This window comes from Pseudomonas sp. HB05 (assembly GCF_016756915.1).
GTDB classification, from domain to species: Bacteria; Pseudomonadota; Gammaproteobacteria; order Pseudomonadales; family Pseudomonadaceae; genus Aquipseudomonas; species Aquipseudomonas alvandae.
On the sequence record NZ_JAESPG010000031.1, the window covers coordinates 1 to 44799 of the forward strand.

Below are 44799 nucleotides of genomic sequence, written 5' to 3' on the forward strand. Positions count from 1 at the left end.
GCGGGGTGGCTGCGTCTGGGCCACAACAATTAAATTCGTTGGCGCCCCCCCCCCCCCCCCCCGCCCCCCCCCCCGCTCCCACAAAAGGAGCCGTGTTCCCCACTACTACAGGTCAACCCCATGTCCCTCCCCTCCTTTGTACGCCTGATCGAAGTCGGCCCGCGCGATGGCCTGCAGAATGAATCGCACCCCATCAGCGTCGCCGACAAGGTACGCCTGGTAGATGCACTGAGCGCTGCCGGCCTCGGTTACATCGAAGTCGGCAGCTTTGTCTCGCCTAAATGGGTGCCGCAGATGGCCGGCTCGGCCGAAGTCTTCGCGCAAATCCAGCGCAAGCCCGGCGTGACGTATGGCGCCTTGGCGCCGAACCTGAGGGGTTTTGAAGACGCGCTGGCAGCAGGCGTGAAAGAGGTCGCGGTGTTCGCCGCCGCGTCCGAAGCGTTTTCCCAGCGCAACATCAATTGCACCATCAAGGAAAGCCTGGAGCGCTTCGCCCCGATCATGGAGGCGGCGACGCGCAATGGTGTCAGCGTGCGTGGCTACGTATCGTGCGTGCTGGGTTGCCCTTACGAAGGCGACGTCAAGCCTGAGCAAGTGGCCTGGGTCGCCCGGGAGCTGTACGCAATGGGCTGCTATGAAGTGTCCCTGGGCGACACCATCGGCACCGGTACCGCCGGCGCGACGCGCAGGATGTTCGAGGTGGTGAGCGCCGACGTCCCTCGGGACAAACTTGCGGGACATTTCCACGACACCTACGGCCAGGCCCTGGCCAACGTCTACGCCAGCCTTCTGGAGGGCATCGCCGTGTTCGACAGTTCCATCGCAGGCCTGGGTGGCTGTCCTTATGCCAAGGGTGCCAGCGGTAACGTCGCGACTGAAGACGTGCTGTACCTGCTCAATGGCCTCGGCATCGAGACCGGCATCGACCTGGACGCGCTCATCGCCGCGGGCCGGCAGATTTGTGACGTGCTCGGCCGTCCGACCGGTTCGCGCGTTGCGAAGGCGCGGCTGGCGCAGTGAGGTGTTACCGCCCCCGTTTGTAACGGGGGTGAAACGAGTAACACGGAAACAATTTGTCAGGGTTTCGCGGGATGGATTTTCCGACAAAAAACTCAACCGATTGATTTATATGGATTTTTTAAAGTTGGCACGGCACCTGCTATATCTCTTGCACAACAAAAATAAAAAAAAGCGACAAACCCAATAAAAACAAGACGAAACGACTCTGACATAACAAAAACAACACGGCAGAGACGCAGCTAACAGATTTTTTTGGAGAAGATGTGCTTTTCAGGGTGCTTCCAGGAGCAACCCGCAACCGGGCAGAGAACAATAAAACTACCTTCAGGTAGCTCCCGAATCGGTTGGATCGCCAGGCGAAAAAGCAGATCAGCGCTCAAAAAAATACGTTTGCTCTTGATCCCGGATGGGGATCGCCAAAAACAGCGGTAAAGGGCCACGGCTGCCAAAAACAACAACAGGCCGCCCCTCAATAATAAAAAAAGAGCACGCGACGACAAAATTAAAGGGGAGCTTCGGCTCCCCTTTGTGCTTTCCAGGATTTGGTTTTTGTGGGAGCGGGCTTGCTCCGGGCGGCGATCCGACGAAGACGGCGTCACCGTCGACATCTATCTCGCCTGGAACACCGCTTTCGTCGGATCGCCGCCCGGAGCAGGCTCGCTCCCACGGGGGATCTTGCTCAGCCTTCGTTACCGCGCAGTTCTTCCATGCTGATTTCACGCATGCGAAATTTCTGGATCTTGCCGGTGACCGTCATCGGAAAATCTTCGACGAACTTGAAATGACGCGGCGTCTTGAAGTGGGCGATGCGCTCCTTGCACCAGGCCTGCAGTTCCTGCTCGGTGGCGCTGTGGCCGGGATGGAATTTGACCCAGGCGACGATCTCCTCGCCATAACGCGAGCACGGAATACCGATCACTTGCACATCGGCCACCGCGGGGTGGGTGAAGAAGAACTCTTCCAGCTCCCGGGGATAAACATTCTCTCCGCCGCGGATGATCATGTCCTTGTTACGTCCGACGATGCGCACGTAGCCCTGCTCGTCCATGGTCGCGAGGTCGCCGGTGTGCATCCAGCCTTGCGGATCGATGGCATCGGCGGTGCCCTTGGGGTTGTTCCAATAGCCGAGCATCACGCTATAGCCGCGCGTGCACAGTTCGCCGATGGTCCCGCGCGGGACGATATCGCCCGCCACGTCGATGATCTTGCTTTCGAGCTGCGGCTGGGTCCGCCCGACGGTGGTCACGCGCAATTCCAGCTCATCCGTGGGACCGGTCTGCAACGACACCGGGCTGGTTTCCGTCATGCCGTAGGCAATCTGCACCTCAGCCATGTGCATCTCGCTGATGACCCGCCGCATCACCTCGATGGGGCAAGTGGCCCCCGCCATGATTCCGGTGCGCAGGCTGGACAGGTCGAAATCCCCTCGCTGTGGCTGGTCGAGCATGGCGATGAACATGGTGGGGACGCCGTACAACGCCGTGGCTTTTTCCTCGGCCACGGTGCGCAGGGTCAGCAAGGGATCGAAGGCATCGTTGGGGTAGATCATGGTGCTGGCGTGCGTCACGCACCCCAGGTTGCCCATGACCATGCCGAAGCAGTGATACAACGGCACCGGGATCACCAGCCGATCGTCAACGCTCAGGCCCAGGCTTTCGCCGACCATGTAGCCGTTGTTGAGGATGTTGTAATGGCTGAGGGTCGCACCCTTGGGAAATCCGGTGGTGCCTGAGGTGTACTGGATATTTACCGGCTGATCGAAATGCAGGCTCCCCTGGCGTTCAGTCAGTTGCCCTAGCGACACCGCTGCACCGAGGGCAGCCATCTGCGACCAAGGTAAAAATCCCGAAGGCGGCTGCGAATCGAGGCTGATCACCCCGCGCAGGTCCGGCAGGCGCTCGCTTCGCAATTGTCCGATCGATTGCTCTGCCAGCTCTGGTACCAAGGCTTGCAACATGGCGTGGTAATCCGAGGTCTTGAACGACCCGGCGCACACCAGCCACTGGCAACCGGATTGCTTGAGCACGTACTCCAATTCGGAGGCGCGATACGCCGGATTGATATTGACCAGGATCACGCCGATCTTCGCACTGGCAAACTGACTGATGCACCATTGCGCGCAATTCGGCGCCCAGATGCCAAGGCGGTCGCCCGCCTGCAAGCCCAGCGCCAGGAAGGCCCGGGCGTGCAGATCGACCGCTTCGGCCAGTTCTCGCCAGCTGTAGCGCAGCGACTGGTGGCGAACCACCAACGCCTCGCCGTCAGGGAATTCGGCGACAGTCTGGTCAAACGCCTGGCCGATCGTCTGCGCGAGCAAGGCCTTGGCCTGGGAGCCGCAGGTGTAGCTGAGTTGCGGGTGAGAACCGGGTTGATCCATGACGCGCCCTCTTGTTTTTATTAATGGATGTATCGGTGAATCTCATGCAAGAGCGGCCTTACTCTCGCCCAAGTTGACGTTAACGTAAAGAGCGATTGACAGCCATTCGTCACAAGCTTACGTTAACGTAAAGGTGAGAGCCGCCACGCCGCTCCCCACACCCGACAAAAAATCCAAAAGGTGCCCCATGAGCTACCCATCCCTGAATTTTGCCCTCGGCGAAACCATCGACATGTTGCGCGACCAGGTGCAGTCCTTCGTCAAGGCAGAGCTGGCGCCTCGGGCCGCACAGATCGACATCGACAATCTGTTCCCCGCCGACATGTGGCGCAAGTTCGGTGACATGGGCCTGCTGGGCATCACCGTCCCCGAAGAATATGGCGGCGCCGGCCTGGGCTATCTGGCCCATGTCGTCACCATGGAAGAAATCAGCCGCGGCTCGGCCTCGGTCGCCCTCTCCTACGGCGCCCACTCCAACCTGTGCGTCAACCAGATCAACCGCAACGGCACCCATGAGCAGAAGAGCAAGTACCTGCCCAAGCTGATCAGCGGCGAGCATATCGGCGCCCTCGCCATGAGCGAACCGAACGCCGGCTCCGACGTGGTTTCGATGAAACTTCGGGCCGACAAGCGTGGCGACCACTACGTGCTCAACGGCAGCAAGACCTGGATCACCAATGGCCCCGACGCGAACACCTACGTGATCTACGCCAAGACCGACCTGGAAAAAGGCGCCCACGGCATCACTGCGTTCATCGTCGAGCGCGATTGGAAAGGTTTCAGCCGCAGCAACAAATTCGACAAGCTCGGCATGCGCGGCTCGAACACGTGCGAGTTGTTTTTCGATGACGTCGAAGTGCCTGAGGAAAATATCCTCGGCGTGCTCAACGGCGGCGTGAAAGTGTTGATGAGCGGCCTCGACTATGAGCGCGTGGTCTTGTCCGGCGGACCGACCGGCATCATGCAGGCGTGCATGGACCTGATCGTCCCGTACATCCACGACCGCAAGCAGTTCGGCCAGAGCATCGGCGAATTCCAGCTGATCCAGGGCAAAGTCGCCGACATGTACACCCAGCTCAACGCCAGTCGCGCCTATCTGTACGCAGTGGCGCAGGCGTGCGAGCGCGGCGAAACCACCCGCAAGGACGCCGCCGGGGTGATCCTCTACAGCGCCGAGCGCGCCACGCAAATGGCCCTTGATGCCATACAGATCCTGGGCGGCAACGGCTACATCAATGAATTCCCGGCTGGCCGTCTCTTGCGTGACGCCAAGCTGTACGAAATCGGCGCCGGCACCAGTGAGATCCGTCGCATGTTGATTGGCCGCGAACTGTTCAACGAAACCCGCTAACGGAGCTGACCATGGCCACGCTGCATACTCAGCTCAACGCTCGCTCACCGGAGTTCATCGCCAACCGCGATGCGATGCTCGGACAAGTCGAGGCCTTGCGCACCTTGCTCGCTCATGTCCAGCAAGGCGGCGGACCCAAGGCCCAGGAGCGGCACACATCGCGGGGCAAACTGCTGCCGCGCGAGCGCATCAATCGCTTGCTGGACCCAGGCTCGCCGTTCTTGGAAATCAGTCCGCTGGCAGCTTACGAAGTCTATGGAGAAGACGTCCCGGCAGCCGGTGTGATCGCCGGCATCGGTCGCGTGGAAGGTATCGAGTGCATGATCGTCGCCAACGACGCGACGGTCAAAGGCGGCTCGTATTATCCGCTGACCGTGAAAAAACACCTGCGCGCCCAGGCCATCGCCCAACAGAACCGCCTTCCTTGTATCTACCTGGTGGATTCCGGTGGCGCCAACCTGCCACGCCAGGACGAAGTGTTTCCCGACCGTGAGCACTTTGGCCGGATCTTTTTCAACCAGGCCAACATGAGTGCCCAGGGTATTCCGCAGATTGCCGTAGTCATGGGCTCCTGCACCGCCGGTGGCGCGTATGTGCCGGCGATGGCGGACGAGGCAATCATGGTTCGCCAGCAGGCGACGATCTTCCTCGCCGGCCCGCCGTTGGTAAAAGCCGCCACCGGCGAAGTGGTCAGCGCCGAGGACTTGGGCGGCGCCGATGTGCACTGCAAGATCTCCGGCGTGGCTGACCATTACGCCGACAGCGATGAACACGCCCTGGCATTGACCCGCCGCAGCGTCGCCAACCTCAACTGGCGCAAACTCGGCGAGCTGCAGCAGCGTGCACCCATCGCCCCGCTGTACTCGGGCGACGAACTGTACGGTGTGGTTTCGGCCGACGCCAAACAGCCGTTCGACGTGCGGGAAGTCATCGCACGCCTCGTCGACGGCTCGGTATTCGATGAATTCAAGGCGCTCTTCGGAACGACGCTGGTGTGCGGCTTCGCCCATCTGCACGGTTACCCGATCGCCATCCTCGCCAACAACGGCATCCTGTTCGCCGAGGCCGCGCAGAAAGGCGCGCACTTTATCGAACTGGCGTGCCAGCGTGGGATTCCCCTGCTGTTCCTGCAAAACATCACCGGTTTCATGGTCGGCCAGAAATACGAAGCCGGCGGCATCGCCAAGCATGGTGCGAAACTGGTCACTGCCGTGGCTTGCGCACGAGTACCGAAGTTCACCGTAATCATCGGAGGCAGTTTCGGCGCGGGCAATTACGGCATGTGCGGTCGCGCCTACGATCCACGGTTCCTGTGGATGTGGCCGAATGCCCGGATCGGCGTGATGGGCGCCGAACAAGCCGCCGGCGTGTTGGTGCAGGTCAAGCGCGAACAGGCCGAACGCGGCGGACAGCCGTTCAGCGCCAGCCAGGAAGCCGAGATCAAGCAACCGATTCTCGACCAGTACGAAGAACAGGGGCACCCCTATTATTCCAGCGCGCGGCTGTGGGACGACGGCGTCATCGACCCGGCGCAGACCCGCGACGTATTGGGCCTGGCCTTGTCCGCGTCGCTGAACGCGCCCATCGAATCGAGCCGCTTCGGCGTGTTCAGGATGTAATCGGGAAAATGCCCATGACTCAGTACAACACCCTCGAACTGCACACCGACCCACGCGGCTTTGCCACTTTGTGGCTCAGCCGCGAGTCAAAGAACAACGCGTTCAACGCCGAGATGATCCGCGAGCTGATCCTCGCCCTGGACGAGGTCGGCAGCGATCCGACCTTGCGTTTCCTGTTGCTCCGTGGCCGTGGCAAACACTTCAGCGCCGGCGCCGACCTGGCCTGGATGCAACAGTCCGCCGAGCTCGACTACCACACCAACCTCGACGACGCCCGGGAACTGGCGGAGCTGATGTACAACCTTGCCAAACTGAAGATTCCTACATTGGCTGTGGTCCAAGGTGCCGCGTTTGGCGGTGCACTGGGCCTGATCAGCGCCTGTGACATGGCCATCGGCGCCGACGAAGCGCAGTTTTGCCTGTCGGAAGTGCGGATTGGCCTGGCGCCTGCGGTGATCAGCCCGTTCGTGGTGCAGGCCATTGGCGAACGCGCGGCGCGGCGCTACGCCCTGACTGCGGAGCGTTTCAGCGGACAACGTGCGAAAGAGATTGGTTTGCTGTCGGAAAGTTACCCGGCCGAGGCGTTGGACGATCAACTCGGGCATTGGATCGACAACCTGCTGCTCAACAGTCCGGCGGCCATGCGCGCGAGCAAGGAATTGCTCCGTGAGGTCGGCAACGGTGCACTCACCCCGGCGTTGCGGCGCTACACCGAGAACGCCATCGCCCGGATACGCGTCAGCCCCGAAGGCCAGGAGGGCTTGCGGGCTTTCCTGCAAAAGCGGCCGCCGAACTGGCAAGCCGAGTCACATAACAAGGAGCCGCGTCGATGAGCGCCCCTGCCCTCACCTCTCTACTGGTGGCCAACCGCGGTGAAATCGCTTGCCGTGTCATGCGCACCGCCAAGGCCATGGGCCTGGCCACTGTCGCCGTGCACAGCGCCACGGACCGTAACGCGCGTCATTGTCGGGAAGCCGATATCTGCGTCGACCTGGGCGGCAGCAAGGCCGCCGACAGTTACCTGCAAATCGACAAATTGATCGCCGCGGCCCAGGCCAGCGGTGCCCAGGCGATTCATCCTGGCTACGGTTTCCTTTCCGAGAACGCAGGGTTCGCCAGGGCCATCGAAAAAGCCGGGCTGATCTTCCTGGGCCCTCCCGCCTCGGCCATCGACGCCATGGGCAGCAAATCCGCCGCCAAGGCCTTGATGGAAACCGCTGGCGTGCCGTTGGTGCCCGGCTACCACGGTGAAGCCCAGGACCTGGAAACCTTCCGCGCCGCCGCCGAACGCATTGGCTATCCGGTGTTGCTCAAGGCAACCGCGGGCGGCGGCGGCAAAGGCATGAAAGTCGTGGAAGACGTCAGCCAACTGGCCGAAGCCTTGGCTTCGGCGCAGCGTGAGGCGCAATCGTCGTTCGGCGATGCGCGCATGCTGGTGGAGAAATACCTGCTAAAGCCACGCCACGTGGAAATCCAGGTGTTCGCCGACCAACATGGCAACTGCCTGTACCTCAACGAGCGGGATTGCTCGATCCAGCGTCGGCACCAGAAGGTCGTCGAGGAAGCGCCTGCGCCGGGCCTCAGCCCGCAATTGCGCCAGGCGATGGGCGAAGCCGCGGTGCGTGCGGCCCAGGCGATCGGCTATGTCGGCGCGGGCACGGTAGAGTTTTTGCTGGACGCGCGGGGTGAGTTTTTCTTCATGGAGATGAACACCCGGCTGCAGGTCGAGCATCCGGTCACTGAAGCGATCACCGGACTGGACCTGGTCGCCTGGCAGATCCGCGTCGCCCTCGGCGAGCCGCTGCCCATCACGCAAGAGCAAGTACCGCTGCGGGGACATGCCATCGAAGTACGGCTCTATGCCGAAGACCCGGCCAATGATTTTCTCCCCGCCACCGGGCGCCTGGCATTGTACCGCGAATCCGCTGCAGGCGAAGGGCGGCGGGTCGACAGCGGCGTTGAAGAAGGTGACGAGATTTCGTCTTTCTACGACCCGATGCTTGGCAAGCTGATCGCCTGGGGCGAGAACCGCGAGCAGGCCCGTTTGCGCCTGTTGGCGATGCTCGACGAGTTCGCCATCGGCGGCCTGAAGACCAATATCGGATTCCTTCGGCGCATCGTCGGTCACCCGGCGTTTGCCGCTGAGGCACTGGACACTGGATTTATCCCACGTTACCAGGCGCAACTGCTGCCCGAGCCAGGCGAATTGGATGACGACTTCTGGCACGCGGCCGCCCAGGCCTTCGCCTTGAGCCTCAAGCCGCACGTCCGCGCCGATGACGCGAATTCTCCCTGGAGCAACACCGGTGGGCTGCGCCTCGGACTGCCACGGGAAATCACCCTGCATCTGAGCTGTGAAGGTCAGGACCGCGCGGTGACGTTGGACAGTGCCTCCCTTTGTGCCGAGCTCAAGGGCGAGCACCTGGTGATCGAGCGTAATGGCGTGCGTCGCGGCCACCGCGTGATTCGCCAGGGCGACAGCCTCTACCTGCAATGGCAGGGTGATCTGCATCGCGTCGAGTCATACGACCCGTTGGCCGCCGCCGACGCCAGTCACAACCCTCATGGCAGCCTGGTTGCGCCCATGAACGGCAGCATTGTTCGGGTGTTGGTAAGTGCCGGCCAGACGGTGGAAGCCGGAGCACAGCTCGTTGTGCTGGAGGCGATGAAAATGGAGCACAGCATCCGTGCGCCCAAGGCCGGCGTGGTCACGGCGCTGTATTGCCAGGAAGGTGAAATGGTCAGCGAGGGCAGCGTACTGGTGGCGCTGGAAGAATAGGCATCGGCCCGTTGTCCGGGCCGATCCGGTTCAGAACCTGATGGTTGCCTGCACGACCACGCCGATGATTCGGCATTGCTCGGTGTACAAGCTTTTCGGGTAAGTAGGATTGAGCGGAACCAGGTAAAGCTGACCGCTCTCTTCAATCAGTTTGCGAAAGGTCGCATCGCTGCTGCCAGGCAGTTGGGCGATCACCAGTTTACCGGGCACCGCCTCGATCGCCGGATCAACCAGGATCGACATGCCCTCGGGGATACTGAGCCCGCTCGGCGCGGTCATCGCATCCCCCACCACCACCAGCCAGAACGCATCTCCCTGGGCGTGGTAGTCCGTCAACTCATAGCGCGACGGTCCGTAGTCAGCGAGATCGCCTTCACGAACAGTGCCGATGTCGTGCCATTCGCTGATCGGGTAGCGGAAGTACGGGTTGTACTTCTGCGCCAGGGCCATGCCCTCGTCCGTGGAGGTATCCGGCTCGCGGATCACCATGGCCACTTCGAGAAACTCGAGCCCCAGTTCCTTCAGCACCCGGTTCATGTCTTCAAGACTGGGCTGTCTGCGCTTGGTCAGCCAATGGCCGATACCGCCCTGTGACATCCCCAAACGCTCTGCAAGCACCACTTGCGTGATGTGCAGCTCCTTCATCTTGGCCTTGACCAACTCTATCCATTTATCCATGAGCGGCACGATACGTGGATGACCACGCCCATCAAAACACAAATTGTAGTATTTAAATTGTCGTCACAATTACGCTGCGTACTAAGCTGGGAGCACAGGATTTCATCTCACACGGAGTAACTCGACACATGGACACGCCCAACAAACACGAACCCGTCACTTCCCTGGACCCGGCATTCCCATCGTTTCAGGATTGCCCGGCGGCCCAACGCGCCTTGGATTACTACTTGAAACCAGGTGTTGCAACAGCCCAGGCCGAGCAGCGCTTTTTCGACGTGAACCGTAACATCAGCGGCGAAGAAGCCTTGGTCCATGCTTGCGACCTGCTGCGCTGCGCTGCGGCCACTGCCCACGAATCTGCCAATAGACTGAACGGTTCGAACCGTGACCTGGCATTTTCTGTCGTGCACATGATTGATCTGGTCAAGGTCATGCTCGACCGATCCCTTGACGGCTACCCACTCGCTAAGCGTTGCGCGCAGAATGGAGCCACGAATGCGGGCCACGGGAAAAAATTTTCCAACCGATGCGATAAAATCATTTGACTTGCAAATGATAATGATTATTATTGCAACAACTGATCGCGAGATCGGTCGATAGGCCAGGAGACCTTAGGTCGGACTTCTGGCATATCTCCTCATCAGGCTAATCACGGTTTTTGACCCGGCTTTTTGCCGGGTCTTTTTTTTGCCGATTTTCGGCTTATGGCTTCAGGCTAATGAAGTCTTTAGGAGGGTGTTGATCTCAATGTTGGCGATGATAGCAAATGCCCATCCGCCTGCAAAAGTCCCGGCGCCATCCCGCTGACAAACCCGCGACAGGCAGCACTTGAGAATCGGCCAGCGAGACTCTACTCTGCTTCAGCGTCCAGGGAGGGCGCCCCCTTTTGTCATCGATGCAAATCGTCCCGATTTACCCCGCCTTGCGTGTAAAGTAACGGCACAAAAATCCTCTGCAGGAACCGTGACCGTGGCTAAATCCTCCTTCGATATCAGCGCCAGTTTCGACAGTGGCAACATTGAAGTCGTAGACATCAGCAACCCCTTGCAATCGCTGTTGAAGATTCGGCCTGACACCCGCAGCGCGCATTTCCAGTGGTTCCACTTCAAGGCCAGCGGCTTGCACGTCGGCCAGGAATATTCCTTTCGCCTGCTCAACGCCAGCCAGTCTTCCTATAACAAGGCCTGGACCGGCTATCAGGCAGTCGCGTCCTACGACCACGTCAACTGGTTCCGTATTCCTACGCAATTCGAAGGCGATGCCCTGCGCTTTCATCTGGAAGCCGAACAGCCTCACGCCTGGTTCGCCTATTTCGAACCCTACAGCCGGGGCCGTCATGACTGGCTGATCGAGCAAGCGCAGCACAAGGCCGGTACCGAACTGTTGGCTACCGGCAAGAGCGTCGAAGGCCGTGACATTCCATTGCTGCGCAAGGGCAGCGGTGCCGAGGGACGCCGAAAGATCTGGATCATTGCGCAGCAGCATCCCGGCGAGCACATGGCCGAATGGTTCATGGAGGGGGTCATCGAACGCCTCCAGCACCAGGACGACGCCCAACTGAACCGCTTGCTCGCCAAGGCTGATTTGTACCTGGTCCCCAACATGAATCCGGATGGCGCGTTCCACGGGCATCTGCGCACGAACGCGATGGGGCAGGACCTGAACCGGGCTTGGCAGAATGCCAACCCGGAAATCAGCCCCGAGGTATTTTTCGTACAACAGCAGATGGAAAAATATGGCGTCGACCTGTTCCTCGACATTCACGGCGATGAAGAAATCCCCCACGTCTTCACCGCCGGTTGCGAAGGCAATCCGGGATACACGCCACGGATTGCCGATCTCGAAGAGCATTTTCGCAGCCACCTCAAACACCAGACCAAGGACTTCCAGACGACCTATGGCTACACACGTGACGAACCAGGCCAGGCCAACATGACCCTCGCCTGCAACGCCGTCGGCCAGAAATACGACTGCCTGTCCCTGACCCTGGAAATGCCATTCAAGGACCACAACGACCACCCTAACCCACACACGGGCTGGTCCGGCAAACGCTCGATGCAACTGGGCAAGGATGTGTTGAGCACCATTGAGGCGATGGTCGACGAGTTGCGCTGAGGTCACTCAAACACCCGTCCCCCGTGGCGAGGGAGCTCGCTCCCTCGCCACGGGTTGCAGGTTCACAGGATCAACGCTTGCCACGCAACATACTGTCCAACACCTCATCCCGGCGCACCCACCCGTGAAACAGCGCCGCCGCCAGATGCACCAGCACGGTCAGGAACAGCAGATAGGCCAGGTAGCCATGGGCCTTGCGCAGCAGTGCAAAGGCCTGGGCATCCGCCGGCAGGATGGAAGGCAGGCGAAGCGATTCGCTGAGCATCACCGGGTCGCCCGCCGCCGAAATCATGCTCCAGCCCAACAGCGGCAAGACCAGCATCAAGGCGTACAGCAAGACGTGCGAAGCTTTGGCCGCCAATGCCTGCCAGCCCGGCAGGTCGGCCGGCAATGGCGGTGTTCGCGTGGTAAAGCGCACCACCAGCCGGACAATCACCAACAGCAGGATCGCAATGCCCAAGGGCTTGTGCAACTGGAGCAACCATTCATGGCGCTCGGACACTGAGGCGACCATGCCTGCGCCGATGAACAGCATGGCGATGACCATCAAGGCCATCAGCCAATGCAGCAGCCGAGCCAACGGTGCGAAATGTCGAGGCGCGTTCATTGGCGAGACTCCTGGGTGGCGGGCAATTGGCTGACTTCACTGCTACGCCGCAGATAAGAACTGGCATAGGCCGCCGAACGCGCGGCCAGCAGCGGGTCATCGGAGCCTTCGATACCACTGGGCAGGATCAGCGGGTCGTAGTTGATGTCACGGCATTCGCCGTTGTCCTGGGCCTGGGTGCTCTCCAATACCAAGGTACCGGCGTTGATCACCTTGCGGTCGCTGGGCCAGGCCTTGCTGGCGTCGTTGACCGGATCGCCCGGGTTGGCCAAGGTGATGTCCAGCCGCCAGCGCAAGGGACCGGCCGCCAGGCGTTTGCCCAGGTCCTGTTCAAGAAAATCGGCGCCTTGGGGTGGTGTCGCGTCCGCCGCATCCTGGCTCATCGGCACCACACCCCAGCGCACGGCCTGGCGTTGCCCGGCAGGATTGACCAGATAGAACGCATTGATCCCGTTGTAGGTTTCGGTGGCGTAGCTGGCCGATGGCTTGGCCGTCTTGATCCATTGCAGGAACGGCATCGCCTCGGGATGCGCGGCAAAAAATGCCGGCACCGCTGCAGGGTTCGGCTTGCCCGTGGTCGGATCTGGCGATTGAGCCTGTTGCAACTGATAGAACGCCTCGGGCGTCCCCACCGGAAACACTGGCATGCTGTTCATGCCAGTGCGCCATTGCTGCCCATTGGCCTGGGTGAACCGCAATGCCAGGCTTCGGATCGGCACACTGCCGTCCGGTGCGTAAGGATTGCCGCTGGGCAGCGCAAAACGCCCGACCACCGGAGTCCGCGCATCGTTGAACACCTGCGCGCTGGAATAGGCGCGCGCCTCGCCGCTGCTTTCAAAGTAACCGGCGACACAGACACCTTTGGAGTGATTGCGCCGGAAACCCGCATGAACTCCGTTGTTTGTTTCCAGGACATTGACCAACGCCTTGGGCGTCAGGCGATGCGGGTCGAGGGTGCCGTTGACGTAGGCAAATGCTCCGGCCAGCGCCGCAACGACGACGGCAATGCCCGTCAGGCGCAATGTCAGGCTGGCGGCGCTCAGCGGCGGCCGACGTTCAGGAGAAGGGTCAACCATAGGAGACTCCGAGGCACAGGGCCATTTGTGGAAAGGATCCGTCAGACGAAAGCACGATGGGTTTATTCCCTCGCGTCGTATTTATTTTTCCTACGCTGGAATAATCTCGTTCCAGGATCGTCTTTCCAGTCACAAGCAGCGACGGACCCACGAAGCCATGCCCCCATGAACGAACTCGACGACCAGTTGCGCCTGCTCATCCCGCGGCTTAGACGTTTTGCCGTGTCGCTGACGCGCAATCCCAGCAATGCCGATGACCTGGTTCAGGCCTGCCTGGAACGGGCCTTGTCGAAATGGAACGACAAACGCCCGGAAGGCGATCTGCGGGCCTGGCTGTTTTCAATCCTTTACCGGCAATTTCTCGATGCCCATCGCCGTTCCCGGCGGTACGCGCGCATGTTGGAATTCTTCACCGGACGCGACGATGCACACCCGTCCGCCGAGCGCAGCGTCATTGCCCAATCGTCCCTCCAGGCTTTCGATCAACTGCCTGCCGAACAGCGCGCGCTGCTGCTGTGGGTCTCCGTGGAAGGCCTGAGCTACCAGCAAGTCGCCGACATCCTCGACGTGCCGACCGGAACCGTGATGTCGCGCCTGTCCCGTGCGCGCCAGGCGTTGCGCCAACTCAGCGAAGGCGAAATCGCCCGCCCTGCCCTGCGGATACTCAAATGATCAGCATGCCCCCCAGTGACAACGATCTGCACGCCTACGTCGATCACCAACTGAGCGAAGCCGACCGGCGCCAGGTGGAAACCTACCTGGCCAGCCACCCCGCCGTCGCCAAGCGTGTGCGAGCTTGGCAGCAAGATGCGCAGCATTTGCGCGCAACCTTGAGCGCAACCTTGCAGCAACCGCTTAATCCGAGCCTCGACCCGACCGTCATCCGACAACGCATGAAACATCGTTCGCGTCGGCATCTCGCCAGCGCAGCGGTCTTGATGCTGGCCGTCGGTGTCGGTGGATTGGGCGGTTGGCAGGCCCGGCAAATAACCCTGCTCAGCGCTGCAGCGCCCATGGCTGATGCATTGCAGGCGTACCGGCTGATTGCCCAGCAAGGCGTGCTCCCGGCCGATTACCAGACGGGCGACGAACACAGCATGCAAGGCTGGCTCGACCGTTACTTCACCCAGGCCGACCGTTTGCCGGACCTTTCGGCGGCGGGCTTCAAGCCGGTCAGCGGACGATTGCTCAGCACTGAACAAGGCGCGGCGGCGATGGTGGTCTATCAGGATCCGAGCGGCCAGAAGATCAGCTTCTATATTCGCCCACCGGGTCCAAGGAATTTCCTGCTGCCCCGTGGCAGCCGGCGCGACGGCGAACTGCAAGCCGAGTACTGGTCTGGACCTGGGTACAACTATGCGATGGTCATCCCCAGTGATACGCCGACGGCGCAGAAGCTCAAGCAAACCCTGGATTTCTGACGCACCACCTTCCCCTGTGGGAGCGAGCTTGCTCCGGGCGGCGATCCGACGATAGCGGTGGATCAATTGGAAGTGATCTGGCTGACACACCGCTATCGCGAGCAAGCTCGCTCCCACAGAGTGACAAAAGTCCGGAAGACTTCATTTATCCCTGCCTGAACACCTGCGAAGGCCTGCGCAGCAGCGGGTCGAACGGATTGATCCGCGGTCCGATCACCGCGGCTTCGCGCTTGAGCATTTCCACCACGGTCGGCAGGCGATCCGGCCCGAGCCGGTCGCTGATCGTCGCCACGCTCAGGGCAGCCACGGCCCGTCCTTCACGATCGAGTATGGGCACCGCCACCCCGGCCATGCCCTGCAACACCCCAGTGTTGCGCCCGGCATAGCCCAGCGCGCGGACGTTCTCCACTTCCGTGCGCAGGAAGACTTCATCGTAGAGATGGAAATCCTTGAGTCGCGGCAAGTTGTATTGAATCACCGTGTCGCGCTCTTCCTCCGGCAGGAACGCGAGGATCGCCAGGCTGCCCTGCCCCACGCCCAAGGCCACTCGACCGCCGATGTCACCGGTGAAGGTGCGGATCGGAAACGGACCTTCACTGCGGTCCAGGCAGATCGCATCGAAGCCGCAACGGGCCAGCAAGAATAGCGAATCCCCCAGGGACGCCGACAACCGCAACATCGCCGGCCTGGCCAGTTCCCGCAGGTTGCCGGTGTTGCCAGCGCGAGCGGCCAGGGCGAAGAAATCCAGGCTCAGGCGATAGCGTTTGCTGCGCGCATCCTGCTCGACCATGCCTTCGTCCATCAGGTTGCGCAGCAAGCGGTGCGTGGTGGGCTGGGACAGGCCGATACGCTGGGCCAGTTGCGTGACGCGCTCGCCCCCTTCAGCGGTCTCGCCCAGGCTGCGCAGCACGGCAAACAACCGGGAGACCGAGCCAACCCCCACTTCGTTCTTTTCGATATTCCGCTCAATGGAATCAGGCATAAAATTTTTTACTCAGTTATTTATTCACCGAATGAAACTGAAAATAGTCATCGCTTCAGTGAAATAGTCCATTGAGCCCATCCTATTCTTCGTCCTACTCTGCGTCCATACAGGGGCGATTCGAACAACAGCGGCAGCCGACTTGAAGTCGAGCGCCAACGCACCCCGCGACATCTTTCGTATCTGCCCATACAAAAAAGCGCGCCTCGCGGCGACGCATAACAATCTCAGGTGGAGCGCAGTCATGGCTTTCGTGCAACTTGAAGACTTGAGCAAACGTTATGGCGACCTGGACGCCGTGGTCGCCACCAACCTCTCGGTGGAGAAAGGTGAGTTCGTCTCGCTGCTGGGGCCGTCCGGTTGCGGCAAGACCACGACGTTGCAAATGATCGCCGGCTTCGTCGAAGCCAGCAGCGGCCGCATCCTGCTGGACGGGCGCGACATCACCCACGCCAAGCCCGCCAGCCGCGGCTTGGGCGTGGTGTTCCAGAGTTACGCGCTGTTTCCCCACATGACCGTCAAGGACAACATCGCCTTCGGCTTGCGCATGCGCAAAGTGCCCAACGTCGAGCTGCAGTCCCGGGTCGACCGCGTGCTCAAGCTGGTGCGCCTGGATCGGCATGCCGAGCGTTACCCACGAGAGCTTTCAGGCGGCCAACGCCAGCGCGTCGCGTTGGCCCGGGCACTGGTAATCGAACCGCCGGTGTTGCTGCTCGACGAGCCGTTGTCCAACCTCGACGCCAACCTGCGCGAAGAAATGCAGTTCGAAATCCGTCGCATCCAGCGCGAAGTCGGCATCACCACGCTGATGGTTACCCACGACCAATCCGAGGCGCTGTCGATCAGCGATCGGGTCGTGGTCATGCAGGCCGGCCGTATCACCCAGATCGACGCGCCCTACACCCTTTACGAGCACCCGCGCACCGAGTTCATTTCCGGCTTCGTCGGCAAGGCCAACCTGCTGCCCGGTGAACGTGACAGCGCCGGAGTCGTGCAAGCCAGCAGCGCCGGTAAAGGCGAACTGACCCTGAGCCTGCGCCCGGAAAAAATCGACCTGTGCGCCCCCGGCTCGGGACGGCTGCAAGGCACCATCACCAACCGTTTCTTCCTCGGCAGCCAGTGGTTGTATGGGGTCTCCACCCACCTGGGTGAACTCAGCGTGGTACGGCGCAACGACGGTTCGGCGCCGCTGGCCGAAGGCACTGCCGTCGGCCTCGACTGGGACCCGGCGCTGCTGCGGGTGTTGAGCGTGGATGAGGTGTCGGCATGAAGCTGATCGACGCCATGAAGCGTGGCCGCCAAGGCTATTGGATGTCGGCCCCGGCCCTGGCCTTGTACCTGGGTCTGCTGGTGATTCCCCTCGGCCTGACGCTGGTGCTGTCGTTCAACGTCTTCGACTACGGCTCGGGCATCAACGGCGACGCCTACACCTTCGAGCACTACACCAGCCTGCTGGGCGATCCGTACTTCTATGAAATCTTCCTGCGCACCTTCTGGATCAGCGCCCTGACCACGCTGCTGTGCGTGGTGATCGGCGTACCCGAGGCCTACATCCTCAGCCGCATGGGCGCGCCGTGGCGTTCGATCTTCCTGATCCTGATCCTCACGCCGTTGCTGATTTCGGTGGTGGTGCGAGCGTTCGGCTGGAGCCTGCTGCTCGGCGCCGACGGCCTGGTCAACCAGACGCTGCAAGCCCTCGGCGGCTCACCGATGAAGCTGCTCTATACGCCGTTCGCGGTCGTCATCGCCCTGGTGCATGTGATGCTGCCGTTCATGATCATTCCGGTGTGGACCTCGCTGCAAAAACTCGACCCGGCCGCCGAACAGGCCGCCCTTTCCCTGGGTGCGAGCCAGATCACGGTGATCCGTAAGGTGGTGCTGCCACAGATCATGCCGGGCGTGCTGTCCGGCACGCTGATCGTGTTCGGCCTCGCCGCCAGTTCGTTCGCCATCCCCGGCCTGCTCGGCGGCCGGCGCTTGAAAATGGTCGCCACGCTGATCTACGACCAATACCTGTCGGAACTCAACTGGCCCATGGGTGCTGCCATTGCCGTCGCGCTGTTGCTGCTCAACCTGCTGATCATGCTGTCGTGGAACCGCATGATCGAAGGCCGCTACAAGAAGTCATTGGGGTAATTCTTCATGTCCAGGAACGGTCCTTTCGCCCTGTTGTTCCATGCCTTGGTAGTGGTGTTCATGCTGGCGCCGCTGGTGGTGGTCTGCCTGGTCGCCTTCACGCCGGAAAACACCTTGAGCCTGCCCACGACGGAATTCTCCCTGCGCTGGTTCCGTGCCGTGTTCGAGCGCGCGGACTTTGTCGATGCGTTCTACAACAGTCTGATCCTGGCGTTCAGCGCGGCCTCGCTGGCGACGCTGATCGCGGTGCCGGCGGCGCTGGCGATCACTCGGCTGGAGTTTCCTGGCCGGGATTTTTTCAACGGCCTGTTCCTGTCGCCGATCATCATTCCGCACCTCGTGCTGGGCGTCGCGCTGCTGCGGCTGTTCGCGCTGATGGGCGTGAACGGCAACTTCAGTTGGCTGATCTTCGCCCATGTGTTGGTGATCACGCCGTATGTGCTGCGACTGGTACTGGCCTCGGCCATCGGCCTGGACCGCAGCGCCGAGCAAGCCGCGCAATCCTTGGGAGCCGGTCGTTTCACCCTGTTCCGGCAGATCACCTTGCCGATGATTTTGCCCGGCGTGGCCGGAGGCTGGCTGCTGGCGTTCATCAACAGTTTCGATGAAGTCACGCTGTCGATTTTTGTCACCTCGCCGGCCACGCAAACCCTGCCGGTACGCATGTACGTCTACGCCACCGAATCCATCGACCCGATGATGGCGGCGGTGTCGGCGCTGGTCATTGCGCTCACCGCGCTGACCATGATTCTGCTCGACCGGGTGTATGGCCTGGATCGGGTCCTGGTAGGCAAACAATGAGGGCGCCATGGCTCTGCTGAAACGACTGGCCGAAAGCGACCGCCCGGCCCTGGACTTCCTGCTCGACGGCGAACCCGCCAGGGGATTGCTCGGCGATACCGTGCTCACCGCCGTCCTGACCTGCAGCGAACACTTGCGCGGCAGCGATTTCAGCGCCGAGCCCCGTGCCGGCTTTTGCCTGATGGGCGCGTGCCAGGATTGCTGGGTCCGCCTGGGCGACGGCCGCCGCGTGCGCGCCTGCTCGACGATGCTCGAAGCTGGCCAGCAGATCATCCGAGAACCGGGGCGGCAGGTATGAATGGCTTTGACAGGTATGGCCCCATCGCGAGCAAGCTCGCTCCCACAGGGGAACTGTGGCGCACGCGCAATCGGCATCCGCAACAGATCCCATGTGGGAGCGAGCTTGCTCGCGAAGGCGGCCTCGACAGCAGCGAAAATCCGCTGCCGGTGAGGTTGCCATGAAACCCATCGTCATCATCGGCGCCGGCCCCGCTGGTATCCGCGCTGCGCAAACCCTGGTCACCCATGGCCTCTATCCGGTCCTGCTGGACGAAGCCGCGCGCGGTGGCGGACAGATTTACCGGCGCCAGCCCGCGAACTTCACCCGGCCGGCGGACACGCTGTATGGCTTCGAAGCAGCCAAGGCCAACGCCATCCACCAGACTCTGGATGAATTGCGCAAGCAGCTCGATTACCGTCCCGACACGCTGGTCTGGAACGCCGAAGCCGGTCAGTTGGATACCTTGCATGAGGGCCGCGCCGCTCGCCTGGATTACGCCAGCGTGATCGTCGCAACAGGGGCCACCGACCGGATCCTGCCTGTTCCTGGCTGGACCTTGCCAGGCGTCTACAGCCTGGGCGCGGCGCAGATCGCCCTGAAGTTCCAAGGCTGCGCCGTAGGTGAACGTGTGGTGTTCGCAGGCAGCGGACCACTGCTTTATCTGGTCGCCTACCAATACGCCAAGGCCGGCGCCAACGTCGTCGCCGTGCTCGACAGCTCGCCGTTGAGCGCGCAGGTCCGCGCCCTGCCCGGTCTGCTCACGCAACCGGCCACGCTCGCCAAGGGGCTTTATTACCGCGCCTGGCTGACGACTCATGGAATCCCGGTGCATCAAGGTGCCAGCCTTGCGCGCATTGAGGGCGAGCGCCGGGTGCAGTCGTTGAAATGGCGCAACAAAAAAATCGAGCACACCCTCGATTGCGATGCGGTCGCCTTCGCCCATGGCTTGCGCAGCGAAACCCAACTGGCCGATCTGCTGGGCTGCGAATTTGCCTGGAGCCCGCTCAACCGCGCCTGGCTACCGCAACGCGACAGTGCCGGGCGCAGCAGTTCAGTCGGGGTCTACCTGGCCGGCGATGGCGCCGGAATCATGGGTGCCGACGCTGCCGAGATGGCGGGTGAACGAGCGGCGCTGGCGCTGCTCGAAGACCTCGGCTACCGAGTCGACCCGCAACGTTGCACCCAGCTGGAACAGTCCCTGGAACGCATCGGCCACTTCCGCCAAGGCCTGGAGCGCGCCTTTGCCTTCCCCGAGGACTGGGCCGGCGGCGCTCCCGAGGACCTGATGATTTGCCGCTGCGAAGAAGTCAGCGTCGGCGATATCCGCCAGGTCGTCCGGGAAGGTCATTGGGAAATCAACCGGGTCAAGGCCCATTGCCGGGTCGGCATGGGCCGCTGCCAAGGGCGGATGTGCGGTGCCGCGGCAGCAGAAATCATCGCCCATGAAAGTGACCGCGCCGTCGGGGAAATTGGCCGCTTGCGGGCACAGGCACCGGTCAAGCCCGTGCCGTTTGGCCTGGAGGTCGAGCCATGATCGAGGTCGATGCAGTGATCATCGGTGGCGGCATCGTCGGCGCCTCGGCGGCGTTGTTCTTGAGCAAGGCCGGGCGTCGTGTGGCGCTGCTGGAACGGGACTTCTGTGGCTCGCACTCCAGCGGCGTGAACTACGGCGGCGTGCGGCGCCAGGGCCGTCCGTTGTCGCAACTGCCGCTGTCGCAACGGGCGCATGAGATCTGGGGGCAATTGCCGCAATTGATCGGCATCGACGGCGAGTATCAGCGCAGCGGCCATCTGAAGCTGGCCCGCAGCCTCGATGACTTGCGTTCCTTGCAGGACTACGCCGCCAGCAGCCGGGGCTTTGGCCTCGATTTGCAACTGCTGGATCGCGACGAATTGCGCAGGCGATTTCCGTGGGTCGGCAGCGTCGCGGTCGGCGCCTCGCTGTGCCCGGACGACGGTCATGCCAACCCGCGCCTGGTCTCGCCGGCATTTGCCCAGGCGGCTCGCAGGCACGGCGCGCGGGTGCACGAACAGTGCCCGGTCAGCCAGGTCACGCACGACGGCCAGCGCTTTGTCGTGCGCACCGAAACCGGCCTCGAATTTCGCGCGCCGTGGCTGCTGAACTGCGCCGGCGCCTGGGCGAGCCGGTTTGCCGCGCAGTTCGGCGAAGCAGTGCCGATGCACGCCGGGCACCCGGCGATGCTGGTGACCGAGCCGCTGCCGGTGGTGATGGACGCCAGCACCGGCGTCGAGGGCGGTGGCATCTACGCGCGACAAGTCGCCCGGGGCAATTGCGTATTGGGCGGCGGCCAGGGTTTCGCGCTGGACGACGCCCGCGCCCGCCCAGGCCAGAACGCGGTCATCGAGATCCTGCGCCAGGCCGTCGAACTCTACCCGTTCCTGGAGGGCGCCCAGGCGATCCGTACCTGGAGCGGCACCGAAGGCTACCTGCCCGATCGCCAGCCGGTGATCGGCCCCAGCAGCACCCAACCCGGCCTGTTGCATGCGTTCGGCTTTGCCGGCGCGGGCTTCCAGATCGGCCCGGCGGTGGGCCAGGCGCTCACCGAGATCATCTGCAGCGGGGCTTCGTCCACGCCGCTGGATGCGTTTTCCATCACCCGGTTCCACTCCATCTCCGTTGCTTGATAGAGGAAGGTCGCGCCAATGAATAACGTCAAACGCAGTGCACTGTTTGGTTTCTGCTCGCTGGGTTCCGCTTGCCTGGGCGCCCTGCTCCCGGTCACCCAGGCGTTGGCCGAGCCGACGCTTTACCTGGGCATGAACGGCGGCACCATGGAGCGGTTGTACGCCGACAAGGTCCTACCCGCCTTCGAGAAGGCCAACAACGTCAAGGTGGTGATCGTGCCGGGCACTTCGGCCGACATCCTCGCCAAGGTCCAGGCCAGCAAGGGCAACCCGCAGATGCACGTGATGTTCCTGGACGACGGCATCATGTACCGCGCCATCGCCATGGGGCTGTGCGACAAGCTGCAAGACAGCGCGCCCCTGGCGCAGATTCCGGCCAAGGGGCGCATCAAGGACCAGGCCGTCGCCGTCAGCCTCGGCGTCACCGGGCTGGCCTACAACACGCGGCTGTTCAAGGAAAAAGGCTGGAACACGCCGACGTCGTGGATGGACCTTGCCGACCCGCGATTCAAGGACAAAGTGGTATTCCAATCCATGGCCTCGTCCACCTTCGGCCTGCACGGGTTCCTAATGTTCAACCGGATCCAGGGCGGCAGCGAAACCGATGTCGAGCCGGGCTTCAAGGCGTGGCCGAACACGGTCGGGCGTAACGTGCTGGAGTACATCCCCAGCTCGGCGAAAATCTCCGAAATGTTGCAGACGGATGAAGCGGCGCTGTTCCCGCTGACGCCGACCCAAGTCACCGCCTTGAAACTCAAGGGCATGCCGGTCGAGTACGCGCAACCGAAGGAAGGCGCGGTGGTGCTGAACGTCGCCGAATGCGCCGTCGCCCAGAACAGCGAACCCGAACTCGCACAGAAACTCGCCGCGTTCCTGCTGACCCCCGAAGCCCAGGCCATCGCCCTGGAAGAAGGCGACCAGATCCCGTCCAACCCCAACACGCCGACCACCGACAAGACTCGCGGCCAGGTGGAAGCAATGAAAAAATACCTGGAAACCGCGATTGCGGTGGATTGGGATCAGGTCAACGAACAACGTCCGGCCTGGAACGCGCGGTGGAACCGCAGCATCGAGCGCTAGGACCGCTGGCGCTGCCTTTTTTGTTTATCATGCGGGCCTGCGCTGGTTTCATTATGGCGCTCGGCCCCCTTGATGACAGCGACCTCCACCATGCACACCCTCACCCAACTCCAAACCAGCCAGCTATCGGGCATTACCCGATTGAAGCTGTCATGCGACCTGACGGTGTTCCCCCAGGAAATCTTCGAGCTGGCGGACTCGCTGGAAATCCTCGACCTGAGCGGTAACCAGCTCGACAAGTTGCCCGACGATCTGCACCGCCTGACCCACCTGAGGGTGCTGTTCTGCTCGGATAATCACTTCACCGAACTGCCCGAATGCCTGGGCCGTTGCAGCGCATTGACCATGGTCGGCTTCAAGGCCAACCAAATCGAACGCGTCACCGGTGCGGCGTTGCCGCCGCTGCTGCGCTGGCTGATCCTGACCGATAACCGCATCAGCCAACTGCCGGCGGAGCTGGGCCAACGCCCGCATCTGCAAAAACTGATGCTGGCCGGTAATCGCCTGCGCGCGTTGCCGGAGAGCCTGGCCCAGTGTCATCGCCTCGAATTGCTGCGTGTTTCCGCCAATCAGTTGGCCGAGCTGCCGTCGTGGTTGTTGGAACTGCCAAGGCTCAGTTGGCTGGCCTACGCCGGCAACCCACTGGAAGCGGAAGCCGACGCCCGGGCGCTGCATATCGCGACGCCGATCGACTGGTCGCAACTGAGCTTGCAAGCCTCATTGGGCGAAGGCGCTTCGGGCGTGATCCATCAAGCACTGTGGCAACCGCCGGGCCAGGCCGGGCGCAACGTCGCGGTCAAGCTCTACAAAGGCCAGATGACCAGCGACGGCTCGCCGTTGCATGAGATGCATGCGTGCATCACCGCCGGTAAGCATGCAAACCTGATCGAAGTGTTGGGCCAGGTTGCCGATCACCCTGAGCAACAGGCCGGACTGGTGATGGCCTTGATCGGACCCGAATACCGCAACCTGGCCGGGTTGCCGAGCCTGGAATCCTGTACGCGCGACGTGTATGCCGATGAACTGCGCCTGGGCGCCGACGTGGCCATGCGCATCGCCCGGGGCATTGCCTGTGTGGCGGGTCATCTGCATCGGCAAGGCCTTACCCATGGGGATCTGTATGGCCACAATATCCTCTGCAATGACCAAGGCGATTGCCTGCTGGGGGATTTTGGCGCGGCGTCTTTCCATGCCACGGTTGATGACAGGCAGACACGCGCGTTGCAACGCATCGAGGTGCGGGCCTTCGGGATTCTGCTGGGAGAACTGCTTGCGCGGATCGATCCGGCGCTGGGTACCGAGGACCTTGCACGACTGCAAGACCTGGAGGCGCGCTGCTGTCAGCCGGATGTGCTGGCGCGGCCCGGGTTTGACGAGATTGAAGACTTTCTGGACGACCGTGGCGAGGGAGCTTGCTCCCGCTCGGCTGCGAAGCAGCCGTAAAACCGGCGAATGCGGTGTATCTAAAGCTCCACATTCGGCAGTTTTGGGGCCGCTTCGCGACCCAGCGGGAGCAAGCTCCCTCGCCACAGGTGGTTGGACGACCTTAAGTGAACAGCGTTACGTCAGGACGAGGGTTTAACCCGCCAAGCCGACAAACATGTCCTGCACGTCGTCATGGTTGTCGAGGCCTTCGAGGAAGGCCTCGACTTCAGCCATCTGCTCATCGGTCAGGCCGCTGACCGGGTTTTTCGGCTGATAGCCCAATTTGGCGGACAACACCGTGAAGCCCTGCTCCGGCAACGCCTTTTGTACGGCGTCGAGATCGGCAGGCTCGGTGATGAACAGCGTCGCACCGTCCTCGCCCGGTTCAAAATCCTGGGCTCCGGCCTCGATGGCGGCCATTTCCGGATCCGCGTCCGGGCTGTCCGGGGCGGCCTCGATCATGCCGACGTGATTGAAATCCCAGGCCACCGAGCCCGAAGCGCCAAGTTGGCCCTTGCGGAACGCGACGCGGATCTCGGCGACGGTACGGTTGATGTTGTCGGTCACGCACTCAACGATCAGCGGCACCTGATGGGGCGCAAAACCTTCGTAGGTGACACGATGGTATTGCACGGTCTCGCCAAGCTGGCCGGAACCCTTCTTGATCGCACGTTCCAGGGTCTCGCGGGGCATCGAGGCCTTTTTCGCCTGCTCGACCACCAGCCGCAAGTGCGCGTTGGTCGCGACATCGGCGCCGTTGCGCGCGGCAATGGTGATTTCCTTCACCAGCTTGCCGAAGATCTTGCCCTTGGCGTTGGCAGCCGCTTCTTTGTGTTTAACCTTCCACTGTGCGCCCATTACTCACTCTCTTGTCTGACGCGCCGAGACATCTGCCGGCCGGCGCTGTGGCGCAAGTTTATACGCCCACAACCAGCTGATCGACCAAAAAATCGTTCCCGCTTCATCGACATTTTCACTACATGCTGTAGGGCGTTTCCGAAATAGCGATTCGGGCACGGCGTCATACGCTGGGGTTTCGTACCCTTCGCACTTCTCTCCGTGAAAATATGGGCGGCAATGCGCAACGATATGGAAAATCCCTTCAGCCTGACGATCATGCAAAGCGACATGCGCCTGCATGTCCTGGGGCTCAACGGCCGGGAAGCCCTCAATCAGCCGTACCGCTTCGACCTCGACCTGATTGGCCAGGAGCCGCCGATCAGTCCCGACGCGTTGTTGGGCCAAGCGGCCTTCCTGCGCCTGGACGGTGAGTCCGGCATACACGGGATCGTGCACAGCGTGAGCCTGAGCGCCGAGGCTGCGCACCGCGTCGGCTACCGGCTGACGCTGGTGCCGTACATCCAGCAACTGGAACAAGGACTGCGACGTCGAGTTTTTCATCGGCTCACCGTTGTGCAGATCCTGCAGCGCCTGCTGGAAGAAAACGCAATTCCCGCCCTCAGCTATCGCTTCGAACTGCCAAATGGACATTACCCGTGTCGGCCATTTTGTATCCAGTACGAGGAAAGCGACCTGACGCTGCTGCAGCGGCTATGCGAAGAAGAAGGCATTCATTACCACTTCGAACACAGCCCCCTGGGTCACGTCATGGTATTTGCCGAGGATCCGAAGAGCTTTCCCGTACAGGCGGTTGAACTCCTGATGGAGGCGGATAAAGTCGGCGCCATTACGCGGTTGTATCAACGCCACCATTCAATACCTCCAGGTCCGCCCCACGGATTTCGCGATCGTGCAGCGGCCGAAACGGCCGACACCGCGAACCCCGCATCCGAGGCGGCGCACGAAAGAAAGCGTGACGACCCGACACGGATTCACCGTTTCCAGGCAGGCCGGCGGCATCTGGAACGGTTGCGCTACCGAAAACGAGAGATCCATGGGCACACCCTCTCGCCGGCCCTGCGCAGCGGTCATATCGCGCGGATCGATGGGCACCCGGTATCGACGTTCAACGACCAATGGCTGATTACCGAGGTTCGGCATCGCGGGCGACAATTTTCGATTCTTGAAACGAACCTGCCAACCCCACCCGCGGCAAAGGACTACCGCAATCAGTTCTGCGCGATTCCTTGGTCCTCCGTGTACCGACCGCTCCTCGTGCATCCCAAGCCATGCGTACCTGGCAATCACCTCGCCTATGTACTCGGTCCGCCTGGCCAGGCCGCGACATCCGACCTACAGGGCCGGGTCATGGTCAGCCTCTGGAACCGCGACGACGAAGGCATTGCGCTGCCCGTGTCGTGCCTGACGCCCGGCGATCACCCTTCGTTGCTGGCCGGTAGCGAGGTGCTGGTGAGCTTCCTCGACGGCGATCCCGACCGACCGGTCCTTTGCGTGGGATTGCTCGAGCCTGGCCCGGGCAATGGTGGCCCCACGTCGCCCCGCCCCTTGGCGCCGAGCAACGACAATACGGGTTTATTGTTCGAGTGGCTCTTGAACCCACCAGACATCACCCCTTGAGAAAGCCCATGAGCTGGCCGGAAAAATGGGTTCCCGCCGGCTGCATGGCGAGAGCATTTTGCGAGCGGATCATAAATTCATCGACGCAACCTGATCTGGCTCATGCAAACCCAGCGAAACGGGCTTAAAGTGCAAGCACAACGCTGCTCTAGACAGCGCTTTACCCTGATGGCTGGAGATACCCGCATGCCCTGGAAAAATTCCGCAAACCGTTACAGTACTGTCACGGTCACCTTGCATTGGCTGATGCTGGTGCTGTTGGCCGTGGTTTATGCCTGCATTGAGTTCCGAGGCATTTTCCCCAAGGGCAGCGGCGGCCGAACGCTGATCAAGGAAGCGCATTTCATGCTGGGCCTGACCGTGTTCGTGTTGGTATGGCTACGCCTGTTTGCTCGCAGCATGGGCAAGGCCCCGGCGATTTTCCCGGCTTCGCCCGCATGGCAAACATTCCTGGCGCGCCTGATGCACTGGGCGTTGTACCTGTTCATGATCGCGATGCCACTGCTGGGCTGGTTGATCACCAGCGCCGAAGGACACCAAGTGATGTTCTACGGATTTGATTTGCCACTGCTTGTCGAACCGGACAAGGCGTTGGCCAAGCAAGTGGAAGGCTGGCATGTGCTCGGCGGCACCATTGGCTATTGGTTGATTGGCCTGCATGCGCTGGCGGGGCTGTATCACCACTATGTGGTGCGCGATAACACGTTGCTGCGGATGATGCCCAAGCGCGGCTGAAGACAGTCACTGGAATCCCCGGCGGCCTTGCAAGCCGCCGGTGTGGACAAAGATCAGCCGAGTGCCGGCGGCAAACTGCCCGGCCTCGACCCGAGCCTTGAGCAGCAACAGTGCCTTACCGGTATACAACGGCTCCAGCTCGATCTGCGCTGTGGTTTCGATGAAGGCTGTGAGCCCTTCGTCAACCCGGGCAAATCCGCCACGACTGCCGTCAATCAGTTCATAAAGCGGATTGCCCAACCCCGCCTCTTTCACGATGCCTTCGACTTGCTGCTTCACGCCGTGGCTTTCGGGGACCGCCAGGACGCCATGGACCGGACGCCTTCCTGCCTCCGCCAGCACCAGGCCGGCCAACGACGTTCCAGTGCCGCACGCCAGCCACCAACCGTGATAATCGCTCCACCCCAAACCCGCCAATTGATCGCGAACGCTGGTCTCCCAGATCATGCAGCCCTGCGCGCCAGGCAACCCCGAGCCGCCTTCAGGGATCGGCCACAACTGCGGATATTGCGCCTGCCAGGGCGTCCAGAAATCCGCATCATGGCGCCTTCGATACCCTTCATAACCCAACCAGTGCAGCGTCATGCCGAACGCTTTCAGGTCGAGTACCGTCGGCGTTTCCTGAGGATGGCCACGCAGCAGTCCCACCGTCGGGAAACCGAATCGTTGGCCCGCCGCCGCCAACGCGTGCAGGTGATTGGAGTAGGCGCCGCCAAGGCTGATGATCCCCTCCGCACCTGACGCATGGGCGCCACGCAGATGATGGAGCAGCTTGAACCACTTGTTGCCACTGATCAGCGAATCGGTCCGGTCCAGGCGCAACACCGCCACCTCGACGCCAGCATCGGCGAGCCAGTCCAGGTGAAGGGGTTCGAGGCGAGGCTGGGGGTGCCAGTCGAGGGCGTGAAGGAGCATGGCTGTGGGCCGGGTTGAAAACAGGCCGGCATATTAACAGCTGGTCGCGCGCACCCTGACATCGAAAAACCGTGGAGCGAGCCTGCTCGCGATAGCGGTGGGTCAGCCAACACTTCTGAAACTGACTAACCGCCATCGCGAGCAGGCTCGCACAGGTACTGATCTGATTTCTTAAGCTTCGGGCATTTTCCGGAAGCCCACCGCCAGCCGGTTCCAACCGTTGATGGCGTTGATCGCCACGGTCAGGTCGACCATTTCCTTGGGCGTGAAGTGCTCGTTCAGCAGTTCGTAGTCGGCGTCGGGCGCGTGGGTCTCGCTCAGGCGCGTCAGGGCTTCGGTCCAGGCCAGCGCGGCGCGCTCACGACCGGTGAAGAACGGCGTCTCGCGCCAGGCGGTCACGGCATATAGGCGCCGCTCGGTCTCGCCGTCCTTGCGCGCATCGGCGGTGTGCATGTCGATGCAGTACGCGCAGCCATTGATTTGCGAAGAGCGCAGCTTGACCAATTCGATCAAGGACTTTTCCAGGCCCAGTTTAGAGACCGCGTTCTCCAGGCCCAGCATGGCTTTATAGGCATCAGGGGAGGCGGCATAGAAATCGATACGCGGTTGCATGATGAACTCCTGAACAATTGGGTGTAGCGCTACGTTAGCCCTGCACTGGCGCGGGACAAATAGCCAATTGTTGGGAAGTTCGGGTGGCCAATGGAGACCGAGACGCCTATGGAAATGACGCAAGCTTCTGTGGCGAGGGAGCTTGCTCCCGCTCGGCTGCGTAGCAGTCGTAAACCGGTTGGCACGGTTTAACAGATATACCGAGGGGCCTGGTTTCAGGGCGGCTGCGCCACCCAGCGGGAGCAAGCTCCCTCGCCACAAGGGCACGGCGTGCTTTCGAAGGGTGTCACGCTCGGCTGCGCAGCCATTGCAGGAAGCGTTTCTTGGCGACCGGCTTGGGCAGTTCGCGGGTCAGGTTCTGGGCCAAGTGGATGCGCACGTCCAACAGGTTTTTCATGGCGTCGCCGATGTCGCGACGGGCCTCGAGGCAAGGTTTGAGGTAGCTGTTCTCGATGCGATAAAGCGTGCAGAAAGTCTTGGCATTGAAATTTGCCAACGCCGCTTGTTCGGCGACGATCCCGGCTTCGCCGATCACTTCGCCCGGCCCCATGCGGCCGCCCTCGAGAGGCTGGCCGTTACGTAGGAGGCTCACGCTGACGACGCCGGACTCGATGATGAACAGATGATCGCTGACCTCCCCGGCGGCCAGGATCACCTCGCCGGCGCGAAACGTCTGCAGGGTCATGTTCTGGCTGAAGGTGTCTTTTTCGTCCGGGCGCAGCGTGGAAAAAATGCTCGAGCTTTCCAGCAACGCACGGGGCCGCGACACCGCCAGGGCCGCAGTGCTTTCGCTGGTGGATAGCAGGCTCACGCCCGATGCATGCAGATGCCGAAACGCCAAGTCGAACAGTTGATTGCGCACCTCGCGTTTCTGCCCCATAGAGGCCACGAACCCGCTGATTTCATATTCCGCCCCGGCGCTGCTGGTGCCCTTGAGCGTGACGCAGGGCGCCGGGCTGGCAAGCAGTGCACGACAGCCGATCATCGCCCGTTCCAGCGCTTCGATCACCTTTTGCGGTCGCGCATGGGGGCTGACCTGAATGCTGATGGACAAACCATGCATATCGCTCGGTCGGCTGAAATTGACGATCTTGGCTTTCGCCGCCAGCGAGTTGGGGATCACCGCCATGCTGCCCTGGGAGGTCTGCAACCGCGTGGCACGCCAGTCGATGTCGGTGACCCGGCCTTCGGTGCCGTCGATGGAAATCCAGTCATCGACTTGATACGGCTTGGTGGTGTTGAGCACGATGCCGGAAAACACGTCGCTGAGGGTGCTCTGCAAGGCCAGGCCGACGATGATCGCCATCGCGCCGGAGGTTGCCAGCACGCCCTTGACCGGCAGGTCCAGCACATACGCCAAAGCCGCGATGACCGCGACCAGGAAGATCACCGCGCCGAGCAGATCCTGCAACAGCCGCCCCGTATGGCCGACCCGTTGCATCATGACCGCACCGATCATCACGGTCAGGGTCCGCGCGGCAAACAGCCACCACGCAATCTGCAGGCCGGTAGCCGCCAGGTGCCGAGGCACGTCATCGACCCACTGCGCGGTCTGCATGGGGTTGAGGCCTTCGTTGAACAGCAGCATGCTGAACAACATGAAAATCACCAGCCGCCCGCCGATCTTCCAGTACATCCGTTCGGCACTGACGAACCGCCACGCCAGCAAATCGAGCACAAGCAACGCCAAGGCACTGAGCAGCGGGTGGGCGGTGATCAGGGAGAACATCGGGGACAGCTCCAGGAGGGTCGTTGGCGTGAAGATTGGCACAGAATCAACACGCTGTAGAGATCACCACAAGACTCCTTGTGGGAGCGAGCCTGCTCGCGAATGCGGCGGGACAGTCAACTCATCAATTGAAGTGCTACTGAAATAGCGAGCACGCTCGCGCCCACCAAGGAAACGTGTTGCTGCTTAGCTAGCCTTCCATCCGCCCAAAGCGCCCGGAATGAAAATCCTCGAAGGCCTGGTGAATCTCCTGCTCGCTGTTCATCACGAACGGACCATGGCCGACAATCGGCTCGTCGATGGGCTCGCCGCTGAGCAGCAACACCACGGCGTCGTTATCGGCTTGCAGATTCACCTGGTCGCCGGCCCGATCGAACAAGGCCAGTTGCCCCGCCTCGACCCGCTCGCGGCCATTGACCTGGACCGTACCTCGCAGCACCACCAGCGCCGTGTTATGGCCCTCTTGCAAATCGAGGGTCAGGTCCTTGCCGGCATTCAAGCGAATATCCCAGACCTCGATGGGCGTGAAGGTCTTCGCCGGGCCCCGATGCCCCTCGAAACTCCCGGCGATCAGCCGCAGGCTGCCAGCGTTATCCTTCAAGGCAATGTTGGGGATGTCACTCTTGAGCAGGGTCTGGTAGCCGGCCGGGGCCATTTTGTCCTTGGCCGGCAGGTTGACCCACAACTGGACCATTTCCATGAACCCGCCTTGTCGAGCGAAGGTTTCGGAATGGAATTCCTCATGGATGATCCCGGAGGCGGCGGTCATCCATTGCACATCACCAGGGCCGATCTTGCCGCCGCTGCCGGTGGAATCACGGTGTTCAAGCTCGCCCTGATAGACGATGGTCACGGTCTCGAAACCGCGATGGGGATGCTGGCCGACGCCACGTCGCTCTGAAGTAGGGGAAAATTCGCTGGGCGCCGCGTGGTCCAGCAGCAGGAACGGACTGATGTGCTTGCCCAGGTTGTCGTAGGAAAACAACGTGCGGACCGGAAAGCCGTCGCCGACCCAGTGGGTCCGCGGGCTGGTATAGAGGCCGATGATGTTTTTCAAACTGTGTCTCCAAATCAGGTGTTGCGACTCGATGGACACAGCTTAAAACCCGTACCGTTGATGCACCAGACTGCAAAAACCGGCCATAGCGTTCTATTTACAGAACAGCCAACAAGCTCGCTTTACCTTAAAGATGATTGCGCTTCGCAAATTCCGACAGCCCCACCAGGGAAGTGAGACCGAGCTTTTCCAACAGGCGCGTCTTGTAGGTACTGACCGTTTTCGGACTGATGAACAATGCATCGGCGATGTCCTTGCCACGCATGCCCATCGACAGCATCCGCAGGATGGACAGCTCACGGGTGGAGAGGCTTTCCAGGGCCTGCTGTTCGCCACGCTGGTGAAAATCCAGCCTGACAGGCATTTGAGGGAAATAGGAATAGCCGGATTTCAACGCGTGAATCGCCTTGATCAGCTCCTTCAGGTCGCTTCTCTTGGTGACAAACCCCCTCGCCCCGGCCGCGATACAACGGTTGCAGAAATGCTGGGCATCCTGGGAAGTGAACACCAGCACCGCGCAGCCGGGAAATTCCATCAGGATCCAGACCAGCAGGTCCAGGCCATCGAAACCATTCATCACCAGGTCCAGGATCACCAGGTCGGCCCGCGCCTCCTTGATCTGCGCCTTGGCCTCAGCCACGCCGCTGACGTCACTGATATTGGTAAACCCTTCGTTCTGGCACACGAGCCGCAAAGCGCCACGTATGACAGGGTGATCATCCACGATCATTACATGCTTCAAGACAGCTCCCCGAATGAATGCAAACCACGCCGATGCTCAAACTGCAGCGGACTGTTACACAAGCGATAGGCCGCGCCACCTGTCAGACCTGACAGTGCCGACTAACGGTGCGATCAGCTTCCCTGGCCCCGCCTGCAGGCATGGGGCCAAGGCTGGGCCGACTCGCTGGCCTCGGGGTCAATGAAGGTCATCAGGCGTTCCAGCACGGCCGAATCGGGCAACGCGGCAGTGGTCACCTGCAAGGAGGGCGGATGCGCGAGGGGCACCGATTCCAGGAGCGCCTGCTGGGCGTTATAGATCATTGAATGACGAACCTGCAGGTTGCCGCGCAAGAATCCGGTCAGATCCAGTGATCCGCTTGCAAGGCCGGCATTGACCAGGACCAGGTCGAAAGGCTTGCTGCCGTATTCCACCAACGTCAGGAATTCCTCCAGGCTACCCACAGGCGCTATGCAGAAATAGCCGTGATGATTGAGCAGCCGTTCAAGCTTCATCCGATGATAATGCTCCGTGTCGGCAATCATGATTCGTAGTGCTTTGTTCGGCATGGCAGGCATTCCAATGGCAACGCGGCAGGTGTAGACCGGGTCGGAAACGTTAAGTCGCGACAGGCTAGAGGAAGGTTTTTTAGGACGCTGTAGGACAATTCCCAAATAAAGCACGGAAAAATCCGCGCCCGACTTGCGGCTCAGGGCGCCTTGGTCTGGCGGTGATCGGGCGAAGCCTGAAGAGGTTCGCCGGCAGGCCCGGAGGGGGCGGACTCTCCAGCCATATAAGAGTGCAACCGTTCCGTGAGGTGCTCCATCGCCCGGCACACCGCTTCCACCGATTCGGTGAGCGCCGCGTTGATACCCTCGCGACAAGCGCTTTCCAGCGCGTCGCATGCCACCACCAGCGGCTCTGCCTGGATAATCCGTGCGCCGCCCTTGATCCGATGCGCTAGGTCGGCCAACCCGGACACGTCATGGCGCGAAGACAAATCCAGCAATCGCGCCTTGTCCATGGCGTTGCTGGCGACCAGTTCCTTCAACAACGGGTGAATCGACAGCCTGTCGCCACCGGCCAGCTGTTCCAGGGTGGTCAAATCGAAGTCGCCCGTGGAGGCCGGCGCGTCGCGCTGGGGCGTGATCAATACCAGGCGCGCGTTCAATTGCTGCAGGCTGATGGGTTTGAACAGGCAGTCATCCATGCCTGCCTCGATGCAGCGAGCCGTTTCCTCGGGCTGGGCATTGGCCGTGAACCCCAGGATCACCGTCGGCGACAAAGCCCCGGCCCGCTCCTCTTCGCGGATGGCACGGGCCATTTCATAACCGCTCATCAACGGCATGTTGCAGTCGGTGATGAGCACGTCGAACTGCCCGTCGCGCCAGGCACGCAGCCCTTGGACGCCGTCTTCAGCCTGCTGCACCGGGTGCCCCAAGTACCTCATCTGCTGGCACAGCAGCAAACGATTGGCTGGATGATCATCAACGACCAGGATCTTCAGCACCTGGCCCAGCGGCGTCTGAACCTCGACTGCGGGCACGCGGGGCAACGCCTCCAGCAACGGCACCGCCAGCCGGATCTCGACTTGCGTGCCCTGCCCCGGCACGCTGCTCAACGCCAGGGTGCCGCCCATCATTTCACACAGGGTGCGGCTGATCACCAACCCCAGCCCGGAGCCACCGCGAGCGCCCTGGGCGTGGTCGCCGACCTGGGTGAACGGGCTGAACAGGCGTTGCTGGTCTTGCGCCGAAATGCCCGGGCCGGTGTCTTCGATCAACACGCGGATGGCCAGGCGCTTGTCCTCCCCAGCCGGCTCAGCTCCAAGGCTCAGGCGTACCTGGCCTTGTTCGGTGAACTTGATGGCGTTGCTCAGTACGTTGGAAAGGATCTGCTTGAAGCGCAGCGGGTCGATCAAGACGTCATGGTCGCTGGCTGCATCCAGGTCCAGATCCAAGGACAGCTGTTTTTCCCGGGCCAGGCCATCAAACATCCGCGCCACGGCCTCGATCAGTTCCCGCAAATTGGCCCGCGTCGGCACCAGGGACAGCTTGCCGGATTCGATGCGAGCGATGTCGAGGATGTCACCGATCAGGTCCAGCATGCCTCGGGCGGCACCTGAGGCCACTTCGATGGCCGACTTGTCCATGACGCCCTGGTCGGCTTTTTTCAGGGCCAGTTCCAGCATGCCGATCACGGCGTTCATTGGCGTACGGATTTCATGGCTCATCGTCGCCAAGAACGTGGTCTTGGCCCGGTTGGCGTCGTCGGCGCTGGCCTTGGCCACGCGCAACTGTTCCAACAGCCGTCGCAGGTAGACAACCCAGCCCAACACCAGCAGCAGGAGCAGCGCGGCGATGGCAAACCCTTGGACAATCGCAGTGCGATGGCGCAGCCAGTAGCTGTCGTTGATCACCACCTCACTGCGCCAGCGGTTGGTGAGCTCGTCCATTTCCTCTGGGGAAATGCTCAGCAGTGCCTTGTCCAGGATCGAGTAGAGCTCGGTCGCGTTGCGGCTCGTCGCCAAGGCAACGCGGATGGGCACCGTGCCCACGGTGCTGGTGACTTGCAATGTGTCGCGGTACTGGCGCGAGATCATGTAGCGGGCACTGATCAGCGAATTGATCGCACCATCCGCCCGACCTGCGGCGACCATGGCCATGGCATCGGCCATGTTTTGCGCCGGCACCCGTTGCACGCCGGGGAACTGCTCCGACAGGTACTCACGCAACACGTTGCCACGCACCAGCGCCAGCCGCTTGCCGGCCATCCGGTCCACGGTCAGGGCGTCCGAGGCTTTGGCCGGCACCACCAGCACGAAAGGGCTTGTCAGGTACGGGCGGGTGAAGCGCAGTTCATTTTCAAGCTCGGCGCTGGGGATCGCGGTAGCCAGGACATCGGCCTTGCCAGTGGCGATCCGGGCGATCAGGTCGTCCACCGAGTCGCCACGCTGGATGTCGAATTTCAGCCCGGTGCGCAAGCTGATCCTGGCCAGCACATCGGCACCGATGCCGCGCAATTGGCCTTGCTCATCGAAGAAGGTCAACGGCAGGAAATCCGCGCTGACGGCTACGTTGATACGCGGATGAGCATCGAGCCAGCGCTGTTCATTGACGCTGAAATGCAACGCTTGCCGGCCCGGCACGCTCGCCCCACCGGCGCTCCAACGCCGCAGGATGCCCATGCGTTCGCCGACGGGAATAGCCTGCAGCGCGGCATTGACGACGCGCAACAGGCGCCCGTTCTCGCGGCTGACCGCAAAGGCGAACGGCTGCACTTCCATGCGGGAGAAATCCGCCAGTTGTACGTTGTTCAGGTAGTTCTTGCTGATCAGGTAATGGGCGCTGATCGAATCCCCCAGATAAACGTCGGCCTGGCCGAACGCCACGGCGCCGATGGCGCTCAAGGTCGAGGGGAACAGCTGCAACGTGGCGTCCGGATAAAAAGCTTCGACCGTTTCCGGTGGCAAGTAGTGATAAAGCATGGCCAGCCGTTTGCCCGCCAGGTCCGCCGGCAGCTCTTCGCTGTCGTCGACACGGGTCACCAGCGTCGGCACGTCATCGGCATACGTCCGTGACATCGCCAATGCGGGGTCGCCGGCCTCGAAACCGTTGGCGGTGCCGAGCAGATCGATTTCCCCGCCATGCAGGGCCTGGAGTGATGCATCCCGCGACGCGTACCGCCGCACCTGTATGTCGATGTGCAACAGCTGACCCAGCAACTGTGCATAGTCAGCCGTCAGGCCTTCATAATCGCTGCCATTGCCGGTGATGCTGAACGGCGGGTAATCCGGTGCCGAGGCACCCAGGAGCAACGTGCCCTTGCGTCGCAGCCAGGTCCGGTCAGCCTCGTCCAGGGTCACCGAATAGTCGTTCACAGCAGAACGCCCGAGCACATGCAGCGACTCGGGTGCCGCGCCCACCTGGGGCGCCACACTTGATAGACCCAGCCATATCGCCGCCAGGCCTGTGCGCAGGAACAGCATCATTCGATCAGGTTTCGCTTGGCGAAATCGGCCCGGACGCTACATCAGCGACCGGCTGATCGGTTCAAACTGCCAATGCGAGGGAACAGTGAACCGTCCACGTACCTCCCGGAAAACCAGGAGGAGCGTGAGGTGAGTGTAGGAAGTTTCTGAGGAATTTCCTGGCGGGCTTGCGATTGTTCTGTAGGAGCTGGCGAAGCCTGCGATCTTTCTCTTGGAACTCAGGTGTCGGGAAAAGATCGCAGCCTCGCTTCGCTCGGCAGCTCACACAGCGGCCAATCGCAAATCGCGCTCCGGCCGAGCCTGCCCGCGATTGTTTCCATGCTCATAGAGCGAGCCGGCGATCTCATCGGCGCGCACCGGCAGGATCGACAGCAAGGTGTCGCTCAGCCCGTGGCTGGCCTGGCAGAAACCCTGCATGTAGATCGCCGCCTTGCAGCGCTCGTCGGTGATCAACTTGTAGTTGCGATCCACCTCGAAATCCCCGAGGTATTGCGCCAACGGTTCGAGCAAGGTGCGGTGCATCTGGCGTTCGTAGCCGGTGGCGAGCACCACCGCGTCGTATCGGCGCACCGACAACTCGCCAGTGGCGTTGTTGCGCACCGCCAGCTCCACGCCATCCTTCGTCGCCGTGGCCTTCTCCACCGTGGTCAGGGTGCGGAAGCCATGGCGGGCGATGCCCGAGACTTTCTGGCGATAGAAAATCCCGTAGATGCGCTCGATCAGGTCGATGTCCACCACCGAATAATTGGTGTTGTGGTACTCGTTGACCAGGCGCTCGCGTTCGCTGTGGGGCTGCTGGAACACCAGGTCGGTGAATTCCGGCGAGAACACTTCGTTGACGAACGGGCTGTCATCCGCCGGCTTGAGGGCCGAGCCGCGCAGGATCATGTCGACCTGCACCGACGGGAAGCTGTCGTTGAGGTCAATGAACGCTTCCGCCGCGCTCTGCCCGCCGCCGATGATCGCAACGTTCATTGGCTGGCCGCTCGTGCACGGTTGGCTTGCCATGCGCTCCAGGTACTGCGAGTGATGGAACACCCGAGCGTCATCCTTGAACGTCTTGAACGCCTCGGGAATGCGCGGCGTGCCACCGGCACTGACCACCACTGAACGGCTGATGCGCACGCACTCTTCCCCTTCGCGGGTGCGGGAAATCACCCGCAAGGCTTCGACCTGCTGGCAATGCAGCACCGGTTCGATGCGCAGCACTTCCTCGCCGTAGCGGCTCTGCCCGGCGAATTGCGCCGCCACCCAGCGCAGGTAGTCGTTGTACTCCATGCGGCACGGGTAGAACGTCCCGAGGTTGATGAAATCCACCAGGCGGCCATGGTGCTTGAGGTAATTGACGAACGAGTAAGGGCTGGTGGGGTTGCGCAGGGTCACCAGGTCCTTGAGGAAGGAAATCTGCAGCTCGCTCTGGGTCACCAGCGTGTTGCCGTGCCAGCGATAGTCAGCCTGTTTGTCGAGGAACAGCACGTCCAGTTCGCCCTGCACCGGGCCACGCTCCTGCAGCGCGATGGCCAGCGCCAGGTTCGAGGGGCCGAAGCCAATGCCGATCAAGTCGTGAACGTGGGGCGCTGCAATTGCCTGAGTCATGTCCAGTGTCCTCTGGAAAAGCCCCTCAACAGGGCACGAAAGCCGGGTGACCTGTTCGGCGCGCATCGGGCCGCCAGATCGTCTGTTGAGAGGAACGAAGAGGATGTCAGAAAATTTACCGCCGCAGGATTCACGCCGGGTGAATCAGGTCGCGTCCCACTGCCGTACGCGAACGCGGCAATGCTTCATGGCGTTGACGATGTGTTTTTCCACCAGCGCGCGGGAAATGCCCAGGCGCTCGGCAATCTGCGAATGGGACAGGCCTTCGAGCTTGCGCAGCAGGAAGCTTTCGCGGCACAGCGGTGGCAACTCGCCCAGGGCGCGTTGCAGCATGTCCAGGCGTTGGCCGTGGTCGAGGCTGGTATGGGGCGACGGGGTGAAGAAGCGTTCTTCTGTGTCGAGCACGTCGAGGGATTCGGATTGGCGCAGCGTGTTGCGCCGATGCCCATCGATCACCAGGTTCAGTGCGGTGCGATACAAGAACGCCCGCGGCTGCTCGATGGGGGTATCGCTGGCGCGCTCCAGCACCCGCACATAAGCGTCATGCACCACATCTTCGGCCGCCTGGCGGTTGCCTAGCCTGGCGTTCAGGAAACACACCAGCTCGCGATAGTAGTTTTCCAACATGACTCCCGTGCGCAGTGACTGCGACAGCTTTCCCTGGGCCCCTCGGCATGCCGGAAAACGCATGGCACGATGGTGGCAGATTCAATCGCGTAATTTATAGTAATTCTCATATAGATTTAAAGCTTTGGTTTGCATCAGGCCTCAATCGTTCAGTTGATGGGGCAGCAGAACCCGCTTTCGTGGCGAGGGAGCTTGCTCCCGCTGGCCTGCGCAGCAGGCCCAAGGCAGGCGACACATGCTCGAGATCGGGAGCCCAGGTCTTGGGGCCGCTTCGCGGCCCAGCGGGAGCAAGCTCCCTCGCCACGGGATCGGTGTCGTTTCAAGGACTGCCCAGTCTCAACTCATTAAATTCCCGCCCCGAACACTCGTCTACCAGAACAGCCTCCCGTCCCGCCCCTCCGTGCGACGGGCCCGACATCACCGGCCGGAACCCTGCATGAAACGTCCCCGCCTCACCCGCCCCGCCTGGCTCCTGACTTTTGCCCTGCTGCCGGCCGTGGCCTTCGCCGCGTGGCAGGCGGTCGGGTCGGGCCATGAGCCTGTCGCCACCGCCCCGGTCACCCGTGGCGATATCGAAAACAGCGTCACCGCCCTAGGCACCTTGCAGCCGCGGCGCTACGTCGACGTGGGCGCCCAGGCGTCCGGGCAGATCCAGAAGATTCACGTCGAGGCCGGCGACGAGGTCACGGAGGGCCAACTGCTGGTTGAAATCGACCCGTCCACACAAAAAGCCAGGCTCGACGCCGGACGGTTTTCCATCGAAAACCTCAAGGCCCAGCTTCAGGAACAGCGCGCCCAACACGACCTGGCGCAGCAGAAATTCCGTCGCCAGCAGCAACTCAAGGCCGGCGGCGCCACCCGCGAAGAAGACGTGCAGACCGCCCGGGCCGAGGTGCGCGCGACCCAGGCCCGCATCGACATGTTCCAGGCGCAGATCCGCCAGGCCCAGGCCAACCTGCGCAGCGATGAAGCCGAGCTGGGTTACACGCGCATTTATGCGCCGATGAGCGGCACCGTGGTCGCCATCGGCGCCCGGGAAGGCCAGACGCTCAACGCCCAGCAGCAGACGCCGTTGATCCTGCGCATCGCCCGGCTGTCGCCGATGACCGTCTGGGCAGAGGTTTCGGAAGCCGACATCGGCCACGTCAAGCCGGGCATGACCGCCTATTTCACCACCCTCGCCGGCGGCGGCCGGCGCTGGAGCAGCACTGTCCGGCAAATCCTGCCGGTGCCGCCGCGTCCGCTGGAAGCCAGCCAGGGCGGCAGTCCCTCCGGTGGCCGCAGCGGCAGCGAACGGGTGGTGCTCTACACGGTGTTGCTGGACGTGGACAACGCCGACCGCGCCTTGATGACCGACATGACTGCCCAGGTGTTTTTTGTCGCCGCCCAGGCCAAGGATGTGCTGACCGTGCCCATCGCCGCCGTGCAAGACGCCGATCAAGTGCGAGTGCTCGCCGACAACGGCGATGTCCAGTCACGCACCGTTCGTACCGGCGTCAGCGATCGCCTGCGCACGCAAATTGTCGACGGCCTGAGTGAAGGCGACCGCGTGCTGATTGGTCCGGCCAGCGGCAACGGAGGCTGAATGAACACGCCCCTGATCGAGCTGCGGGACATTCGCAAGGCCTACGGCGGCGGCGACAGCCCTCGGGTAGAAGTCCTGCGGGGCATCGACTTGTCCATTCACGCCGGCGAATTCCTGGCGATTGTCGGGGCGTCCGGCTCCGGCAAATCCACCTTGATGAACATCCTCGGCTGCCTCGATCGCCCTACCAGCGGCGAGTACCGCTTTGCCGGCGAAGACGTCGCCAGGTTGGGCAGCGATGAACTGGCCTGGCTGCGCCGCGAAGCGTTCGGCTTCGTGTTCCAGGGCTATCACCTGATCCCGTCCGGCACGGCCCAGGAAAACGTCGAGATGCCGGCCATCTATGCCGGCACCTCGGCCGCCGAGCGCCACGCCCGGGCCAGCGCCCTGCTCGAACGCCTCGGCCTGGCGAGCCGCACCGGCAACCGCCCCCATCAACTCTCCGGCGGGCAGCAGCAACGGGTGTCGATTGCCCGGGCCTTGATGAACGGCGGCCACATCATCCTCGCCGACGAGCCCACCGGCGCCCTCGACAGCCAGAGTGGCATCGAGGTCATGGCCTTGCTCGACGAACTGGCAAGCCAGGGCCACGTGGTGATCCTGATCACCCACGACCGCGAAGTCGCGGCCCGGGCCAAGCGCATTATTGAAATCCGCGACGGGTCGATCATCAGCGACAGCGCCACCGCCGCACCACAGGCCAATGCCAAGGCGTTGCAAGCCGTGGACCTGCGCCAGCGCCTGAGCGCCGGCAGCGAACACAACGGCGCCTGGAAAGGCGAACTGGTAGACGCGGTGCAAGCGGCCTGGCGGGTGATGTGGATCAATCGCTTTCGCACTGCCCTGACCCTGCTCGGCATCGTCATCGGCGTGGCTTCGGTGGTGGTCATGCTGGCCGTTGGCGAAGGCAGCAAGCGCCAGGTCATGGCCCAGATGGGCGCCTTTGGCTCGAACATCATTTACCTCAACGGCACAGCCCCCAACCCGCGCGCGACCAAGGGCATCATCAGCGAACAGGACATCGCCGCCCTCGCTGCCCTGCCCGAAGTGCAACGCATCATGCCGGTCAACGGCAAGAACGCCAGCGTGCGTTTCGCCAATCTCGACCACACCAGCTACGTGGGCGGCAACGACACGAATTTCCCGATCATCTTCAATTGGCCGGTGGCCCAGGGCACCTATTTTAGCGACGCCGATGAACGCAGCGCCGCGGCGGTGGCAGTGATCGGGCACAAGGTCCGGCAAAAGCTGCTCAAGGACGTCGCCGACCCGATCGGCCGCTACATCCTGATCGAAAACGTGCCGTTCCAGGTCGTTGGCGTACTGGCGGAAAAAGGCGCCAGCTCCGGTGATTCGGACGCCGACAACCGCATCGCCGTGCCCTACTCCGCCGCCAGCGTGCGGCTGTTCGGCACGCGCCATCCCGAATACGTGGTGATCGCCGCTCGCGACGCGGGCAAGGTCAACGAGACCGAACAGGCCGTCTCCCGCACCTTGCTGCGGCTGCACAACGGCAAGCAGGATTTCGAGCTGACCAACAATGCCGCGATGATCCAGGCCGAGGCCCGCACCCAGGGCACGCTGTCGTTGATGCTCGGCGCCATTGCGGCGATTTCGCTGCTGGTGGGCGGCATCGGCGTGATGAACATCATGCTCATGACCGTACGCGAGCGGACCCGGGAGATCGGTATCCGCATGGCCACCGGCGCCCGCCAGCGCGACATCCTGCGCCAGTTTCTCACCGAAGCGGTGATGCTCTCGGTGGTTGGTGGATTGGCCGGTATCGGCCTGGCGCTGTTGGTGGGCGGTGCGTTGCTGCTGGGCAAGATCGCCGTGGCCTTCGAATGGCTGGCGGTGTTCGGCGCCTTCGGTTGCGCGTTGGTCACCGGCGTCGTCTTCGGTTTCATGCCCGCCCGCAAGGCCGCCCGCCTCGACCCGGTCACGGCCCTCACCAGTGAATGAACCCCATCTTATGAAAGCGCACCTGACCCTCCTGGCCGCCAGCCTGTTGCTGGTTGCGTGTGGCACGCCTTTGTCGACGCCCGACAGCGGTATTCAACCGCCCGAGGCGTGGCAGAACCTGGACAAGCCAAGCGCTGCGGTTGATAACCAGCAATGGTGGACGCAGTTCGGCAGCCCGCAACTCGATCGGTTGATCGAACAAGCACGCCAGGGCAGCTTCGACCTCGCTGCCGCCATGGCCCGGGTTCGCCAGGCCCAGGCCAGCGCGGTGATCGCCGGCGCGCCGTTGCTGCCGGAAATCAGCGCCGGGCTCAACGGCAATCGCCAGGAACTGCTGCGGGGCAAGGGCTACAGCCAGTTGGACGTGGATCGGAACAACCGCACCATCGACTACTACGACGCTCATCTCAGCGCCAGTTATGAGTTGGATTTCTGGGGCGGAAAACGGGCGGCCCGTGACAGTGCGCTGAGCACTTTGTCGGCCACGCAGTTTGATCGGGCGACTGTGGAACTGACTCTGCTCAGCGCCGTCGCCAACAGCTATAGCCAAGCCTTGTCACTGCGCGAGCAACAGCGCATTGCCGAACTGAACCTGGCCAACGCCCGGCATGTGCTCGACCTGGTGCAAACCCGCTACGACGCTGGCAGCGCCACGGCACTGGAACTGTCTCAACAAAAGAGCCTGGTGGCGGCCCAGGAACGCCGGCTGCCGCAAGTGCAGCAACAGGCCCGTGAGGCATTGATCACCCTCGCGGCACTGTTGGGCGTACCGGTGCAGTCGCTCAAGCTCGACAATGAATCCTTCGACGCATTGCGCTGGCCCGCCATCGACGCCGGGGTGCCCAGCGACCTGCTGCTGCGCCGTCCCGACATCGCCGCCGCCGAAGCCCGCCTCGCCGCCGCCCAGGCCGACATCACCGTCGCCCGCGCGGCCTTGCTGCCCTCGGCCACCCTGGGCCTGAGCCTGGCCACCGGCGCCGACATCGCCGACCAGTTGCTGCGCAACAACGTCTACAACCTCAGCGCCGGGCTCGCCGCACCGATCTTCAACAACGGTCGCCTCAAGGCCGAACGAGACAGGACAACAGCACGCCAGGAGGAACTGCTGGAGCTCTATCGTGCTGCGATCATCAACGGCTTCGCCGACGTCGAAAAAGCCCTGAACGGCATCCGCGGCCTGGACCAGCAACGGCAATGGCAACGCGAAGAACTGGACCAGGCCCAGACCGCCTTCGACATCGCCCAGCGCCGCTACCAGGCCGGCGCCGAAGACCTGCTCACCGTGCTCGAAACCCAACGCACGCTGTACGCCGCCCAGGACATGAACGTGCAATTGCGACTGGCGCGGGTGCAGGCGAGCGTGGCGTTGTACAAGGCGTTGGGTGGGGGTTGGCGAACGACGCAAATCTGAAGAGGAGCACCATCGTGGCGAGGGAGCTTGCTCCCGCTGGGCCGGTCCGACGCCTCGGGCACAGCAGCCCCAATGGCAAGCACCTCGGTGTGTCAGTTGTTTTGGGGTGACTGGTTTTGGGGGCCGCTGCGCAGCCCAGCGGGAGCAAGCTCCCTCGCCACGGGTTATTTGCCCGGTCACAAATTGTGTTCGGCTTCGGTTCTGTTTATCCGGCCATATAGGACTCCCGAGTAAGGCTACGTTGCCTTGCGTCATTGCCTACAACTACGCCAGAATCCGCCGGCTTGTGCGCTTGGCCCCCTGTCGATAACTTGTTTCCCGTCACTGCTCATCAGTGAGCGGGTCTGCAAGCCCGACGAAATACCAGGCGCATAGCCCAAGCCAATCGACAGATCCGTGTCGCTCAATGGCGGCTGTGTGCGGGAGACCTTCGGGTCTGCCGGGTTCCTGGTTTCCCGGTCTTGCAGACCCGCGCATAGCTGCCACCCATCATCTGCAAGTGATGTCTGGCAGCGCCTTGTAAATAACCAGGAGCTGCACAATGTTCAAAATCACCCCGAATCCCCCCGACGACGACGCCAAGAAACTCAACGAAGCCGCCGACCGCGCCCTCGCCTTTTACCTCGATCCAAAACCTGAAAAACCAAAGCTACCGCCGGGCCAGTTGTTCACCGTGGCCCAAGGCGCGGACATGGAGTGCCTGTTGGCCAACCTCAGCGAAACCCTCGCATCGGTCAATGTCATGGCCAACGAACTGGCCTTTGATTTGGAGGGGGCGCCACGGAGTTTTGCCCTGGGCATCCAGCAGATGATCGAGCTGAGTGAGTTATTGGCAAACCGCGCCCTGGACATCGCCGCACCGCGCTAGAACCTCTCAATGTAAAACGATATCCGTGGCGAGGGAGCTTGCTCCCGCTGGGCTGCGCAGCGACCGCAAAATCTGGGTCTGCTGCGCCCGAGACGTCGGCCCAGCGGGAGCAAGCTCCC

General features: G+C 62.2%; 38 protein-coding genes and 1 pseudogene. 23 read left to right on the plus strand and 16 right to left on the minus strand.

From position 1 onward, the window contains the following. The first annotated feature begins 120 nt into the window (after nucleotides 1-120). Complete coding sequence (locus JMN22_RS22240) at nucleotides 121-1020, plus strand: hydroxymethylglutaryl-CoA lyase (RefSeq protein ID WP_202335008.1); 900 nt, start codon at nucleotides 121-123, stop codon at nucleotides 1018-1020. Nucleotides 1021-1259: 239 nt separating this feature from the next. Here JMN22_RS22240 and JMN22_RS22245 read toward each other — a convergent pair whose 3' ends face one another. Further along, a complete protein-coding gene (locus JMN22_RS22245; protein WP_202335009.1) occupies nucleotides 1260-1628 on the minus strand; it encodes a hypothetical protein in 369 nt (122 codons plus the stop codon). Between the two features lie 71 nt (nucleotides 1629-1699). After that, the gene (locus JMN22_RS22250) at nucleotides 1700-3397 is read right to left on the minus strand and encodes an AMP-binding protein (RefSeq protein WP_198798255.1); all 1698 of its coding nucleotides are present in this window, start codon (nucleotides 3395-3397) and stop codon (nucleotides 1700-1702) included. Nucleotides 3398-3584: 187 nt separating this feature from the next. Here JMN22_RS22250 and JMN22_RS22255 point away from each other — a divergent pair, with 187 nt between their 5' ends. Genes JMN22_RS22255 through JMN22_RS22270 form a run of 4 tightly spaced genes read left to right on the plus strand, consistent with a single transcriptional unit; the run spans nucleotide 3585 to nucleotide 9146 of the window. Then, nucleotides 3585-4748 carry an isovaleryl-CoA dehydrogenase gene (locus JMN22_RS22255; protein WP_030140072.1) on the plus strand — a complete coding sequence of 388 codons (1164 nt, stop codon included), beginning with the start codon at nucleotides 3585-3587 and terminating at the stop codon, nucleotides 4746-4748. Between the two features lie 11 nt (nucleotides 4749-4759). Beyond that, nucleotides 4760-6367 (plus strand): carboxyl transferase domain-containing protein, encoded by a 1608-nt coding sequence (locus JMN22_RS22260; protein WP_198798256.1) that lies wholly within the window; start codon nucleotides 4760-4762, stop codon nucleotides 6365-6367. A gap of 14 nt (nucleotides 6368-6381) precedes the next feature. Next, a complete protein-coding gene (locus JMN22_RS22265; RefSeq protein ID WP_030140070.1) occupies nucleotides 6382-7200 on the plus strand; it encodes a gamma-carboxygeranoyl-CoA hydratase in 819 nt (272 codons plus the stop codon). Then, the gene (locus JMN22_RS22270) at nucleotides 7197-9146 is read left to right on the plus strand and encodes an acetyl-CoA carboxylase biotin carboxylase subunit (RefSeq protein WP_198798257.1); all 1950 of its coding nucleotides are present in this window, start codon (nucleotides 7197-7199) and stop codon (nucleotides 9144-9146) included. The genes JMN22_RS22265 and JMN22_RS22270 overlap by 4 nt, the downstream gene beginning before the upstream one ends. Nucleotides 9147-9176: 30 nt before the next feature. On the opposite strand, the gene JMN22_RS22275 is transcribed toward JMN22_RS22270, so the two are convergent. After that, nucleotides 9177-9824 carry a LexA family protein gene (locus tag JMN22_RS22275; RefSeq protein ID WP_030140068.1) on the minus strand — a complete coding sequence of 216 codons (648 nt, stop codon included), beginning with the start codon at nucleotides 9822-9824 and terminating at the stop codon, nucleotides 9177-9179. 128 nt (nucleotides 9825-9952) lie between these two features. Between JMN22_RS22275 and JMN22_RS22280 the strand changes: the two are divergent. Then, nucleotides 9953-10282: pseudogene (locus JMN22_RS22280) on the plus strand (DUF6124 family protein); the annotation flags it as partial. Between the two features lie 505 nt (nucleotides 10283-10787). Next, nucleotides 10788-11939: a M14-type cytosolic carboxypeptidase gene (locus JMN22_RS22285; RefSeq protein ID WP_198798258.1), complete on the plus strand. Its 1152-nt coding sequence runs from the start codon at nucleotides 10788-10790 to the stop codon at nucleotides 11937-11939. Between the two features lie 70 nt (nucleotides 11940-12009). Here the strand turns inward: JMN22_RS22285 and JMN22_RS22290 are convergent, their stop codons facing one another. After that, nucleotides 12010-12546, minus strand: coding sequence for a cytochrome b (locus JMN22_RS22290; RefSeq protein WP_198798259.1), 537 nt, complete (start codon nucleotides 12544-12546; stop codon nucleotides 12010-12012). Further along, nucleotides 12543-13622 carry a catalase family peroxidase gene (locus JMN22_RS22295; protein WP_198798260.1) on the minus strand — a complete coding sequence of 360 codons (1080 nt, stop codon included), beginning with the start codon at nucleotides 13620-13622 and terminating at the stop codon, nucleotides 12543-12545. Before JMN22_RS22295 ends, JMN22_RS22290 begins: the two co-directional genes overlap by 4 nt. A 165-nt stretch (nucleotides 13623-13787) precedes the next feature. On the opposite strand from JMN22_RS22295, the gene JMN22_RS22300 reads away from it, so the two are divergent. Both JMN22_RS22300 and JMN22_RS22305 read left to right on the plus strand, forming a co-directional pair. Continuing rightward, complete coding sequence (locus JMN22_RS22300; protein WP_030140063.1) at nucleotides 13788-14294, plus strand: sigma-70 family RNA polymerase sigma factor; 507 nt, start codon at nucleotides 13788-13790, stop codon at nucleotides 14292-14294. After that, nucleotides 14291-15043, plus strand: a complete 753-nt coding sequence (locus JMN22_RS22305) for an anti-sigma factor family protein (protein ID WP_198798261.1) — start codon at nucleotides 14291-14293, stop codon at nucleotides 15041-15043. Before JMN22_RS22300 ends, JMN22_RS22305 begins: the two co-directional genes overlap by 4 nt. 145 nt (nucleotides 15044-15188) lie before the next feature. Here JMN22_RS22305 and JMN22_RS22310 read toward each other — a convergent pair whose 3' ends face one another. Next, on the minus strand, nucleotides 15189-16025 hold the full coding sequence (locus JMN22_RS22310) for an IclR family transcriptional regulator (protein WP_198798262.1): 837 nt from the start codon (nucleotides 16023-16025) through the stop codon (nucleotides 15189-15191). A 244-nt stretch (nucleotides 16026-16269) separates the two neighbouring features. Between JMN22_RS22310 and JMN22_RS22315 the strand changes: the two genes are divergently transcribed. The 8 genes from JMN22_RS22315 to JMN22_RS22350 all read left to right on the plus strand — a co-directional run bounded on the left by JMN22_RS22315 (nucleotide 16270) and on the right by JMN22_RS22350 (nucleotide 24411). Next, nucleotides 16270-17295 carry an ABC transporter ATP-binding protein gene (locus JMN22_RS22315; RefSeq protein WP_030140059.1) on the plus strand — a complete coding sequence of 342 codons (1026 nt, stop codon included), beginning with the start codon at nucleotides 16270-16272 and terminating at the stop codon, nucleotides 17293-17295. After that, the gene (locus JMN22_RS22320; protein WP_030140058.1) at nucleotides 17292-18161 is read left to right on the plus strand and encodes an ABC transporter permease; all 870 of its coding nucleotides are present in this window, start codon (nucleotides 17292-17294) and stop codon (nucleotides 18159-18161) included. Before JMN22_RS22315 ends, JMN22_RS22320 begins: the two co-directional genes overlap by 4 nt. Before the next feature lie 6 nt (nucleotides 18162-18167). Then, on the plus strand, nucleotides 18168-18962 hold the full coding sequence (locus tag JMN22_RS22325) for an ABC transporter permease (RefSeq protein ID WP_030140057.1): 795 nt from the start codon (nucleotides 18168-18170) through the stop codon (nucleotides 18960-18962). A 7-nt stretch (nucleotides 18963-18969) separates the two neighbouring features. After that, nucleotides 18970-19260 (plus strand): (2Fe-2S)-binding protein, encoded by a 291-nt coding sequence (locus JMN22_RS22330; RefSeq protein WP_030140056.1) that lies wholly within the window; start codon nucleotides 18970-18972, stop codon nucleotides 19258-19260. Nucleotides 19261-19420: 160 nt separating this feature from the next. Continuing rightward, nucleotides 19421-20776 carry an FAD/NAD(P)-dependent oxidoreductase gene (locus tag JMN22_RS22335; protein ID WP_198798263.1) on the plus strand — a complete coding sequence of 452 codons (1356 nt, stop codon included), beginning with the start codon at nucleotides 19421-19423 and terminating at the stop codon, nucleotides 20774-20776. Then, entirely contained in the window at nucleotides 20773-21888 is a 1116-nt protein-coding gene (locus tag JMN22_RS22340; RefSeq protein ID WP_198798264.1) for an NAD(P)/FAD-dependent oxidoreductase, read from the plus strand. The genes JMN22_RS22335 and JMN22_RS22340 overlap by 4 nt, the downstream gene beginning before the upstream one ends. An 18-nt stretch (nucleotides 21889-21906) precedes the next feature. Continuing rightward, entirely contained in the window at nucleotides 21907-22968 is a 1062-nt protein-coding gene (locus JMN22_RS22345; RefSeq protein WP_030140053.1) for an ABC transporter substrate-binding protein, read from the plus strand. A gap of 90 nt (nucleotides 22969-23058) precedes the next feature. Beyond that, on the plus strand, nucleotides 23059-24411 hold the full coding sequence (locus tag JMN22_RS22350) for a leucine-rich repeat-containing protein kinase family protein (protein WP_198798265.1): 1353 nt from the start codon (nucleotides 23059-23061) through the stop codon (nucleotides 24409-24411). 135 nt (nucleotides 24412-24546) lie between these two features. On the opposite strand, the gene JMN22_RS22355 is transcribed toward JMN22_RS22350, so the two are convergent. Then, a complete protein-coding gene (locus JMN22_RS22355; protein WP_030140051.1) occupies nucleotides 24547-25251 on the minus strand; it encodes a YebC/PmpR family DNA-binding transcriptional regulator in 705 nt (234 codons plus the stop codon). Nucleotides 25252-25470: 219 nt separating this feature from the next. Between JMN22_RS22355 and JMN22_RS22360 the strand changes: the two genes are divergently transcribed. Together JMN22_RS22360 and JMN22_RS22365 are read left to right on the plus strand one after the other, a co-directional pair. Beyond that, nucleotides 25471-26871 (plus strand): type VI secretion system Vgr family protein, encoded by a 1401-nt coding sequence (locus JMN22_RS22360; RefSeq protein WP_198798266.1) that lies wholly within the window; start codon nucleotides 25471-25473, stop codon nucleotides 26869-26871. 186 nt (nucleotides 26872-27057) lie between these two features. Then, nucleotides 27058-27606, plus strand: a complete 549-nt coding sequence (locus tag JMN22_RS22365; protein WP_030140049.1) for a cytochrome b — start codon at nucleotides 27058-27060, stop codon at nucleotides 27604-27606. A gap of 6 nt (nucleotides 27607-27612) precedes the next feature. Here the strand turns inward: JMN22_RS22365 and JMN22_RS22370 are convergent, their stop codons facing one another. The 9 genes from JMN22_RS22370 to JMN22_RS22410 form a co-directional block, all read right to left on the minus strand. Further along, the gene (locus tag JMN22_RS22370; RefSeq protein ID WP_198798267.1) at nucleotides 27613-28521 is read right to left on the minus strand and encodes a 1-aminocyclopropane-1-carboxylate deaminase/D-cysteine desulfhydrase; all 909 of its coding nucleotides are present in this window, start codon (nucleotides 28519-28521) and stop codon (nucleotides 27613-27615) included. Between the two features lie 171 nt (nucleotides 28522-28692). Then, nucleotides 28693-29133 carry a carboxymuconolactone decarboxylase family protein gene (locus tag JMN22_RS22375; RefSeq protein ID WP_198798268.1) on the minus strand — a complete coding sequence of 147 codons (441 nt, stop codon included), beginning with the start codon at nucleotides 29131-29133 and terminating at the stop codon, nucleotides 28693-28695. Between the two features lie 286 nt (nucleotides 29134-29419). Continuing rightward, the gene (locus tag JMN22_RS22380; protein WP_030140046.1) at nucleotides 29420-30862 is read right to left on the minus strand and encodes a mechanosensitive ion channel family protein; all 1443 of its coding nucleotides are present in this window, start codon (nucleotides 30860-30862) and stop codon (nucleotides 29420-29422) included. A gap of 190 nt (nucleotides 30863-31052) precedes the next feature. Further along, the gene (locus tag JMN22_RS22385) at nucleotides 31053-31919 is read right to left on the minus strand and encodes a pirin family protein (RefSeq protein ID WP_198798269.1); all 867 of its coding nucleotides are present in this window, start codon (nucleotides 31917-31919) and stop codon (nucleotides 31053-31055) included. 127 nt (nucleotides 31920-32046) lie between these two features. Beyond that, complete coding sequence (locus JMN22_RS22390) at nucleotides 32047-32661, minus strand: response regulator transcription factor (RefSeq protein ID WP_030140044.1); 615 nt, start codon at nucleotides 32659-32661, stop codon at nucleotides 32047-32049. 113 nt (nucleotides 32662-32774) lie between these two features. After that, on the minus strand, nucleotides 32775-33209 hold the full coding sequence (locus tag JMN22_RS22395) for a response regulator (protein WP_030140043.1): 435 nt from the start codon (nucleotides 33207-33209) through the stop codon (nucleotides 32775-32777). A gap of 140 nt (nucleotides 33210-33349) precedes the next feature. Next, on the minus strand, nucleotides 33350-36631 hold the full coding sequence (locus JMN22_RS22400) for a transporter substrate-binding domain-containing protein (protein ID WP_198798270.1): 3282 nt from the start codon (nucleotides 36629-36631) through the stop codon (nucleotides 33350-33352). 261 nt (nucleotides 36632-36892) lie between these two features. Next, on the minus strand, nucleotides 36893-38227 hold the full coding sequence (locus JMN22_RS22405) for a lysine N(6)-hydroxylase/L-ornithine N(5)-oxygenase family protein (RefSeq protein ID WP_198798271.1): 1335 nt from the start codon (nucleotides 38225-38227) through the stop codon (nucleotides 36893-36895). Between the two features lie 144 nt (nucleotides 38228-38371). Next, complete coding sequence (locus tag JMN22_RS22410; RefSeq protein WP_030140040.1) at nucleotides 38372-38854, minus strand: sigma-70 family RNA polymerase sigma factor; 483 nt, start codon at nucleotides 38852-38854, stop codon at nucleotides 38372-38374. Nucleotides 38855-39290: 436 nt separating this feature from the next. Here JMN22_RS22410 and JMN22_RS22415 point away from each other — a divergent pair, with 436 nt between their 5' ends. The 4 genes from JMN22_RS22415 to JMN22_RS22430 all read left to right on the plus strand — a co-directional run bounded on the left by JMN22_RS22415 (nucleotide 39291) and on the right by JMN22_RS22430 (nucleotide 44680). Next, nucleotides 39291-40439 (plus strand): efflux RND transporter periplasmic adaptor subunit, encoded by a 1149-nt coding sequence (locus JMN22_RS22415; protein ID WP_198798273.1) that lies wholly within the window; start codon nucleotides 39291-39293, stop codon nucleotides 40437-40439. Further along, nucleotides 40440-42401 (plus strand): MacB family efflux pump subunit, encoded by a 1962-nt coding sequence (locus JMN22_RS22420; protein ID WP_198798274.1) that lies wholly within the window; start codon nucleotides 40440-40442, stop codon nucleotides 42399-42401. 10 nt (nucleotides 42402-42411) lie between these two features. Continuing rightward, entirely contained in the window at nucleotides 42412-43812 is a 1401-nt protein-coding gene (locus JMN22_RS22425; RefSeq protein ID WP_198798275.1) for an efflux transporter outer membrane subunit, read from the plus strand. Nucleotides 43813-44353: 541 nt separating this feature from the next. After that, the gene (locus JMN22_RS22430) at nucleotides 44354-44680 is read left to right on the plus strand and encodes a DUF6124 family protein (protein ID WP_198798276.1); all 327 of its coding nucleotides are present in this window, start codon (nucleotides 44354-44356) and stop codon (nucleotides 44678-44680) included. Nucleotides 44681-44799: the final 119 nt, after the last annotated feature.

Bases quoted from the DNA above. Each gene is read 5' to 3' on its own strand.
- JMN22_RS22240 (WP_202335008.1), top strand. From the start codon at position 121: ATGTCCCTCCCCTCCTTTGTACGCCTGATCGAAGTCGGCCCGCGCGAT.
- JMN22_RS22245 (WP_202335009.1), bottom strand. From the start codon at position 1,628: ATGTCGACGGTGACGCCGTCTTCGTCGGATCGCCGCCCGGAGCAAGCC.
- JMN22_RS22250 (WP_198798255.1), bottom strand. From the start codon at position 3,397: ATGGATCAACCCGGTTCTCACCCGCAACTCAGCTACACCTGCGGCTCC.
- JMN22_RS22255 (WP_030140072.1), top strand. From the start codon at position 3,585: ATGAGCTACCCATCCCTGAATTTTGCCCTCGGCGAAACCATCGACATG.
- JMN22_RS22260 (WP_198798256.1), top strand. From the start codon at position 4,760: ATGGCCACGCTGCATACTCAGCTCAACGCTCGCTCACCGGAGTTCATC.
- JMN22_RS22265 (WP_030140070.1), top strand. From the start codon at position 6,382: ATGACTCAGTACAACACCCTCGAACTGCACACCGACCCACGCGGCTTT.
- JMN22_RS22270 (WP_198798257.1), top strand. From the start codon at position 7,197: ATGAGCGCCCCTGCCCTCACCTCTCTACTGGTGGCCAACCGCGGTGAA.
- JMN22_RS22275 (WP_030140068.1), bottom strand. From the start codon at position 9,824: ATGGATAAATGGATAGAGTTGGTCAAGGCCAAGATGAAGGAGCTGCAC.
- JMN22_RS22290 (WP_198798259.1), bottom strand. From the start codon at position 12,546: ATGAACGCGCCTCGACATTTCGCACCGTTGGCTCGGCTGCTGCATTGG.
- JMN22_RS22295 (WP_198798260.1), bottom strand. From the start codon at position 13,622: ATGGTTGACCCTTCTCCTGAACGTCGGCCGCCGCTGAGCGCCGCCAGC.
- JMN22_RS22300 (WP_030140063.1), top strand. From the start codon at position 13,788: ATGAACGAACTCGACGACCAGTTGCGCCTGCTCATCCCGCGGCTTAGA.
- JMN22_RS22305 (WP_198798261.1), top strand. From the start codon at position 14,291: ATGATCAGCATGCCCCCCAGTGACAACGATCTGCACGCCTACGTCGAT.
- JMN22_RS22310 (WP_198798262.1), bottom strand. From the start codon at position 16,025: ATGCCTGATTCCATTGAGCGGAATATCGAAAAGAACGAAGTGGGGGTT.
- JMN22_RS22315 (WP_030140059.1), top strand. From the start codon at position 16,270: ATGGCTTTCGTGCAACTTGAAGACTTGAGCAAACGTTATGGCGACCTG.
- JMN22_RS22320 (WP_030140058.1), top strand. From the start codon at position 17,292: ATGAAGCTGATCGACGCCATGAAGCGTGGCCGCCAAGGCTATTGGATG.
- JMN22_RS22325 (WP_030140057.1), top strand. From the start codon at position 18,168: ATGTCCAGGAACGGTCCTTTCGCCCTGTTGTTCCATGCCTTGGTAGTG.
- JMN22_RS22330 (WP_030140056.1), top strand. From the start codon at position 18,970: ATGGCTCTGCTGAAACGACTGGCCGAAAGCGACCGCCCGGCCCTGGAC.
- JMN22_RS22335 (WP_198798263.1), top strand. From the start codon at position 19,421: ATGAAACCCATCGTCATCATCGGCGCCGGCCCCGCTGGTATCCGCGCT.
- JMN22_RS22340 (WP_198798264.1), top strand. From the start codon at position 20,773: ATGATCGAGGTCGATGCAGTGATCATCGGTGGCGGCATCGTCGGCGCC.
- JMN22_RS22345 (WP_030140053.1), top strand. From the start codon at position 21,907: ATGAATAACGTCAAACGCAGTGCACTGTTTGGTTTCTGCTCGCTGGGT.
- JMN22_RS22350 (WP_198798265.1), top strand. From the start codon at position 23,059: ATGCACACCCTCACCCAACTCCAAACCAGCCAGCTATCGGGCATTACC.
- JMN22_RS22355 (WP_030140051.1), bottom strand. From the start codon at position 25,251: ATGGGCGCACAGTGGAAGGTTAAACACAAAGAAGCGGCTGCCAACGCC.
- JMN22_RS22360 (WP_198798266.1), top strand. From the start codon at position 25,471: ATGCGCAACGATATGGAAAATCCCTTCAGCCTGACGATCATGCAAAGC.
- JMN22_RS22365 (WP_030140049.1), top strand. From the start codon at position 27,058: ATGCCCTGGAAAAATTCCGCAAACCGTTACAGTACTGTCACGGTCACC.
- JMN22_RS22370 (WP_198798267.1), bottom strand. From the start codon at position 28,521: ATGCTCCTTCACGCCCTCGACTGGCACCCCCAGCCTCGCCTCGAACCC.
- JMN22_RS22375 (WP_198798268.1), bottom strand. From the start codon at position 29,133: ATGCAACCGCGTATCGATTTCTATGCCGCCTCCCCTGATGCCTATAAA.
- JMN22_RS22380 (WP_030140046.1), bottom strand. From the start codon at position 30,862: ATGTTCTCCCTGATCACCGCCCACCCGCTGCTCAGTGCCTTGGCGTTG.
- JMN22_RS22395 (WP_030140043.1), bottom strand. From the start codon at position 33,209: ATGCCGAACAAAGCACTACGAATCATGATTGCCGACACGGAGCATTAT.
- JMN22_RS22400 (WP_198798270.1), bottom strand. From the start codon at position 36,631: ATGATGCTGTTCCTGCGCACAGGCCTGGCGGCGATATGGCTGGGTCTA.
- JMN22_RS22405 (WP_198798271.1), bottom strand. From the start codon at position 38,227: ATGACTCAGGCAATTGCAGCGCCCCACGTTCACGACTTGATCGGCATT.
- JMN22_RS22410 (WP_030140040.1), bottom strand. From the start codon at position 38,854: ATGTTGGAAAACTACTATCGCGAGCTGGTGTGTTTCCTGAACGCCAGG.
- JMN22_RS22415 (WP_198798273.1), top strand. From the start codon at position 39,291: ATGAAACGTCCCCGCCTCACCCGCCCCGCCTGGCTCCTGACTTTTGCC.
- JMN22_RS22420 (WP_198798274.1), top strand. From the start codon at position 40,440: ATGAACACGCCCCTGATCGAGCTGCGGGACATTCGCAAGGCCTACGGC.
- JMN22_RS22425 (WP_198798275.1), top strand. From the start codon at position 42,412: ATGAAAGCGCACCTGACCCTCCTGGCCGCCAGCCTGTTGCTGGTTGCG.
- JMN22_RS22430 (WP_198798276.1), top strand. From the start codon at position 44,354: ATGTTCAAAATCACCCCGAATCCCCCCGACGACGACGCCAAGAAACTC.